Genomic DNA, 44,745 nt, shown 5'->3' with positions numbered 1-44,745 from the left:
CTGCCCGCGGGCAGCCCGGAATGTGCATTACTTCAGCAGGTGAGCGACGCCGTCGCGCTCTTCCAGCAGCTCGGCGAGCGTGAAGTCCATCTTCTCGCGCGAGAACGCGTCGATTTCCAGGCCTTCGACACGCTTGTATTCGCCGTTTTCGCAGGTGACCGGCACGCCGTACAGGATGTCTTCGGGGATGCCGTACGAGCCGTCCGACGGGATGCCCATCGTGACCCACTTGCCGTTCGTGCCGAGCACCCAGTCACGGATGTGGTCGATCGCCGCGTTGGCTGCCGACGCTGCCGACGACAGGCCGCGCGCTTCGATGATCGCCGCGCCGCGCTTGCCGACGGTCGGGATGAACGTGTTGCGGTTCCATTCGTCGTCGTTGATCAGCTTCAGCATCGATTCGCCTTCGGCGGATGCGAAGCGGAAGTCCGGGTACATCGTCGGCGAGTGGTTGCCCCACACGGCCAGCTTCTCGATCGACGCGACCGGCTTGCCCGACTTGGCGGCCAGTTGCGACAGCGCGCGGTTGTGGTCGAGGCGCAGCATCGCGGTGAAGTTCTTCTTCGGCAGATCCGGCGCCGACTTCATTGCGATGTAGGCGTTGGTGTTCGCCGGGTTGCCGACGACCAGCACCTTCACGTCGCGGCTGGCGACTTCGTTCAGGGCCGCGCCCTGAACCGTGAAGATCTCGGCGTTCGCCGACAGCAGGTCCTTGCGCTCCATGCCCTTCGAGCGCGGACGTGCGCCGACCAGCAGTGCGACGTCGGCATCCTTGAATGCGACCTTCGGATCATCCGTGACCACCACGCCCGCGAGCAGCGGGAACGCGCAGTCTTCCAGTTCCATCACGACGCCTTTGACGGCGGCTTGCGCTTGCGGCAGGTCGAGCAGTTGCAGGATCACGGGCTGGTCTTTGCCGAGCAGGTCGCCATTGGCGATGCGGAACAGCAGCGAGTAACCGATTTGACCTGCGGCGCCGGTGACGGCGACACGCTTTGCGGGCTTAGCCATTGAATTTCTCCAGGACGGATTAAGCGTTGGACGCTTGGGGGAAACGCCATTTTATGCGCGTTATGCGAAGCGTTGCTTTGAAGCAGGGCGGAAGGTTCGCGGTTGCATGCGCGCTGGCGCCTGAGGACGGGCCGGGGCACGTAGCGCGGGGCACGCATTGCGACCGCGAACCCTTGCTCGCCGAGGAGTGTAGGAGTCGAATGACGCAAAGTCAAACAGTATCTTATGTCTTATATAAGACAGATGTTTTGCGGAAATTGAGTGGACGGAAAAGCCGGGTTTGTGATGAAATGCGCGCCATGACATCGAACCAGGCGAATGACGCGAATCCGAACGACGCCGGCGGCCCGGAGCAGCCGGGCGCGGGTGCGCCTTCGCCGGTGTCCGTGCCTGCGCCGGCACCTTCGCCGTCACCGACATTCAGTCCTTTATACCAGCAGATCAAGGCATTGATCACGCAAAGCCTGGAAACGGGTGAATGGAAGCCGGGCGAGATCATTCCGAGCGAGGTGGAGCTGGCCGGCCGCTATAAGGTTAGCCAGGGCACCGTGCGCAAGGCGATCGACGAGCTCGCGTCGGACAACCTGCTGGTCCGGCGGCAAGGCAAGGGAACGTTTGTTGCGACGCACAATGAAGAGCGCGCGCAGTTCCGTTTCCTGCGCCTGCTCGCCGACGACGGCGTCGAGCACCCGCACGTGAGCCGCCTGCTCGAGTGCCGGCGGCTGCGTGCGCCGGCCGAGATCGCCCGCCAGCTCGACCTGAAGCCGGCCGATCCGGTCGTGCAGGTCAGGCGCCTCCTCGAATTTGACAGCGAGGTGACGGTGCTCGACGAGATCTGGCTGCCGGGCGCGATGTTCAAGGGACTCACGTTCGAGCGGCTGAGCGAGTACAAGGGGCCGCTTTACGCGATGTTCGAAACCGAATTCGGCACGCGGATGATCCGCGCGTCCGAGAAGATTCGTGCGGTGGCCGCGGAGCCGGCGGTGGCCGACCTGCTGAGCGTGCCGCCGGGCTTTCCGCTGCTGTCGGTCGAGCGCGTTTCATATACGTACGCCGACCGGCCGGTGGAAGTGCGTCGCGGTTGGTATGTCACAACCGGGTACTACTATCAAAATGACTTGAGCTGAGGAAGGAGTTGCTCGTGTCGCGTGCATTCGCCATCCCCATGGTTTGCGAAGCACGTTTCGGGCCGCGTTTATTTCGTGTCGCGTAATGGTTCAACGCAGTCTTTCGCTGCAGTGCGATATGAAAAGGCGCTAAAATTGCGGATTAGTGTGACAACAACAGTAGGGGTCTAGCATGACTGACGCAGTAAGAAAACCGAGGCCGGAGTACCGGAACATCGGCTTCGGCGACATTACGATGAACTATCGCCTGCCGCTGGCGGCGAAAATTTCGATCCTCCATCGAGTCAGCGGTGCGCTGCTGTTCCTGTTCCTTCCGTTCGTGCTGTACCTCTTCGAACAGAGTCTCACGTCCGAGCTCAGCTTCGATGGCTTCAAGGCCTTTCTCTCCAACATCCTCGTCAAGCTGATCGTCCTCGCGCTGTCGTGGGCGTTCCTGTTCCACTTCTGCGCCGGCGTCCGTCACCTGATGATGGACCTGAACCACGACGCGGTGACCAAAGAGCGCGGCAAGAGCACGTCGGCCGTCGTGCTGGCTGTCTCGTCGCTGCTGACGATCGCAGTGGCCCTCAAACTGTTCGGAGCGTTCTAAGAAAATGGCAGCCAACAACCGAATCGGCTCGAAGCGCCTCGTCGTCGGCGCGCACTACGGCCTGCGCGACTGGCTCGCACAGCGCGTGACGGCCGCGATCATGGCCATCTACACGATCATCCTGCTCGTGCTGTTCTTCACGTCGAGCAACTTCTCCTACGACGGCTGGGCGTCGATCTTCGCCGCGCAGTGGATGAAGCTCGCGACGTTCGTGACGCTGCTCTCGCTCTTCTATCACGCATGGGTCGGCGTGCGCGACATCTGGATGGACTACGTCAAGCCCGTCGGTGTGCGCCTTCTGCTTCAATCGCTGACCATCGTCTGGCTGCTCGCATGTGCGGGCTACGCCGCGCAGATTCTCTGGAGAGTGTAAAGAATGGCTGCAATCAAATCTTCCCTGCCGCGTCGCAAGTTCGATGTGGTGATCGTCGGCGCGGGCGGCTCCGGGATGCGCGCATCGCTGCAACTGTCGCGTGCGGGCCTGTCGGTCTGCGTGCTGTCGAAGGTGTTCCCGACCCGTTCGCACACGGTCGCCGCACAAGGCGGCATCGGCGCGTCGCTCGGCAACATGAGCGAAGACAACTGGCACTACCACTTCTACGACACGATCAAGGGTTCCGACTGGCTCGGCGACCAGGACGCGATCGAGTTCATGTGCCGCGAAGCGCCGAACGCCGTGTACGAGCTCGAGCACTTCGGCATGCCGTTCGACCGTAACGCCGACGGCACGATCTATCAGCGCCCGTTCGGCGGCCATACGTCGAACTACGGCGAGAAGCCGATCCAGCGCGCTTGCGCGGCGGCCGACCGTACCGGCCATGCGCTGCTGCACACGCTGTACCAGAAGAACGTCGAGGCGAAGACGCAGTTCTTCGTCGAATGGATGGCGCTCGACCTGATCCGCGACGCGGACGGCGACGTGCTCGGCGTGACGGCCCTGGAAATGGAAACGGGCGACGTCTACATCATCGAAGGCAAGACCACGCTGTTCGCGACGGGCGGCGCAGGCCGGATCTTCGCGGCATCGACCAACGCGTTCATCAACACCGGCGACGGCCTCGGCATGGCGGCCCGTTCGGGCATCGCGCTGCAGGACATGGAGTTCTGGCAGTTCCACCCGACCGGCGTGGCCGGCGCGGGCGTGCTGATCACGGAAGGCGTGCGCGGCGAAGGCGGCATTCTGCGTAACGCGAACGGCGAGCGCTTCATGGAGCGCTATGCGCCGACGCTGAAGGATCTGGCGCCGCGTGACTTCGTGTCGCGTTCGATGGACCAGGAAATCAAGGAAGGCCGCGGTGTCGGCCCGAACAAGGATCACGTCCTGCTCGACCTGTCGCACATCGGCGCCGAGACGATCATGAAGCGTCTGCCGTCGATCCGCGAAATCGCGCTGAAGTTCGCGAACGTCGACTGCATCAAGGAACCGATCCCGGTCGTTCCGACGATCCACTACCAGATGGGCGGCATCCCGACCAACATCCACGGTCAGGTCGTCGGCACGTCGCGTGACCACAACGAGCCGATCAACGGCTTCTACGCAGTGGGCGAATGCTCGTGCGTGTCGGTGCACGGCGCGAACCGTCTCGGTACGAACTCGCTGCTCGACCTCGTGGTGTTCGGCCGCTCGGCAGGCAACCACATCGTCGAGCACGTCAAGAACCAGCGCGACCACAAGCCGCTGCCGGCAGACGCAGCCGACTTCGCGCTCGAGCGCCTGAACAAGCTCGAGAAGTCGTCGTCGGGCGAATACACGCAGGACATCGCGAACGACATCCGCGCGACGATGCAGAAGCACGCAGGCGTGTTCCGCACCTCGAAGCTGCTCGAGGAAGGCGTCGGCGAGCTGAAGGGCCTGCGTGACCGCGTCGCCAACGTCCACCTGAAGGACAAGTCGAAGGTGTTCAACACCGCGCGCGTCGAAGCGCTCGAGCTGGCGAACCTGATCGAAGTCGCAAACGCGACGATGGTGTCGGCGGAAGCCCGCAAGGAAAGCCGTGGCGCACACGCGCACAGCGAGTACGAGCACCGCGACGACGACAACTGGCTGCGCCATACGCTGTGGTACAGCGAAGGCAACCGCCTCGACTACAAGCCGGTTCGCATGCAGCCGCTGACCGTCGAGTCCGTGCCGCCGAAGCCGCGTACGTTCTAAGCCGAATCCAAGGAATCTGAAATGGCAAAACGCATTTTTGAACTCTATCGCTACGATCCGGACAAGGACGCCGCGCCGCGCATGCAGACGTACGAGCTGGAGATCCAGCACGAGCGGATGCTGCTGGACGCCCTCGTGAAGCTGAAGGCGCTGGACGAGACGCTGTCGTTCCGCCGTTCGTGCCGCGAAGGCGTGTGCGGTTCGGACGCGATGAACATCAACGGCAAGAACGGTCTCGCCTGCCTGACGAACCTGAACGACCTGCCGCAGAAGATCGTGCTGCGCCCGCTGCCGGGCCTGCCCGTCGTGCGCGACCTGATCGTCGACATGACGCACTTCTTCAACCAGTATCACTCGATCAAGCCGTTCCTGATCAACGACGCGCCGCCGCCGGAGAAGGAACGCCTTCAATCGCCGGAAGAGCGCGACGAGCTCGACGGCGTGTACGAGTGCATTCTGTGCGCAAGCTGCTCGACGTCGTGCCCGAGCTTTTGGTGGAACCCGGACAAGTTCGTCGGCCCGGCCGGCCTGCTGCAGGCTTACCGCTTCATCGCGGACAGCCGCGACAACGCCACCGCCGAGCGTCTCGACAACCTTGAAGACCCGTATCGTCTGTTCCGTTGCCATACGATCATGAACTGCGTCGACGTGTGCCCGAAGGGCCTCAACCCGACGAAGGCGATCGGCAAGATCAAAGAACTGATGGTCCGCCGCGCGGTTTGACATGAGCGATACGTCGCACCAGTCCGACCCGCACCGTCGCGCGCGCCTTCGCTGGCGCGCGCGGCGCGGTCTGCTGGAGAACGATCTGATTTTCGAGCGTTTCTTCAGCAGATACGAGCATGACCTCACCGATGAAGACGTAGGCGCGCTGTCGCGCCTGCTCGATCTGACCGACAACGACCTGATGGACTTGCTCCTCGCGCGCAAGGAACCAGAAGGCGACCTTGACAGCCCGGAAATTACCAGGCTGCTGGAGATGTTGCGCAGCGTCTGATGCCGCTGTGCCCGTTATCGAATCCCGTTTCTATATTTCGATTGAGGATGTGCCATGACTCCGTCTGATGTAAAAGCCACGCTATCGTTCAGCGACAACTCGCCCAGCGTCGAACTGCCGATCTACAAGGGCACGATGGGCCCGGACGTGATCGACATCCGTAAGCTGTACGGCCAGACCGGCAAATTCACGTACGACCCGGGCTTCATGTCGACGGCGTCCTGCAACTCGGCGATCACGTACATCGACGGCGACAAGGGCGAGCTGCTGTACCGCGGCTACCCGATCGACAACCTCGCGCAGAACGCGGACTTCCTCGAGTCCTGCTACCTGCTGCTGAAGGGCGAGCTGCCGAACGAAGCGCAGAAGAAGGAATTCGTCACCACCGTCACGAAGCACACGATGGTGCACGAGCAGATGCACTTCTTCTTCCGTGGCTTCCGCCGCGACGCACACCCGATGGCGATCCTGGTCGCTGCGGTCGGCGCGCTGTCCGCGTTCTACCACGACTCGCTCGACATCAACGATCCGCGTCACCGCGAAGTGTCGGCGATCCGCATGATCGCGAAGCTGCCGACGCTCGTCGCGATGGCGTACAAGTACAGCATCGGCCAGCCGTTCGTCTATCCGCGTAACGATCTGTCGTACAGCGCGAACTTCATGAACATGATGTTCTCGAACCCGTGCGAAGAGTACAAGGTCAACGACGTGCTGGTGCGCGCACTCGACCGTATCCTGATCCTGCACGCAGACCACGAGCAGAACGCATCGACGTCGACCGTCCGTCTGGCCGGTTCGTCGGGCGCGAACCCGTTCGCGTGTATCGCGGCCGGTATCGCGTGTCTGTGGGGCCCGGCGCACGGTGGTGCGAACGAAGCCGCGCTGAACATGCTCGAGCAGATCGGTTCGCCGGACAACATCCCCGAGTTCATCAAGCAAGTGAAGGACAAGAACTCGGGCGTGAAGCTGATGGGCTTCGGTCACCGCGTCTACAAGAACTACGATCCGCGTGCGAAGCTGATGCGCGAAACGTGCTACGAAGTGCTGACCGAACTGGGCCTGCACGACGACCCGCTGTTCAAGCTCGCGATGCAGCTCGAGAAGATCGCGCTGGAAGACGAGTACTTCGTGTCGCGCAAGCTGTACCCGAACGTCGACTTCTACTCGGGCATCGTCCAGCGCGCGCTGGGCATCCCGACGTCGATGTTCACCTGCATCTTCGCGATGGCACGTACGGTGGGCTGGATCGGCCAGTGGAACGAAATGATCGGCGATCCGGAGCAGAAGATCGGTCGTCCGCGTCAGCTGTTCATCGGCGAAACGCCGCGCGAAGCAAAGCCGATCAGCGCACGTTAAACCGTGTGCGGCGCGAACGGCGGCTGCCGTTCGCGTGTTGCGATCGATACGAAACACCCCGGCGGGGCAATCCGCCGGGGTGTTTTTTTGTGCGGTCATGCTGTAAGGACAACTTGATGAAAATGAATTCGGCCGTGCATCGTCGCACGTCTCGCCGGGTCAGGCTGGCGCTCGCATCGCTCGCGGTCGTCGCGCTGGCCGGCTTCGTCGCATTCAAGGCCAGCCCCTGGCCGTCCGTCTGGTTGATCCGCTGGGCGTTCCAGCGCGGCGGCGAACAGGCGTCCGGGGCGCTGGTCAGGCACGTGCCGGCGGGTGTCGTCAGCACGTTGAACCGGCAATACGATATGGCCGATCCGCATGCCTATCTCGATGTGTACCGGCCAGCGGCGCTCGCGGATCATGCGAGCTTGCCGGCGATCGTGTGGATTCACGGCGGCGGGTTCGTCGCGGGCAGCAAGACGGAGGTGGCCAACTATGCGCGCGTGCTTGCCGCGCGCGGCTACGTCGTCGTGGCGGTCGAGTATGCGTTGGCGCCGGGCGCGACGTACCCGACGCCGTTGCAGCAGGTGAATCGCGCGTTGGCCTACCTGCTGGAGAATGCGCGGACGCTGCGCATCGACGCTCAGCGTTTCGTGCTGGCGGGCGATTCGGCCGGCGCGCAGATCGCCTCGCAGGTCGCCAATCTCGTCGCGTCGCCGGAATACGCCCGCGAGATGGGCATCGTGCCGGCCTTGACGCGCGCGCAGCTGCGTGGCGCGCTCCTGTTCTGCGGGCTCTACGATCTCGGGCTGGTGGATCGCGCACATCCGTCCTGGTTCCTCCCGACGGTGCTGTGGTCCTACGCGGGGCGCAAGGATTACTGGAACGCGCCGCGGTTCGAGCGGTTCTCCGTGATCGACTACGTGACCGCGGATTTTCCGCCGGCCTTCATCACGGTCGGCAACGACGACCCGCTGCAGGCGCATTCGTACCGGTTGGCCGATGCGCTCGAAAGGCGGGGCGTGGCCGTCGATCGCCTGTTCTATGCGAAGAATCACGTGCCGTCGCTGCCGCACGAGTACCAGTTCGATCTCGACGGCCGCGACGGGCAGGAAGTGTTGCGCCGGCTCGATGCATTCCTGGGCCACGTGCTGAAGCCGCAGTCCTGACGGCGTTACTTGCGCGCCCGGTCGTGCGACTTGGCGATCGCGCTGTCGATCACCGGCGCGCCTTGCCTGATCAGGAAATCGCGAAACAGTCCGGTTACCTGCGAGAGCCGCCTGTCGGCCAGCGTGACGACATACCATTCGCGCTCGATCGGATTGCCGGGAAACGGCAGTTGGCCCAACAGCCCGGTGCGCAATTCGAGCGCGCACGCATGGAGCGACAGAAACGCGACGCCGAGGCCGGCTTCGGCCATCTGCTTGATGGCCTCGTTGCTCGATAGCTCGGAGCCGACATGAAACTTGTGGCCCGACGACTTGAACAGGCTCTCCACGGTCGTTCGGGTGCCGGCGCCGCGCTCGCGCACCAGCAGATGCGCGGCTTCGAGATCCTTCAGCGCGATACGCTTGCGCTGCATCAGCGGATGCCCGGGCGCCGCGACGAACACCATCGGATGCTTCGCGAACTCCACCGCATGCGTGCGCAGCTCCTTCGGAGGGCTTCCCATCACCGCGAGATCGATTTCATGGGTGGCGAGCATGCGGATGATGTCGTCGCGATTCCCGACCTTGAAATACGTCTTCACGTGCGGGCGCGTCGCCGTGAATTTGACGAGCAGCGGCGGAATCAGGTATTCCGCCGTGGTGATCGCGCCGATCCGTAGCGTCCCGCCGAGATCGCCCGTCAGCGCGGCCACTTCCTCGCCGGCCTCGGTCCACAGGCTCAGGATCTCGCGCGCATAGCGGCCCACGATCTCGCCGGCCGCAGTCAGCTCCACGCCCCGTCCGACGCGCTGGAGCAGGGCTGCGCCGACCGCCTCTTCGAGCAGCCGGATCTGCAGCGACACGGCGGGCTGCGTGAGATTGAGTTCTTCCGCCGCCCGCGAGACGCTGCCCAGCCGCGCGATCATGTCCATCGCCTTCAGCTGCCGGAAGGTCGCGGTCTTTCCTATAAGTGAAGACATATGAGTCGCCTATTAACATTAAATTGTCTTTTGACAGGCAGAACTATATCGTCGAATCTCGAAATCTGTCATCCGAATCGAATTCAGCGCGGAGTCTCAACATGGTCAATACCCGATTCACCCCTGCAACGGATCGCGCGGCAAGCGTTCCGCGCATCGTGATCGTCGGCGGCGGCGCAGGCGGCCTGCAGTTGGCCACGCGCCTCGGCAGCACCGCCGGGCGGCGCGGGCTCGCGGAGATCGTGCTCGTCGACCGTTATCCGACGCATTTCTGGAAGCCGCTGCTGCACGAAGCCGCGTCCGGACATCGCGACCCGGCCACGCACACGATCGAATACGCGGCGCAAGCGAGGCAGTACGGCTTTCATTTCGTGCAGGGGGACCTGCAGCGCATCGATCGAACCCGGCGTGTCGCGACGATCGGCGCGGTGTTCGACGCGGAGCGCACGGAGATCCTGCCGCAGCGGGACGTGCAGTATGACGACCTGGTGCTGGCAGTCGGCAGCGTGACGAATTTCTTCAACGTGCCGGGCGCATCGCGTCATGCGCTGACGCTGGAAAACGTCGAGCAGGCCGAGGGCTTTCGCCGCAAGTTCCTGGCCGCCTGCACGAAGGCCAACCATCTGGCGGAAACGCAGCCCGCGCAGCGCGTGCAGCCGATCTGCATCAACGTGATCGGCGCGGGCGCGACCGGCGTGGAGCTGGCCGCCGCGCTCCGGCATGCGATCAATCAGCTCACGATGTATCGCTTCAAGGCGCTGGTGCCGGACCGGGACGTCTGCATTCGCCTGATCGAAGGCGGCCCGCGCGTGCTCCCGGTGCTCGACGAGCGCCTGTCGGCGCGGACGCACGCGCAGCTCGGGCAATTGCATGTCGACGTGCTGACCGGCGTGCGCGTGGCGGAAGTCACGCCCGATGCGGTCGTGACCGCGACCGGCGAGCGGTTGGCCAGCGACATCACGATCTGGGCCGCGGGCGTCGCCGGACCCGCGATCCTGCGCGAGATCGGCGACATCGCGCTCAACGCGTCGAACCAGGTCATCGTCACCGACACATTGCAGACGCCGGACGATCCGCACGTGTTCGCGTTCGGCGATTGCGCGGCCTGCCCGTCCGGTGGCGCACGCGGGTTCCTGCCGCCCCGCGCGCAGGTCGCGCACCAGCAGGCGGTGTATCTCGGCCGTGCGTTCGCGCGTCGCCTGGCCGGCAAGCCGGTGGCCGGCTTCACGTTCCGCGACGCCGGCACCGTCGTGTCGCTGGGACACGCGGGCGCGGTCTGCCAGACGGAACTCGGCATGCGTTCGCGCTCGCTGGTCATCGATGGCCTGGCCGCGATCGGCTTGTACAAGCTGCTGTATCGCAAGCATCTGTACAACGTATATGGCGCGAAGCGGACGTTGCTTCAATCGCTGAGCCACTGGCTGCACAGTCGCAACCAGCCGTCGATCAGGTTGCACTGAGTGGCGCCGGCGTCGAGACGCGTATCGGGAGAGGCTGGCCTGATACGCGTCTCGCGCGCTGCCGGCCTTGCGCGGCGTGCCTGCTTGCCGGATATATTGGTTGCAGCTTATGAATTTGAGAAAAAGATTAATTTGTTATGTGTTCCATTTGAACGCTAAGGTGTGCCGTTCCCGTCAGCGAACGGATAGCCAGATCTCTTGAGAGGAAACGTAAACATGGTCATCGAAGCCATCGTAACCAGTCTCGACGCGGCATTCGAGCAGATCGAAGCGACACCGGAATCGCAGGAATCGCGGCATCAGCGCGACGCGATCATTCAATGGCTCGATAGCGCATCGGCGGAAGGCTATCGGCTGGGCCTCGTGACGACGCTGCCGGCGTCGCGGCTCAGCGCGATGTTCGAAGGCCAGTTCGGCAACGTGACCCTGGACCGGTTTTCGGTCGTCGTGGCCGACGCGCGCCAATCGTCGATCGGCGCGAGCCAGCATCCGTTCGACGTCGCGCTCCAGGCGCTCGGCGTCCCGCGGGAATGCGCGGCGGCGGTGGCCAGCAGCGAAGAGGAGCGCAGCGAGGCGGAAATCTACGGCATGTCCCGCTGCGTTCGAATCACGGACGTCGTCGCTTCGATCGCGCACGCGGCCCCACGCTGATGCGGCGCGGGCGTGGCGCGATTCAGTCGGCGTCGAGCACGCGTTCGAGGCGCGCCCGAATTCCCGGCGCCCGGTTGTTGAGGCGATTGTGCAGGCGGTACGCGGTGGGCGTGGTCGACAGATGCTGCCGGAACAGCTTCGACAGGCGTCCGCCGCCGTTGAATCCGCAACGTAGCGCAATCGTGCGGATCGGCAGATCGGTTTCGGTCAGCAGGCGGCAGCACATGTCGAGCCGGACATACATCAGGTAGTCGGACGGCGTGATGCCCAGCTCGAGCTTGAAACGCCGCAGGAAGTTGCGCTCGCTCATCGCGGCGACCTGCGCCGCTTCGCAGATCGACACCGCCCGCTCGCCATTCGTGGCCAGCCATCGGGCCGACGCCTGGATTCGCTCGCTGACGTTCAGCGCCGTGTTCCGGCGCACGATCGGGGTGAATTGCGTTTCGCGCGGCGGCGCGACGCCCGCGGCGATCTGCTTCGCGACCTCCATCCCGAGGTCGCCCTGGATCACGCTCAGCGCGGTTTGCAGCGGGTCGGACGCGCTCGCATGCCGGGGGCCGAGGAAAGGGCTGGGGGGCAGCCTGCGCGCGGATGCGTGAAGCACGTCGTCGGCCGCATGCGGGCGCGTCACGGCCGCTTCGAACAGCAGGCGTCCTTCGGTGATCGAATAGGTGAGCTGACTGCGCGGCACGGTGCGTTGCAGCCAGCGAATCAGGCGTTCGTCGCGCAGCGCGCCGCGGATGCCGTTGCCGCCGATGATGAAAAGCGCATGAAAATTCTCTGTCACCGCGCGCGCGTCCACGCTTTCGGTCCAGACCAGCACCGACGATGAACTGGCGATCATGCCGCCGGCCACCGACAGCAGCGAGACGTTGTAGAGTGCCGCACCGTGCCGTCCGGATTCGGACAGCGTGTTGGCCGACTGGAATGCCTGGCCGATGGTGACGGCCTCATGCAGTGCGAATCCGTTGAACAGCGTAATGCCGATGTGTCTGACCATGCTGGCATCGCGCGCGATAGCGGGCCACGCGCTGCGATTGTCATGAGTTTCGTGCGAGCATTCCATCTCGTTTTTCCCCCGAATAGAAATCCGGACGCTCAGCGGTTCTTCGATTGCGCGCGTTCGATCACCGGTGTTCGAACGCATGGCGTGGCCACGCCGGCGCTGAGTGTCTTCCCCCAAGCAACGCAGTGACGCGGCGATTTCACCGCGATCGCCAGATCCGCTCCGCAATCGCGATCGCCTGTTCGATCAGCCGGCAATCCTCGCCGTCCAGCGCATCGGCGTGCAGGTGCATCAGGGTCTGCAGCGACTGGGCCAGCCGCCCAGCCAGATGCGGCGCCGGGGCGGCCATCGGCCATGCGTGCATCAGATACGCGAGCGGCACGACGTGCCTCGTCTCGCACCAGCGTTCAAATAGCTCGAGACAGTGCGTCTCGATCTGCTCGGCAGCGTCCGGCAGCGTGGTCGTAGCGATCAGCATGCGTGCCTCTCTTCCAAATTGGATCCGCTTGAACTTCGAACGATTGCATGCAGGGCAGCCCTGAAACGTGCCTGGCAAGCACGGGCTCAAATGCGATACGTGACCGGGAGGCCCCGAAACGTCAGAGGTAGGTGTGTGCCGACCGGGTGTCTCCGTCCGATGGTCGGTGTCGCGCACGACGTCGATACGGGTTGATCGAGCATTCGCCGTGGCGCCTCGGCTGCATCGGTGATGTTTTTATCTGTTGCTATGCAGCATAGCAATAAAAACCTAACGAAAGACGATCTTTGTCTGAAAAAAATGTAGCTCTGTCGGATTACGACACTTGCCGGTAATGAGTACCGATCCGGTGTCTCGATGCACGCACATCTTTCTGGCGGAATCGGACAGGAAATACGCTTCGCCATACCGAAAATCGACCCGCCGACGTAAAAAGTCGCATTTTTGGTATGGTTTTGGGCCGCCGGCGGCGTGTTCCCGTCCCGATTTTTTCAGTTTCGATATGTCGCGCATGAGCGACATTTTTGAAAATATCGTTGCGGCCGGCGCTTTTAAGCAACGGGCTGAATTAAGCGATGAGATTATCGGTAGTTCAAAATTAAATAATAAAATCATCACAATCGAATATCGATATGGATGTCGAACGTCGGGCGCAAGGGGCGCCGGATTTGTGCGTCGCGGGCGTCGCGAATGCACGACGGGCACGCGATGCGCGCGTGCGCGACGCGGGTGGCGACGGCCGGCGGGGACGGCGGCGGCGGGAGCGCCGCGCTACCGCCTGTCGGGCGCGTCGAACATCGCGGCGACGCGTGTCGCGAGGCAACTGTCTGAGGATTCCCTGAGCGCCCGGTTCATTTCGCTTTCGATCAGCATCATGCCGAGCGGCCAGATGCGCCAGATCGCCTCGACCAGCGCCGCCGCGCGGGACTCGGGTTGCGGTTCGGCGTCGTCGCGGCCAAGTTGCCGCAGCACGAGGCTCACGAGCGCTTCGGCGATGGCGGCGAGATGCGGGCGCGCATCTCGCACCGTGCCGAGCAGTTCCTCGGCCCAGCCGGCATTCGCCGCCTCCGACGTACCGGCGTCGCGCGATGCCGGCGCGAGTTCGGCGATTCTGGCAAGCACGGCGAGCGACGCTTCGTCGCCGGCGATCGTGACGGGCGCGACGGCCGGGCGCAGCGGCTTTCGGCCGCCATGTCGGGCGGCGTCGACGGCCGGCTCGAGGCCGAGCGCGCGGCGCAGATCGTTGCCTTCGTCGACGACCGTGATCAGATCCATGATGTTCGCGAGCGTATAGCCGCGCGCGAGCAGGCGCTGGATGAGCCTGAGCCGTTCCGCGTGCGTGTCGTCGTAGACGCCGGCACGCCCGCGCCGCCTCGGCGGGCCGAGCAGCCCGCGGTCCTGGTAGGCGCGGACGTTGCGCACCGTCATGTCGGTGGCGCGCGCGAGCTCGTCGATCGTGTACTCGCGATCCGGCGTGGCGGGCGCGGGGGAGGGGGACGTCTTGCGCATGTTTCGCTCGCCTGCGTGCCTGGGAGTCAGAATGTGAATGCCACGCCCGCGAACACGGAGTAGCGCAGCAGACTGCCGAATTCGCTGCTGCTCGGCCCGCGGGTGACGGAAGGCACCAGATAGAGCTGCCAGTTCTGGCCCACTTCGTATTCGAAAAAGGACACGAGCTCGGTCGAGTGATCGTTGAGATCCTGGATCAATCGCACGGTCACGTTCAGTTTCCGGAAGATCTTGGTATCGAGATACTGCAGCAGCACGTAGTCCCTGCGCGGGAACGGGCGCGTCGGGTCGATGCTGGCCGGCGACGCGCACTGGCTGATTTCGGAGTGCGTGCAGCCGGCGTTGTGGTGGAAGTATTCGACGGTCACGGTGGGCCCGGCCTCAAGCGTATAGGCCGCCCCGGCCAGCACGTCGAAGTCGGGATGCGGCAGCCCCCTGTCGCGCGACAGCGCGACGCTGCCTTCCGAATACGCGAGCAGCGCGTCGGACACGGTCCAGCCGCCGAAGTAGCCGATCCGGTACGCCGCCGTCTCGCGCTTGGACGCGATCAGCGAAAGATAGGTCTTGTCTCCGGTGTAGTCGAGCTTGGCGGCGTACGCGCGGCGGAACGGGATGGTTTCCTCGCCGCTCGGGACGAGCCGGCCGGAGCCGGTGTTGGCGATCATCGACATCGTCCACGATGCGTTCGGGATGACGACGACGCGGCCGTAGTCGAGGCCCGGCTGCTCGATCGCCGGATTGTTCTTGCCGTTGTTCTGGTTGAACGGATTGGACGGCGAGAGCAGCTGCGACGGGCCCCACTGCAGGTTCTCGCGACCGTAGCTCACCAGCACCTGGTTCGTGACGCGGTAGCGCGCGATCCATTCGTTGACATAGGCGGTGGCATTCGTCGTATCCGTGCCGGCGGCGAGGCCGTTCTGCACCCGGCTCCACGACGTCGTGAAGCGCGGCTTCACGCCGAACTCGAAGTCGCGGATGTTCAGGTGGAAATCCGGCCGGAAATCCAGTTCGGTCTGGTAGCGCGGAATCGCCAGCGCATTGTCGGGATTGAGCCGCGAATTGATCGGCGACTGCAGGATGCCGTAGCCGATCAGGTTGATCCGCGAATCGAAGCCGTCGGCGAGTTCCTGGCCGAACGTCGGCGCCACGGGCGGCGCGCTGCCGGCGTCCGCCGCAGCCGTCGGCGACGTGTCGGCGAGCGTACCCGGGATCGGTTGCGCCGCCGCGCGCACACCGGCGGATTCGGCGGCGGCGCGCGGCGGCACGTCGCCCGCCGTCCCGTCCGGCGCGCGGTCTGGCGTGTCGCCTGCGGCGGCCAGATCGTTCCCCGGCGCCGGCTGCGGCGCGGGCGTGCCGTCGGCGGGAGCAGTCGGTTCGCGGGTGTCCGGCGCACCGGGCGGGATGGCCCCCGCCTGGGCGACAGTGTCGTCGGCCGCTTTGCGGCTCAGCGCATCGTCGATCGCCTGCGCGAACGTCATCGGCGCTGGCCGCGCGTCCGTGAGATCGGCGGCCGGCAGGGCCGGCGTCTCGATCCGCGCTTCCGCGTGCGCTGCTTCGGACGGAAAGGCCGCGACCGGATCGGCGACGGCGATATGGGGAGTCGCGACACTGATGCCCAGCGCGATTCCCGACACGATACATAACGGTTTTGTCATGGCAGCCCTCATCTTTGGAAGCAACGCGGATCGAAGGCCCGCCCGTCGACACCCGGTGCGGATGGCCCGTCCGCATTCGCCGGACCGCCGGTTCGCGCGCGGTCCTCGTCATTCATTTCGCTGCAACGGATGAATCCCCGCGCCCCGTCATCCGGCGGCGCGCAGGCGCGTCAGAAGCGGTAGCTCACCTTCAGGCTTCCGGCCTTTGCGGACGCATGGCCGGTGTTGATCAGCGCGTCGAAGCCGGCCGTGATCCGCAGCGACTTGGTGGCCTCCACGGTCAGCGCGAAGCCGGCCGTCAGCAGGTTGCGCGGCAGGGAAGCGCCGGTCGCCGTGAACAGCGTCCCGTCCTGCGCGCTCACCGAGATCGAACGTCCTGCCGTGCCGAGCTCGTGCGCATAACCCACCTTCGCTTCCAGGCTCGACGGGTGCTGCTCGCTGCCGAACGCGTACCGCAACGCCAGCCCGGCGTAGGGCTGCACGCTTCGGATGTTGTCCGTGCCGACCGACAGGCTCTGTCCGTCCGCGCCCGATTCGCCGAATGCGCTGCCGTGCAGGTACGCGTAGCGCACGCCGATGCTCGGCACCAGCGTGAAGCTGCCGAACACGGGGGTCGGCATGCTCGCCTGCGCGGCTGCGGTCACGTCGAAGCCGTGGTGATCGCCGGTCGCCGTGGCGGCTTGCGCCAGCGCGAACGGCCGCTTCTGACCGAACAGGTCGTAACCGATGCCGACCGTCGCGGCCACGTTGACCGGGCCGAACCATGTGCCGCCATAAACCGACGTCCGCACGCTGTCGACCGTGCCGGAGTCCGGCGTGGTGGTCTCGGTCACGTCCGCATGGGTGTAGGCGAGGGTGCCGCCCACCGTATAGCGTCCGATGCGGTGGTCGTAGCCCGCGACGAAACCATACTGGCGGGCCGCGAAGCCCGAGACCGTGTCCGAGTCGATCCGCGTGTACGATCCCGTCGCCTTGAACCACAGGTCGTTGCCGCGACCCGCGCAGTCGGTCGAGGTGTTGTCCCGGCAGAGCGTGCCGAGCCGGTCCAGCACGATCGCGGTCGTCGACTGCGCGCCTTGCGCCGCGGTCGACCCGACGGCGGTGAAGATGCTGGTGTTGATCGGCGTGAGCACCAGGTCGACTCCGGTCGCCTGGTAGACGACCGACGGCGTCACGTACCGGAGACTGGCGCCGGGTGCGACGATATTGACGAGCGGCGGGGCGAACGTGCCGCTGACTGACGAAGCCGTCAGGATCCGGATCGTTCCCGGCGCGTAGACGCTCGCGGCCGCGCTCGCGCCCGCCCCGTATGCGATGCCCAGCGTGCCGCCGAGCGTCGCGTTGCCCATTACCTGCAGCAGTGAGTGGGCGGTCGGGGTGACTTCGACCGTCAGCGTCGCGCCGGGCGCCTGCGAGTAATTGCCGAGGATGGTCGTCGTGCCGATCGATCCGCCCGGCATGACGGTGCCCCGGTTGACGACATTGCCGCCGATCGTGCCGTCTCCGCGCAGCGTGCCGCCGCTGTAGACGGTCACGTCGCCGCCGAGAAAGGCGGACGTATGCGCGCTGTCGCCGACTTTCAGCGTGCCGGACATGACCTGCGTGCCGCCCGCGAAGCCGGTGTTCACGCCGTTCAGGACCAGCATGCCGTTGCCGGCCTGGACGAGCGTGCCGCTGCCGCTCATCGCGCCGCCGTACGTGTAAGTGTCGGCGCGATTGAACACGACGGTGCCGCCGTTGAGCACGTCGCCGGCGAGATCGCCCGACGTGCCGCCCTGTCCGATCATCAGCGTGCCGCTGGTGTTGACCGTGGGATTCACCACGGTTCCGTAGATGTACTGGAAGCCGCCGCCGTTGAGGATCGAATGGCTCGTCACGCCGCCCGCGTTCACGGACTGGACGCCGCCGTTGTTGATGATCGTGCCCGTGGTGACCGCGCCGCTGGTCACGCTCTGGACGCCGCCCCCGTTGACTGTCGTCGTGCTTGCCGTGCCGCCGCTCGCCACCGACTGCACGCCGCCGCTGTTGATGGTGGTGCTGGTGGCCGCACCTCCGCTCATGACGGCCTGCAAGCCGCCGGCGTCGACCGCCGTCGTGTTCGCGGAACCGCCATTGCCGACGATCTGCTTGCCGCCGTCGAGCATGCTGCCGAGCGCCATGCCGCCGCTGGCGATCTGCTGCATGCCGCCGGCCTCGACGGCGTTGCCACTGGCGATGCCTCCGCCGGCGACGGTCTGTATGCCGCCGTTCGTGATCGTGTTGTCATTGGCGGTGCCGCCATAGACGTACTGGTTCGCGCCGCTGCCGACCGAGGTGGTCGACGCGACGCCGCTGGTCAGCACGAACTGCATGCCGCCGCTGAGCGTGTTGCCGATCGCGGTGCCTCCGCCGGCGATCTGCTGCGTGCCGCCGGCCTCGACGGTATTGCCGCTGGCGACGCCGCCGCTGGCGACGGTTTGCGTGCCGCTGTTCATGATCGTGTTGCCATTGGCAGTGCCGCCATACACGTACTGGTTCGCGCCGCTGCCGACCGAGGTGGTCGATGCGACGCCGCTGGTCAGCACGAACTGCGTGCCGCCGCTGAGCGTGTTGCCGATCGCGGTGCCGCCGCTGGCGACGGTTTGCGTGCCGCCTTTCACCGTGTTGTTCGTGGCAGTGCCGCCGTAGACCTGCTGATAGCTGCTGCTGTTGATCGTGGTGGCGCTCACGGACCCGCCGCTGTCGACGTACTGGACGCCGCCGCTGCTCACCGAAGTGACGAGGGCGGTTCCGCCGTCGCCGACGTACTCGAGGCCGCCGTTGATCGTATTGCTGGTGGCGACCCCGCCGCTCACCACATTTTGCGTGCCGCCGCTGACGGTCGTGCTGACGGCGGCGCCGCCGGCCACGTTCTGCGTGCCTCCCGTGCTGACGACCGTGATGCTGGTCGTGCCGCTGGTGAGTACGTACTCGACGCCGCCGCTGTTGACCGTGTTGCTGGTCGCGGTGCCGCCGCTCGTGACGACCTGCGTGCCGAGATTGTTGATGGTGTTGCTGATGGCCGTGCCGCCATAGACGTTCTGGAAGCTGCCGCTGTTGACGGACGTGACGCTCGCGGTCCCGTGCGGCCCGACATACTGGATGCTGTCGTTGAGCGTCGTGCTGACGGCCGTGCCGCCGAGGCTGATGTCCTGCACGCTGGCGTTCAGCGTATTGCTGGTCGCGAGCCCGCCGAAGCCGATCAGCTGCACGCTGCCGTTGAGCGTGTTGCTCGTCGCCGAGCTGGCGTAGCCGATGCCCTGGATGCTGCCGTACAGCGTGTTCGACGTTGCCTTCGCGCCGTTGTCGAGGATCTGCACGCTGCCGAACAGCGACGTGTCCTTTGCCGTCGTGCCGCCGCCATTGAGATACTGCACGCCGCCGAACAGGGTGTTCGCGTTGACGGTGCCGCCGCTGTCCGCGACCTGGGCGCCGGCGACGATCGTGTTGCCGGTGGCCGTGCCGCCGTCGACGTACTGGAGGGCCGGGTTGATCGTCGCACTCGTGGCGGATCCGGCCGAGTGAACCGTCACGGTCACGCCATCCGCGGGCGCCGCGGAAACCGACAGCCAGAAGCGCCCCGGGCCGGTGACGGCGTCAGCGATCAGGCTCGCGACGTCGGCCACCTGGGAAACCGCGCCGACACCGTTGACCGACGTGTGGGTCGCGGTCCCGCCGCTGCCGACGTATTGCTCGCCGGTCGAGACCGACGTGCTGGTGGCCACGCCGCCGTTGACGACTTGCTGGACGCCCGCATTGTCGACATTGGTGCCGCTCGCCGCGCCGGAGACCACCTGGCTGCCGCCGCTGCTGACGGTCGTGCCGATCGCCGTGCCGCCGTGCATCACCAGTTGGGTATACCCGGACGTCACGATGAAGCCGGTGCTGGTTGCCCCCGCCGCAACGACGTTATTCTGCGCCGTCGCCGGCTGCGACATCCATGCATAAGCCGCGATGCTGGCGAGCATCAGTGCCGTCAGGCGGGACAATCTCTGCGATCGGCGGCCGAAGGTGTGAACACAGAGCTTGCGACGATAGGTAATCGGCTTCATGTTGGACTCTCCACTGCGTGCGTACTCGAAAGCGCTGGAACGAGTGCGATGGCGCTGCCCCCGCGGTGCCTGGCTGCATACCGTCACTTCTGCCCGTCGCGAAACGAGAAGGGTCGTAAACTCTCCGGCGTCGGTTGATCGAAGAGGATTCCTAAACTGCATAAATTCGGCATGGCCCGGGTCGGGCCATGCGTTACTTCGTGTCGCTCGTGACGCCCGTCACGAATTCAGATGCCCGGCCTCCGGTTCGGGATCGACGAACCCGGGAATCCGGCGCAGCACCGCCTTCACCTGATCCGGCGTGATGAGCCGCGTGCATTCGAACTGGCGGGGCGTGCCCGCATGCCGCGGACACCAGAGAAAGTCGGCGTGATCGAAGCGCACGCGCGCGTCGTTCCAGCAACTGTTGCAGGGGTGGTAGTTGATCACCCGGTACGGCGTCGTGAATTCGTTGTTCGCACTGGAGAAGCCGCTGATCAGCACGACCGGCGTGCCGGCCGCCCACGCGAGCCAGGACAGGCCGCTCGACAGGCCGATGAAGAAATCGGCATGCTTCAGCCAGCGAACCCGCTCCGCGAGCGGCCGGTCGCCGGTCTGGTCCTCCGCACCGTGCGGGATCTGATTCCAGACGATGCCGTGCCCGTGGGTCGCCTTCTGGTCGATGCAAATGACGCGGTAGCCGCGCGTGCGGAGGAACTGGACGATCTCGCGCCAGCCGGTCGGGTGATTCCAGTACTTGCATTGCGTGGTGCTCTGCGTCGCGATGCAGACATAGCGGTCCGCGATGGGCCGGCTTTCATCGTCGATCGCGATGAGCGGCGCCTGCTCGGCCGGGTCGACGCCGAGGATGTGGGCCGCGGTGCGATGCAGGCCGACATGCCGGAAGTCGCACGGCTGCCATTCGAAGGCGGCGTCGTCGAAGAAAAGCCCGATGTCGTAGGTCGCGTAGTAGCGCTCCGGCCGGACCGCGTCCGGCGTGACGAACTCGATGTGCGGATACGCTTCCGCGAAAAGCGGAATCAGCAGCTCGGACATCGCGCAGGTCAGCCGGCAGCCGTGATGCTGCTGGAATTTGACCGCATACGGGAACCATCCGATGATGTCCCCGAGCGTGCCGACCGGAAACTGGATCAGCACCTGACGGTCGCGCGCGTCGTATTCGTGGTTCAGGATGCGCCGCTCGTCGCCTTGCGCGCGATCCCAGACTTCGACGCGAAACCGCACGTAGTATTTTTTCGCGCTCGTCACGGCGCCCGCGCCGATGCGTGTGTCGAACAGCACGTTGCCGGTGTCGAGGTCGCTCAGGCGCACACGCCAGTCGCCCGGCGGCAATGCGATCCGGCTGCCGAGATTGAAGTCGAACCGGATGCCGCGGGGCGCCTTTTCGGTCGGGACGCCGGCCGGCATCGGAAACGGGCCCTTCGCCGGCGCCGCCGACGTCGCGGGCAGGCCGGGCGAAAGCGGCGGAGCGGCGGGCGCATCCGGCTGCACGGCGTCGATCGGATCTGCAGTAGCAATCATGTGAACCTCTCAAGTCGAAGTAAGGACATTTAAATAAATGCGTGACTGATTGCGAATCCACTGCCATGCACGAACGCCGGTCATGCGCAGGCCGACGGGCCGCTCATCGCGCTCGACCGGACGCTGCGCGGAGCGGCAGGCGTTCCGGCCCGGCTACATTTCCGACTTGATGCCGTTGAGCACCCCCCCTGTCACGACACGATCGCGCGCCAGCATCCGGTACTCGACGGGCGTGACCGACAGGTATTTCACGAAATACTTGCGAAGATGGTCGCCATTGAGGAGGCCGCATCGGCGCGCGATCTTGTCGATCGGCAGATCCGTCTGCACCAGCAGCAACTGGGCATTTTCCAGGCGAACGCGGGCCAGGTACTCATGCGGCGTCTGGCCGATTTCCGATTTGAAGCGACGCAGGAAATTCCGCTCGCTCATCGACACGCGCCGGGCCAGCTCGGACACCGACACGGGCCCGGCGTGATTGCTCTTGATCCACAACACGGCGGCCTCGATGCGCTCGCTGAGCGCGGTGGCCTTTTGCGGCGCGGCCGGCACGAGATTGCCGTGCGCCAGCGAACGATTGGCGCGCAGCATTTCGCTGCGGATTCGTGCCAACGCGCCGAAGTCCCGCTCGACCATCGCAAGGAGGCGGCGCAACGCGTGTTCGCCGTGCGCGAGCTTGGCGTCCGGTTGCGCCGATCGGACCGCTTTGGCCGCGCCGTTCATCCGCTCGTCCGGCAGCCGGGGCGATTCGGCTTGCGCGTCATGCGGCAGGAGGCCGGTGGCGGCGAGCATCGCGTGCGCGTCGGGCGAGATCGCGATCAGTTCGACGTCGTCGCCGGCGCGCTTCAGCCAGTCGATCACCCGGCGGTCATGAATGCCGTTTCCGCCCCCGACGAAAATCGCCTTGTACCTGCGCGAATCGAAATCGTCGATGTTCTCCGCGAACAGGCGGATCGCCGACGCGCACGACACGAAACCCTTATGGGTCGACAGCATGCAGACGTTGTATCCGTGCGCGTCGGCGCGTGCGGAAGGAAGTGCCTCGTTGACCAGCTGGCATGTCTCCGCGATGGTTGCCGCATCGCTGAGCGGGCATCCGTCGAGAATCAGAAGCGCGATCTGATATCGGCGTTCGACCGGGCGCACGTGTTCGAGTTGAAGATGTGCGCTGTTCACGACGTTCTTCCAGTCTCCAAACTTCATCGCGGCCCCCGTTTCTCGTGCACGGACTGAGTCGCCCGTTGCGTTGCATCATACTGAGCAATTATTCGGGGATACGGTTTTCGTCCGAAAAGTAGGTTTTTTTGGCGGTTTTCGGCACGGGAAAAGCATTCGGCTTTTTAAGCTGATGGAGCGGCATTTCAAATGACATGCATGGGCGTATCGAGTGGCTGGGTGGCGATTGGCGCGATGCGATTTTTCATATTAAACAGAAATATTTGATCGATCGCTTTAAAGCGGGAATGAATTGATTGCAATGTGCCCGCATTCGGAATGAAAAGCGTGCGCCGGCGAATGGTCTGAACTTTGGCGCGTGCCGGGCGCGGATCTCGCCCGAATGACCGCACGCGCGAAACGCCCGAAGCGTTCGCGCCGTTCCAGCCGAGGCCGCGTGTGCGTCGAGCGGAAGCCTCGCCGGCCGGCCCGCGATGGCCAAACCGTGCGGCGCGGTGGCGGAAGCGTCGGGGTGCGTTGTCGCGTTCGGTCAACCCGGTGGCGTAACCCGTCAATCTGCGGGAGGACCGGCGGATGACGACCTATGATCCGATCCAGTCCTCCGGGGGGAGGTCAGTACAGCCCCCGCATCCCCCCGGAGTTTAGAGCCTGCCGCGTTGTGCGAGCGGGCTTCTTTTTTTGATCGCGCCACCGGGATGGCGATGCGTGCCGGTGGGGAACGCACGTTAGTCCGCGAGGCGGCGCCGGCCTGATCTGGCACCGCGGTTTGCTCGCGCTCCGCACGCGGGTTGATGCATGCGGGCCAGGCATGCCGGACGCCGGCGCGTGCATGTGGAGGGCGGCGGTGCCGCGAGCAGCAACGGCGGCGAGCCGGTGCCGCGCGCATGTAGAGCGTGGCGATGCGCCCGGATTCGCATCGAACTGATGTCGGAAATCTAGGGAAGGTTGTCTGAATTAAAGGACCATTTTGAATAACATGGTCAGTAACGGATTGACGAAAGTCGGTGCAACGGAATCCGGGATTTATTTTTGGTGTGGCGTAACTGGACGATCGATATTTGTCTTTTTCGGACATGTTATTGATGGAGGTGTGAATCTGGGTATTGAATCGGGGTAAATCCGGATAATGAATTTATAGAATTCTGGATATAGACGGCGGGATTGCCGAAAGACGAGCAAGGAAAAACGATGCGGCGGGCAATATCCGGAAATGCCGGAAACCGCCGACAGCCGGGAGCGGCGGCGAAGCATCGGGGCGCAGCGGCGTATTTCGCGCGAGCGGATCAGGGACGGTCGACGGGGCGGGTGCCTCGTCGAATATTTAGGATGGCGATAAAAATGGATGAGACTGCGATCGTGATGACGAAGCTCCGCGACACGTTTTCCCACGTGGAATTCGCCGGAAGTCTCGAGGACTGTCTGGGCGAGCTTGCGTCGCGGGCCGGCGAGATACTGGATGCGGCATGCGCGATAGCGATGCTGAGCGAGCGGCAGGTCGAGGAGATCGGCCTGCGTCCGGGTACCGAGTTCGGCGACGTGCCCATCGTGCAGTGCGGAGCCGCCCGGCCGCCCGGCAACGGCAGCCGGCCGCGCGACGACGTGCAGCACGAAATCATTCCGGCGCGCATGGACGCCGATGCCGGGGGCGGCCACCGGATGTTCTCGGCGATCGTCATGCAGGGCAAGGTGATCGGCGTCATTCGCGCCTACCAGCCGCAGCGCCGGACGTGCTTCAGCGCCGACGACCTGCAGTTGTTCGCGATTCTCGCGCTCGTGATCACGAAATCGATCCAGGTCGTCCAGTTGCAGAACATCCTGAGCTCGCGCTTCACGCAGATGGCGCTGACGCGATCCGCGGACAAGACGATCGGGCAGATCGTCGCCGAATCGGCGCAGACCCCGGATCAGATGGCGAGGATTCTCGCGAAATCGTTCTACCGGGAAATGATCACAGCGGGCTTCAACTTCAATCAGATCATCTTCGCCGCGTCGGAAGTGATCTCCGAGTTGACCGGCAACATGCGCAAGCACCGCGATGCGTACAAGCGCCGCGTCGCCCGGGCCGGCGCGCAGGCCGATCAGCCCGGGCAGGCGGAGGCGGCCTGACGTGCTCGCGGGCGATCGGCGCGAGGCGGGCAGTGCAGGGCAGGTAAGCGAGGCGGCCGCGAAAACGGCGCGCGCGGTGTGGCGGCGGATGCGTGTGGAGGGGGCAAATCATGGGCGTCAGGGCGGAGGTCGGCGATGGAAACGGGGAGCGTCGCATGGTCCGGCTGGATGGCGACGAGCTGTTGTGCCGGGTGCCATGCACCGGCATGGACTGGGCGATGCTCGAGGGAATGATCCTGCGTCACGCGCCGGCGACAGGCGCCGGGCACGCGCCGCCACCGACGCGCGGCGCGGCGGAGCAGCCGCTGCCGCCGCCGGTGCATCGCCCGTTCGAGGTGTATGCGCAACTGAATCCCGGCGCGCGCGCGGTGAAGTACAACCAGCGTGAACTGACCTACGGCGAACTGGACAGCCAGGCGGACGGTCTCGCGGCGCTGCTGCAGGCCAACGGGCTCGGCCCCGGAAAACTGTGCGCAGTCTGCATGCAGGGCTCGCTGGCGCTGGTGCGCGCGATTCTCGCCGTGCTGAAGGCCGGCGGCGCATGCCTGCCGCTCGATCCGGCGCTGCACGAGACGCGCATCGCGGCCACCCTCGGCGCGTCGCATGCGTCGACGGTCATTACCCAGCAGGGGTTCGCTTCGAAGTTCGACCATGCCGGCGCGCAGATCGTCGTGTGCGGCGAAGAGAGCGACGACCTGCCGGGCTCGTGGCCGCAGGACAGCCGGACCGACGGCGTGTCGCCGGCCTGCGCGATCTGCCGGTTCTCGGAGGCGGACACGCCGGACATCGTGGTCAAGGACCACCGGAATGTGATCGACCGGCTGGAGTCGATGCAGGAAATCAGTCCGATCGGCCAGGGCGATTCCTTGTTGCAGAGCGCCGACTTCGCGTTCGATGCGAGCGTCTGGGAGTTTCTCTGGCCGCTGACGCATGGCGCGCGGCTGGTCATCCTGCCGGCGCGGGAGCGGATCGACCTCGAGCGCATCCGGCAGGTGGTCGCGCAGGAGCACATCACCGTGATGCACGTCAATTTGCGATGAGGGGGAATCACATGAAAACAGCTCGTCCGAAATCAGGGGCAGTGATCGCGATGACGCCATCGCACCGGTTGACCCCGGCCATCGCGGTCGCCGCGTGCCGGGCCGGCGCGATCGGCGTGCTGGATCTCGGCGTTCGCAAGGCGCCGGCCGATGCCGCGGCCGCGCTGTCGGCCCTCGCCCGCGACGCGCACGACGCGCAGCGCTGGGGCGTGCGCTGGGATGCCGCGGGCGAGCCGCCGGACGACCTCGCCCCGCTCGCGGACATCGTCGGCGCGCTTGCGCCGGTGCCGGTCCTGGTGCTGGCCGGCCTGCAGGCCGACGCCGCCGCCCGCGCGCTTGACGCCGCGAAGCGGATCGGCAGCGACGTGCTCGTCGAAGTCCGCGACATCGAGTCGGCGCGCGCCGCGCAAGCGGCGGGCTTCGACGGACTGATCGTCAAGGGGCACGAAGCGGGCGGCCGCGTGAGCACGCATTCGTCGTTCATGCTGCTGCAGGAGTTTCACGGTCAGCTGGAGATCCCGTACTGGATTCAGGGCGGCATCGGCTTGCACAGCGCAGCGGCCGCGGTGCTCGCGGGCGCGGCCGGCGTCGTGCTCGGCGAGCAGCTGTGGCTGACGGACGAAGGGCCGTTCAGTGCCGCCGAGGTGCCGGCCTGGGCGCATCTCGACGGCAGCGAGACGGCGCTGGTCGGCGCGGACGACGTGCTGTACCGCTTCTTCAGCCGCTCGGGCCGCAGCCGGCTGCGCGAGCTCGAAGTCGCGGTCGCGAAGGACGCGGCGTGGGAGGCGTCGATCGCGGGTCATCTGGCCGAGCCGCACGACGGGCTGATCGCCGTCGGGCAGGACATCGCGTTCGCCGCGCCGCTCGGCCAGCGCTACGGCACGGTCGGACGCATCGTCACGGCGGTGCGCGACGGCATCGCCGACGGCATCGCGAAGGCCGCCGAGCAAATCCCGCTCGCGCCGGATTCGGCGCTGGCCCGGCTGCACGGCACGCGATTCCCGATCGCGCAGGGGCCGATGACGCGGGTCAGCGACGTCGGCGCGTTCGCGAAGGCCGTCGCGGACGGGGGCGCGCTGCCGTTCCTCGCGCTCGCCGTGCTGCGCGGCCCGCAAGTCCGCGAGATGCTGACGACGACGCAGCAGCTGATCGGCGACGCACCGTGGGGCGTCGGCATACTCGGTTTCATTCCGCTCGAGCTGCGCAAGGCGCAACTCGACGTCGTCCGTGAGATCAAACCGCGCTTCGCGATCATCGCGGGCGGCCGCCCGAGTCAGGCGCGCGAGCTGGAAGAGGCCGGCATCACCACGTATCTGCACGTTCCCGCGCCGGGGCTGCTGCGCAGTTTTCTCGCCGACGGCGCGCGCCGGTTCGTGTTCGAGGGCAGCGAATGCGGCGGCCATACCGGGCCGCGCACGAGCTTCATTCTGTGGGAATCCGCGATCGAGATCCTGGCGAACAGCGACATCAAGGACCCCGAATCGGTGCAGGTGCTGTTCGCCGGCGGCATTCACGATGCATTGTCCGCGGCGATGGTGTCGGCGCTGGCCGCGCCGCTCGTCGCGCGCGGAATGAAGGTCGGCGTGCTGATGGGCACCGCCTACCTGTTCACGCACGAGATCGTGCAGTCGGGCGCGATCGTCGACACGTTCCAGCAGCAGGCGGTCGAGTGCCGCGAGACGACGCTGCTGCAATCCGGCGTCGGCATCTACACGCGCTGCGCGCGCACGCCGTTCTGCGACGAGTTCGAGAAGGTGCGGCGCGAGCTGGTGCTCGCGTCGAAATCGGACGAAGAGACGCTGATGGCGCTGGAGCTGATGAACATCGGCCGGCTGCGGATCGCATCGAAGGGAATCGCGCACAACAGCGATCCGGCCGCCGATCAGGGCGACAGCCGCTATGTCGAGGTCGATGCGCCCACGCAGCGCCGCGAAGGCATGTACATGCTCGGCGAAGTTGCGCGGCTCCGCAGCGACCGGTGCAGCGTCGCGGAGCTGCACGCCGCGGTGTGCGCCGGCAGCGAGACGCTGCTGCGGCAGCGCCGTGCGAAGCCGGCGCGCCCCGCGGGCCGGCCCCGTCACGAGGACATCGCGATCGTCGGGATGGCCTGCCTGCTGCCGCGTGCGCAAGGGCTGCGCGACTACTGGCAGAACATCCTGAACGGTGTCGACGCGATCCGGGAAATCGGCAAGGACCGCTGGAACGTGGACGACGTGTTCGATCCGAAGCGCGGCACGCCGGACAAGGTGTATTCGAAGTGGGGCGGGTTTCTCGACGACATTCCGTTCGACACGCAGCGCTACGGGATCGCGCCGGCCAGCATGGGCTCGATCGAGCCGGTCCAGCTGCTCGCGCTGGAAGTGGTGCGACAGGCGCTCGCGGATGCGGGCTTCGACCGGCGGCCGTTCCCGCGCGAACGCACGTCGACGATCTTCGCCGTCGGCGGGATGAACGAGCTCGGCACGATCTTCAATTTCCGCGCGCTGCTGCCGGGCTATCTGGCCCGCCTGACTGACATTCCCGAGGAGACGCGCAAGCGCATCCAGAACGCGCTCTTCGACGACGTGCTGCCGAAATGGACCGAAGACACCTTCCCGGGCATCCTCGGCAACGTGATCGCGGGCCGCGTCGCCAACCGCTTCGACCTGGGCGGCGCGAACTTCACGGTGGATGCGGCGTGCGCGTCGTCGCTCGCGGCGCTCGACGTGGGCGTCCGGCAGTTGCGCGATCACGAGGCGGACGTCGCGCTGGTGGGCGGCGTGGACGGCACGAACGGCCCGCTCGGCTTCATGTGCTTCGCGCAGACCTACGCGCTGTCGCCGCGCGGCCATTCGCGGCCGTTCGACGACTCGGCCGACGGCATCGCGATCAGTGAAGGCGTCGGGGCGGTCGTGCTGAAGCGCGTCAGCGACGCGGAGCGCGACGGGGATCGCATCTATGCGGTGATCCGCGGGATCGGCAGCTCGAGCGACGGACGCAACCGCAGCCTGACGGCGCCACATCCGCCGGGGCAGGTGACGGCGCTGAAGCGGGCGTACGCGGACGGCGGCGTCGATCCGGCGTGCGTCACGCTGATCGAGGCGCACGGCACCGGCACCGCGCTCGGAGACCGTTCGGAAATCGAATCGCTCAACATCGCGTTCGGCGGCGCGTCGACCGGCACGCAGACGTGCGCGGTCGGGTCGGTCAAGTCGATGATCGGTCACACCAAGGTCGCGGCCGGTCTGGCCGGGCTGATCAAGGCCGCGCTCGCGCTCAGGCACCGCGTGCTGCCGCCGACGCTCGGCGTCGACAAGCCGACCAGCGGCATCGACTTCACGCGCTCGCCGTTCTACGTCAACACCGAGACGCGGCCGTGGCTGCACGACGGGCGCGCGTATGCCCGGCACTGCGGCGTGAGCGCATTCGGCTTCGGCGGCACGAATTTCCATACGGTGCTGGCGGAATACACCGGCGCCTATCGCGACTCGGATGTGGTCGACCTGAACCCGCGCGATGCCGAGATCGTCGCGTTCGCCGGCGCGACGCGCGCGGAAATCGAAGCGCACGTGCAGTGCGTGCTGCAAGGGCTTGCGCATCCGGAACAGATCGACCTGGCGCAGCTTGCGTATGCGATCTACCGCGAGCAGCACGTGCTTCGGCGCGCGAACGGCGGGCACCCGTGCCGGCTCACGCTCCTCGTCACGTCGGTCGCCGATCTGAAGCAGAAGCTCGCCCGCGTGCTCGACCTGCTGCGCGTGCATGCGGAGATCACGCAGCCGCCCGGCATCTACTACCGGGAGACCGCCGGCAAGGCGGGCCGGGTCTGTTTCCTGTTCCCCGGGCAGGGCTCGCAGCGCGTCAACATGCTGCGGGACCTGGTGGTCGCGATGCCCGCGCTGCACGCGTGCTTCGCGGACGCGCCGGGCGAGCACGACGCCGAGTCCGATCCGCCGATCGCGCCGTTCGTTTATCCGCTGCCCGTATTCAGCGACGCGGAGCGCGACGCGCAACAGCAGGCGCTGAATGCGACCCGGATCGCGCAGCCCGCGCTGGGCATGGCCGGCCTCGCGGCGTTCGACGTGCTGACCAGCTATGGCCTGCGTCCCGATTTCGTCGCGGGTCACAGCTACGGCGAATACGTCGCGCTGTGCGCGGCGGGGGCGATCACGCGGGCCGAGCTGCTGCGCCTGTCGCGCGTGCGGGGCCGACTGTCGGCGAGCGCGCCGGCCGGCGCGATGGCCGCGCTCGATGTCGACGGCGAGCACACGGTGGCGGCGATCGCGCGGCACGATCTCCAGGTGAGCATCGCGAACCTGAACGCACCGGACCAGACCATCGTCGCGGGGACGGTCGACGCGATCGACGCGGCAGTGGCCGCGCTGAGCGACGGGTCGATGCGGGTCAAGAAGCTGCCGGTGAGCGCGGCATTTCATTGCGACGTGATGGCCGGCGTGCGCGACGAGCTGGGGACGCACCTGGCCACGGTCGCGTTCCGTTCGCCGGCGATTCCCGTCTACAGCAATACGACCGGCGAAGCGTATCCGGCGGAGAGCGACGACGTGCGCGCGCTGCTCGCGCGGCACATCGCGGAGCCGGTGCGGTTCACGGACGAGATCCACGCGCTCTACGAAGCGGGCGCGCGGGTGTTCGTCGAATGCGGGCCGGGGCTGGTGCTGGGCGGCCTCGTCGACCGCATCCTCGCGGACAAGCCGCACAGCACGCTCGCGATCGACGCGCCGGGGCGCCCCGGCTGGCTGCAGCTCGCGCAACTGCTGACCCAGGCGCTGTCGATCGGCCTGCCGGTCAAGCTCGACACCTGGTTTGCCGGCCGCGGCCTCGGCGAGCACGGCCTCGACGCGGTCTTCGCCGACGCGCAACGCCGCGCCGCGCCGGGGCCGCTCGTGTGGCGCGTCAATGCGGCACGGGCGCGGCCGTGGAACGCGCCCGCCGCGCCCGCGCCGCAGCCGCGCGCGACGCCGCCCGCCGCCCGCCCAGCCGATGCGCCGCCCGCCGTCCCGGCCATGGTGGCGAGCGATGCGGCGCGCGCAGCCGAGCCTTCGCCGGTCCCGAGCCGGCCCCCGGAACCTCCGTTCACCCGTGTCAGGAGAAGCGTAATGAAAGCGGATTCGGTATCAAGTGGCGGGCCGGCGATGCCAAGCGCCGGCGCACAACCCGGCGGTGTCGGCTATGTGGAGTCGGAACTCGCGCAGATCCAGTACAGCGTCGGGCGGTTCCTCGACCTGCAATGCGAGCAGCAGCTTACGCTGCGCCATTTCCTGGATTTCCAGGCGCAACTGATCGGGCTGCCCGTTCAGCATGCGCCGGAGCAGGCCGCGCGGCTGGTCTCGATGCCGATGCCGGTGCCGATGGCGGCGCCGCGCGTCGCGCCGCCGCAGGCTGGCGCCGTCGCCGGCGGCGCGGCGGTGGTGCTGAGCACGGTGCCCGTCACGCCGGTGCTGCCCGCGCAGCTGTTGGCGCAGGCGGCGAGCGTGCCCGCGCAGCCGGTCGAAACGGTCGTCGATACCGTCGTGTCCGCACCCGCACCCGCACCCGCGGCCGCGCCGGCCGGGCGCGCACCCGCGTCGAGCGGCAACGGCGGCGGCGTGCACGCAAGCCTTGCGTCGCCCGAGGCATTCAAGGCCGACCTGCTGCGCACCGTGTCGGAGCGCACCGGTTATCCGCCGGACATGCTGGATGCGGACGCGCACATGGAGGCCGACCTCGGCATCGACTCGATCAAGCGGATCGAGATCTTCAGCGGGCTCACGACCCAGTACAACCTGCTCGGGGAGCGCGACGAGGAGGCGGTCATCGAGGAGCTGTCGGGCCTCAAGACGTTGAACGAGATCATCGCGTGGTACGAGAAGCTGGTCGACGAGCAGAACGGCACCGCTCAGGGAGGAATGTCCGCAAAAAAAGCGCAGACTCCACCGTCCGCGCGCAATGAGACGGTGGAGTCCGATAACGGGACGGCACAGATCGATCCCGTTCAGCGCTATGCAGTCGAGCCGATTGCCGAACGTCTGAACGACGTGCTCGACGCGACCGAGTATCCCGCGCGGCACCCGGTGCTGCTGGTCGGCGACGACACGCCGCTGGCCGCCGCGTTCAGGCGCGCGCTCGTGCGCGGCGGCTGCCGGGTCCGCCAGGTCGTTCCGGGCGGCGTCACGCGCGTGATCGGCGACGGGCGTTACGAAGCCGACCTGTCGTCGCTGGAATCGGTGGAGCAGCTGCAGGCGCTGCTTGCCGATTCGACGGAGCCGGTCGGCGCGATCTTCAACCTGATGGGCGCGTCGGGCGGAGACGACGCGCCGGATCGCCGCCTGCACGACGGGCGCGCGTTCTTCCTGCTGCTGAAAGTGTTCGAGAAGGCGTTGAAGGCGAGCGCGCAGGACGGCGGCGGCTGGATCGTCAACGTGACGGCGTTCGACGGCCAGTTCGGCCTCAGCCGCTCGCGCGCGTTCCCGGCCGAGAGCGCGGGCGTGCTCGGCGTCGCGAAATCGGTCGCGCGGGAGTGGCCGGCGACCCGCGTGAAGTGCATCGACGTCGCGCCCGAGCTGGAGCCCGACTGGCTCGCCGCCCAGGTGCTCGCGGAGATTCGCAGCGGGCAGCCTGGCGTCGAGGTGGGCTACAACGCGCAGGGGCGATGGCGTCTCGACCTGAAGGACGACGGCGCGGTGCCGCAGGACCTGTCGAAGCTGACGCTGGACCCCGACGCGGTCGTGCTCGTCACCGGGGGCGCTTACGGCATCACGGCGGACGTGACGCGCGCGCTGGCCGAGAAGTATCGGCCGCGGCTGATCGTGGTCGGTCGCAGCGCGCTGCCCGGCGACGAGCCGGACGAGATCGTCGACATCGACGACCCCGCCGACCTGAAGCGCCACCTGATCCAGGACATGAAGCGCCGTCAGGGCAAGGTCACGCCCGCCGAGGTCGACCGCGCGCTCAACCGCATCCTCCGGGACCGCGAGATCCGCGCGAACCTGGCCGCGATGCGCGCGACGGGCGCGCAGGTCGAGTATCACAGCCTCGACGTGCGGGACCGGGCCGCGTTCGGCGGACTGCTCGACGACATCTACGCGCGCTGGGGACGCATCGACGGCGTGCTGCACGGCGCCGGCGTGATCAGCGACAAGCTGATCGCCGACAAATCGGTGGAGTCGTTCGACGCGGTGTTCGACACCAAGGTGATCCCCGCGCTGGTGCTGGAGAGCAAGCTGCGCCCCGACAGCCTGAAGTTCATCGTGTTTTTCTCGTCGGTGACGGGGCGCTTCGGCAACGTCGGGCAGTGCGACTACAGCGCGGCCAACGAAGTCCTGAACAAACTGGCGAACCGCATCTGCCATCGCTGGCCGCACGTGCACGCGGTCGCGATCAACTGGGGGCCGTGGGACGCGGGCATGGTCAGCGACGAGCTGCGCAAGCTGTACGCGGCGCGCTCGATCCGGCCGATCCCCGCCGAGCAGGGGCGGCGACATTTCCTCGAAGCGCTGGAGCGCGGCGCGAGCGGCGCACCGGAACTCGTCATTTCGTCGAGCATCCGTCAGATCGCCACGCTGCGACTCGGCCAGGAAAAAGGGGTATCCGTGAAATGAACACATTCGACAAGCCCGTTCTGACGGACTTCTGGTCCGCGCAGGTCGCGAAGCCCGTCGCGCAGCGCATCACGCTCGAAGTGAGCGCGTATGCGCTCGCGATGGGGTACTGCAAGATCAACGACATCCAGGCCCGGGACGCGAGGCGGCAGGTGGTGCGCGACCTCAAGGACAAGTTCTCGAAGTACGCCGTGTCGCCCGACCAGATCCGGCGCCGGCAGCTCGTGTTCTTTCCGCGGCTCAGGGACATCCGCTTCGTCGACGGCGAGCTGGTGCTCGCCGAACCGTCGCCGGAGATGCGGCACCTGCGGCTGCACTCGCCGGACCTGACCGACCCGAAGGGCGCGACGATCCGCGAGCGTCACGAGAGCTACCGCAAGGTCGTCAGCGGCTGCCTGGCCGAGATGTACGACGGCGTCGCGGCGGCGCCCGACGACATGATCCACGTGACGAGCACCGGCTATCTCGCGCCGAGCCCGGTCGAGCGGATGGTCTCGCAGAAGGAATGGTTCAACACGACCGTGACCCACAGCTACCACATGGGCTGCTACGGCGCGTTCCCGGCCATCCGGATGGCGCACGGCTTCCTGTCGTCGTCGCACTTCGGTGCGACGCCGCCGAAGCAGCGGGTGGACATCGTGCATACCGAGCTGCTGTCGTGTCATCACAACCTCGAGGATTCCAGCGCGGAGAACATCGTCGCGATGACGCTGTTCGGCGACGGCTTCATCAAGTATTCGGTCTGCTCCGACGAGTACGTGCGCGCGCAGGGCCTGCGCGGCCTCAGGATTCTCGCGTTCCAGGAGAACCTGCTGCCGAACTCGGCGGACGAAATGACCGAGGTGCCGTCGTCGCATCAGTTCCAGATGACGCTGACGATCCGCGTGCCGATCGTCATCAAGCAGCACGTGCGGCGCTTCGTGGTGTCGCTGCTGCAGAGCGCGGGCATGGACTTCGAGCGCGACAAGCATTCGCTGATTTTCGCGATCCACCCGGGCGGGCCGAGGATCGTCGAGCACATCCAGGACGAGCTCGGATTGCGTGACGACCACGTCGCGATCAGCAAGGAGGTCTTCCGCGACAACGGCAACATGACCTCGGCGACGATTCCGTACATCCTCAAGCGCATCGTCGAGGACAAGTCGATCGCGCCGGGCGAGCGCGTCGTGTCGATCGGCTTCGGGCCGGGATTGACCGTGACCGGCCTCGTGATGGAGAAGGTCTGATGATCAACCGCCACAACCATGCGATGCCGCTCGTCGCGCGGATGTACGAGGTGAGCGCGGCGTCCGAGCTGAGCGGGATCGAGCCCGCCGCGCAGCCGCCGGCGGCCCAGTCCGGGCCGCCGCCCGCGGCACAGGCCGGGCCGGCGCCCGGTGCGGGCGATGCGCGTGACGCCGGCGTCGCGGGCCATGCGCTGCCGTTCGTCGGCGCGGTGCTGGATTACGTGCCGGGCCAGTCGGTCAGCATCGAGCGCCGGCTCTCGCTGGCCGAGGATCTGCATCTCGCCGACCACCACTTCGTCCACGCGACGGCGGTCAAGCCGCTGTCCGCGTGCTTTCCCGTCGTGCCGATGACGGTGAGCCTCGAGATCATGGCCGAGGCCGCCGCGTGCCTCGTGCCCGGTTACGGCCTGATCGGCTTCGAGGACGTCCAGGCGGCGCGCTGGATCGCGCTGGCCGACACCGACACGATGACGGTGCGCGTGGACGCGCGTGTCAACGAAGCCGATGCGGCGGGCGCGTCGTGCCGGCTCGGCGTCGCGGTGTTCGTGCAGGGCGAATCGCATCCGGCGATCAGCGCGACGGTGCTGTTCGGCACGCACTACCGGCTCAGTCTTTCGTTCGACGCGCCGGCGCTGGACGCCGGCGCGTGCCGGTCGCTGAACGCCGCCGACGCGTACGCGGAGCGGCAGCTGTTTCACGGCCCGCGTTTTCAGGGGCTCGTCGGCACGATGCTGCTGGGCGAGTGCGATGCGGCGGTCGAGGTGCAGGTGCGATCGGCGGCCGACATGTTCCGCTCGATGCCCGATCCGCAGTTGCTGACCGATCCCGCGTTGCTCGACACGGTCGGCCAGGCGATCGCGATGTGGGCGTTGCAGCAGGGCGACGTCGCATTTCCGGTGGGCATCGGCAAGCTCGAGTTCTACCGGACCGCGCCGGCGCCCGGCACGCGCGTGCCGATGCGCGTGCACGTGACCGAGAACAAGGGCAAGACGCTGACGGCGGACGTCGAGATCCAGGACGGCGCGGGCGGTGTCTGGATGCGGATCCGGGGCTGGAAGTCGTGGCGGTTCCAGTGGGACCAGCGGCTGATGGCGTTTCGCCGGCTGCCGACCCGGCACCTGCTGAGCGATGCGGTGTCGCTGGCCGCGCTCGACGAGCACCCGGCGCCGGTGTGCCAGCGGCTGACCCGGAAGCGTCTGGCCGGGTTCGATCCGCTGTTGCTGGCCCGCCACTACCTGCACCTCGACGAGATGGCGGCGTTTGCCGACAAGCGCGGCACGCCGGCGCGCCAGATCGAGTGGTTGCTCGGCCGCATTGCCGCGAAGGACGCGGTGCGCGCGTGGGACGCGCGGCGGCGGCAGGCGCGGGAGACGCTGCATCCGGCCGCGTTCGCGATCGCCAGCGACGAGAAGGGCTGCCCCGTCGTCGCGCGCTGGCACGCCGACGGCGTGTCGCCGCCGGCGATCAGCATCGCCCATTGCGACGACGAGGCCATCGCGATCGCACACGGCAGTCCGGTCGGGATCGACATCGAACGCATTGCCGAGCACGACGTCGATTTCGTCAAGGCGATCGCGACCGAGTCGGAACGCGCGCTCGTCGCGCGCTGCGCCGGCAGCGAGCGCCAGGCATGGGTCACGCGTCTGTGGTGCGCGAAGGAAGCGCTCGGCAAGCTGATGGGAACCGGAATCGACGGCACGCCGCGGCACTACGAGGCCACCGCGATCGACACCGACGGCAGCTTCCAGATGTGCCATCGGCACAGCGGCCGGCAGGCGCGTGTCACGACGCACTGCGACGGCGACTTCATCGTCGCGATCGGCCTCGGAGAGGTGCGCGCCATGTGAAACACAAACGTCGCACACCGGAATTCACGACGTGCGGGGACGGGGTTCGTCCAACGCCCAACACATTGAGGAACCGCAAAATGTCAGCACTTGCCTCGACGCCACTCGTCGAACTGCGCCAGGTCGTCAAGCACTACCCGCTTGGGGAAGGGCAGATCACGGCGCTCAAGTCCGTCGACATCACGATTCATCCGGGCGAATTCGTCGCCATCTGGGGGCCGTCCGGCTCGGGAAAGTCGACGCTGTGCAATCTGGTCGGCCTGCTCGACACGCCGTCGTCGGGCACGCTGCTGTTCAACGGCAGGAACGCTGCGCTGCTGTCGGACGATCAGCGCAGCGAGGCGCGCAACCGGGCGATCGGATTCATCTTTCAGGGCTTCAACCTGGTGCCGGTGCTGTCGGCGCTCGAAAACGTGATGCTGCCGCTGCAGATCGGCCGGCACGGGCCCGGTTCGGCGCGCGAGATGGCGTTCACGCGGCTGAACGAAGTCGGTCTCGCGAGCCACGCGTCGCACCGGCCGGCGAAGCTGTCGGGCGGCCAGCAGCAGCGCGTGGCGATCGCGCGCGCGCTGATCACGCGCCCCGCGCTCGTCGTCGCGGACGAGCCGACCGCCAATCTCGACTCGGAGAACGCGCACCGGATCATCGACCTGATGCGCCAGATCAGCAAGCGGGAAGGGACGACCTTCATCTTCTCCACGCACGACGAGCGGCTGCTCGATCGCGTCGACCGCCGCATCATGATGCGCGACGGCGCGATCGTCGAGGACCGGCGCGTCGGCGCGGAAAAACGTTCGACAACGGGGGTGCAGTCATGATGACCTGGATCAAGCTCGCGCTCAGGAACCTGTTCCGCAACGGCAGGCGCTCGCTGTTCACGATCCTCGCGATCGGCGTGGGATTCCTCGCGGTCAATACGCTCGGCGGATTCACGCGCTACATCTTCACGAGCCTGAAGGACAGCTACATCTATGCGGAAGCGAACGGCCACCTGACGGTGTTCAAGTCGGGCTTTCTCGACCACGGCAAGCTGGAGCCGACGAAGTACCTGTTGAGCGACGGCGACGTGGCGGCGATGCGGAAGATTCTCGCGCGGCATCCCGAGGTGGTCGTCGTGACACCGCAGCTGCAGATATCGGGCCTGCTCAGCAACGGCAAGGTGTCGACGATCTTCATCGCGCCGGGTCGGGTGCCGTCGGACATCCAGGCGATCGCGAGCCATGCGGTCGGCGTGATGGGGAAGGCGAAGCTGTACGACGGCGCGCCGCTGTCCGACCAGCTCAGTTACGGCATCGGCGTCGCGCACGGCCTCGCGAAGCAGCTGAACCTGAAGCTCGGTTCGAGCGCGGTCGCCATGTCGCCGACCATCTCCGGCCAGATCAACGCGCTCGACGCCCAGCTCGTGCAACTGATCGATGCGCCCGACGAAGCGCTCGACGGCACGTTCGCGGCCGTGCCGCTGAAGTTCGCGCAGGACCTGTACGACACGACGAGCGTCGATCGCCTGACGGTGCTGCTCAGGAACGACGACGCGACCGTTGCGATGCGCGAGACGCTGGCCGGCGAGTTCGCGGAGGCCGGGCTGAGCGTGGACGTGCGGACGTGGAACGACCTGTCGCCGTTCTACACGAAGGTGAAGAAGATGTTCAACGTGATCTTCTTCATCACGTTCCTGATCGTATTCACGATCGTCGTGATGAGCATCGTCAACACGATCTCGATGGCCATCATGGAGCGCACCCGCGAGATCGGCACGCTGCGCGCGCTCGGCGTGAAGCGCCAGGGGATCGTCGGGCTGTTCGCGCTCGAAAGCCTGATGCTGGGCGCGTTCGGCGCCGTGCTCGGGGTCGTCCTGAACCTGGCCGTGCTCGGCGCGGTCGGCTACTTCCAGCCGACCTGGGTGCCGCCGCAGGTGAGCCGGCAGATCCCGCTGCAGATCTATCTCGTGCCGGACTACTGGCTGTACAGCGTGCTGCTGCTGCTGTGCCTGTCGCTGCTGTCGGCGCTGCTGCCGGCGCGCAAGGCGGCGCGGATGGTGATCGTCGGCGCGCTGGCGTATGCGTGACCGCACTTCGGGGAGACAGACATGAAGCGACTTCGCTACATCGTGCCCATCCTGACGGGGCTGTTCGTGAGCACCAGCGCGCCGGCCTCGCTGAGCACGCGGGACATCCTGAAAGCGGCCGACGAGGCGCGCGGCAACGTCGCGGGCGTCGCGTGGCAGGTGACGATCGAATCGACCGAGAACGAGCAGGTGATGGATACGATGGTGTACGACATCAAGGCGCGCGGCTTCGACGTGTCCGGCATGAGTCTCGCGCCGCCGAAATACAAGGGCGAGAAACTGCTGATGCTCAACACCGCGATGTGGTTCTACAAGCCCGGGCTCAGCAAGCCGGTGCCGATCTCGCAGCGGCAGAAGCTGCTCGGCGATGCGGCCTACGGCGACATCGCGGCGACGAATTACGCAGACAACTACGAGGCCGCGCAGCTTCCCGACGACGACGTAAGCGGTGAGGATTGCTATGTGTTCGACTTGAAGGCGAAGAACGACAAGACCACCTACGACCGGATCAAATACTGGGTGTCGAAGAAGCGCCTCGTGGGCATCAAGGCGAAGTATTACACCGTGTCGGGCAAGGAGTTCAAGTCGTCGACGATGAACTACGACAACGTCGTGCGGGTGTCGGGCGCGAGCAGGCCGTTCATCTCGAAGATCACGCTGCGCGGCGAGCTGATGAACGGCTCGATCACCTATCTGAGCCTGCGCAATCCGCGCGTCGAGCCGTTGCCGGACTACGTGTTCGACCTGAATCTGTTCATGCGATAGCGATAGCGATAACGCCAACGATAGCGGGAGCGAGAGCGGAGTTGCTGCATCGGACCGAAGCGGCCGATATCGGGGTGTCGCGGCTGCCGGTGCGGTGACGGAGTGAGACAACGCTGATGCGGAGAAGAGATGAACACGCCAATTGCAATTGTGGGAATGGCATGTCGCCTGCCGGGCGGCGTGCGTCATCCGGATGAACTCTGGGAGTTGCTGGTCGAGGAAAGGGATGCGGTCACAGAGGTTCCGCCGGAGCGCTTCGGTACCGAGTTTTACCGGCATCCCGCGAAGCGCGAGCCCGGCAAGAGCTACACGTTCGCCGCCGGCGTGATCGGCGACGTCATGGAATTCGACGCCGCGTTCTTCGGCATCTCGCCGCGTGAAGCGGCGCAGATGGACCCGCAGCAGCGCCTGCTGCTCGAACTGGCGTGGGAAACGTTCGAGAATGCGGGGCGCCGGCCCGCCGACATGACCGGCAGCAACTGCGCGGTGTTCATCGGCGTATCGAGCAAGGACTACGGCGACCGCAACACCGACGACCTGAGCATCATCGATGCGTATTCGGCGACCGGCAACACGATCAGCATCGTGTCGAACCGGATCTCCTACCTGTTCGACCTGCGCGGGCCGAGCATGTCGATCGACACGGCCTGCTCGTCGTCGCTGGTGGCCGTCCACCAGGCATGCATGTCGATCGGCGCGGGCGAAGCCGACGCCGCGCTCGCGGGCGGCGTGAACCTGCTGCTCCATCCGTATCCGTTCATCGGCTTCTCGAAGGCGTCGATGCTGTCGCCGACGGGCCGCTGCCGCGCGTTCGACGCGTCGGGCGACGGCTACGTGCGATCCGAGGGCGGCGCGCTCGTGCTGCTGAAGCGTCTCGACAAGGCGATCGCCGACGGCGACACGATCCATGCGGTGATCGTCTCGTCGGGCGTGAACTCGGACGGCCATTCGCAAGGCGGGATCAACGTGCCGGCGTCGGCGACGCAGGCGGCGCTGCTGGAGCAGGTCTGCGCGCGCGGCGGCGTGGACCCGCGCGACATCAGCTATGTCGAGGCGCACGGCACCGGCACGGCGGTCGGCGATCCGACCGAAGCCCGCGCGCTGAGCGAGGTGCTCGGCCGCGGGCGCGATCCTGGCCACCCGCTGATGATCGGCTCGGTGAAAAGCAACCTCGGGCACCTCGAGCCGGCCTCCGGCATGGCCGGCCTGCTGAAGGCCGTGCTGTGCCTGAAGCACCGGGCAGTGCCGGCGACGATCCATTTCCGCACGCCCAATCCGAACATCGACTTCGACGGCGGCGGGCTGCGGGTCGTCGACCGGTATACGCCGCTTTCCGGCAGCGGGCATCCGCTGACGGTCGGCGTCAATTCGTTCGGGTTCGGCGGGACCAACGCGCACGTGCTGCTGCGCGAAGCCGACGCCGGGCCGGATGCCGCGCCACGCGCGCCGTTGGCGCCGGAGCATGCCGGCTTGCCGCCGCTCATGCTCGGCGCACGCTCGCCGAAGGCGCTCCACGCGCTTGCCGGCGCGTACAAGGCGCGTGTCGAGGCGGGCGAGTCGTGGGCCGCGCTCGCGGCCGGCGCCGCGCACCGGCGTGAGTGGCTGGCCCATCGCGCGGTCGTCGGCCCAGCCAGCGTCGACGAGGGCATCGACGCGCTCGACGCGCTGTCGCGGGGCGAAGGCGCGCCATCGGTCGTCACCGGCGAGGTGCCCGACGGCGGCGGAAAGCTCGCGCTCGTGTTCTCGGGCAACGGCGCGCAATGGGCGGGGATGGGGCAGCGCCTGTTCGAAGAGGACGTGCATTTCCGCGCGGCGCTGACCGAGCTCGACGTGCTGTGGCGGGCAGACGGCAGCCCGTCGCTCGTCGAACAGCTGCGCGGCGGCGTGACGGCCGAGCATCTGGCGGCGACCGAGTACGCGCAGCCGCTTCTTTTCGCCGTTCAATTCGGCGTGCTGAGCGTGCTGCTGCAGCGCGGCCTGCAATTCGACGCCTGCTTCGGTCACAGCGTCGGCGAGATCGCCGCGGCATGGGCGGCCGGCGCATTGACGCTCGACCAGGCGATCCACGTGATCAAGGTCCGCAGCGGCGCCCAGGCGCAAACCCGCGGCACCGGCAAGATGGCGGCGGTGGGGCTCGACGAGGCGGCGGCCCGTCAATTGATCGACACGCTCGGGCTCGGGGGCGAACTCGTCATCGCCGGGGTCAACAGCCCGCAGTCCGTCACGCTCGCCGGCGCGCCGCAGGCGCTCGACGCGGTGCAGGCGGTGATGCTCGAGCGCGGGCAGTTCTTCCAGATCCTCGATCTCGACTATGCGTTCCACAGCGACCGGATGGACCCGATCCGTGCGCTCGTCTTCGACGGTCTCGACGATCTTCGCCCGCACGAGTCGCAGTGCCTGTTCGCATCGTCGGTGACGGGCAGCCTGCTGTCCGGGCAGGCGCTGGACGCGGCGTACTGGTGGCGCAACATTCGCGAGCCGGTGCGCTTTGCCGATGCGACGCGCGCGTTGCTCGACGCCGGCGTGCGGATCTTTCTGGAGATCGGCCCGCATCCGATCCTGCGCACCTATCTCACGCAGACGATCGACGACGCGAAGGTCGGCGGGCGATCGCTGCCGACGCTGATCCGCAATCAGGACGGCGCGGCGGAACTCGCCCGCGCGCTGTACGCGGCGCTCGCCAACGGCGCGCGCGTCGATCTGGCGGCGCTCGTGCCGGCCGAGCCGGACGGCGCGCACGCGGCGTTGCCGAATTATCCGTGGCAGCGCGAGCGGCACGAAGTGGAACAGACCTCGGAGGGATACCGCCTGATTCATCGCCGCCGCGCGCACCCGTTGCTCGGCTATCGGCTGAAGGACCACGCGGCGGCCTGGGAAAACCAGATCGATCCGGTCAGCATGCCGATGCTCGCCGACCACGTCGTCGACGGAGGCATCACGTTCCCTGGCGCGGGCTACGCGGAAATGGCGATCGCCGCCGCGCAGATCCATTTCGGCACGCCTGCCTGCGGGATCGAGAACCTCGAGATCCGCGCGCCGGTCGTGTTTCAGCCGCAGCAGTCGAAGCTGTTCCGCCTGACGATCGACACGCAGACCTCCGGCTTCGTCATCGAGACGCGCGGCCGCCTGTCGGACGAACCGTGGACGGTCAACGTCACGGGACGCCTGTTCCGGATCGGCGCTACGCCGGCCGTGCCGCTGGTGCCGGCTGAAACGCTGGCCGGTTTCGACACGCAGCCGCCGCTTGATGCGGCATCGCTCTACGATGCCGCGGCGGCGATCGGGCTCGGTTACGGGGACACCTTCCGTTGGGTGACGTCGCTGCGCCTGCTGCCGGGCGCGGTGCTCGCCGAGCTGGAGATGCCTGCGGCGCTGGCGGGCACGTTGCCGGATTACGCGCTGCACCCGGCCGCGATGGACAGCGGTTTTCATCCGCTGTTTGCGCTGCTCGCGGAAGAGGCGTGGGCCGGGGCGGCGTCTGCGGCCTACGTGCCGGTGCAGATGGGCCGCATCGCGTTCTTCGGCGGCGATCCGGTGCGGCGCGTGCTGGTGCGGATCGTGCGGCGCAGCCCGCATTCGCTCGTCGCGTCGTTCACTTACATGGACAGCGACGCGAAGGTCGTTGCGACGATCGACGCGTGCCGCTTCCGGCGCGTCGATTTCACCGGCCGTCACAAGGCGGAGCCCGGCCGCTATACGTTCACCGCGCTGGCCCGGCCGTATGACGAAGATCTCAGCGCGGCGGGCCTGCCCGATCCCGCGCGGCTCGTCGAGGCGTCCTGCGCCGCGGTGTCGGCGCAGGAAGACGCGCAACAGCGCGCGACCCACCTGACGCAGGTCATGCCGCTGTTCGACGTGCTGGCCGCGAGCTTCGCGCTGCGCGCGGTCGAGGCGATCGGCGCGATCGGCGCCGCGCCGCCGCCGGCCACGCACAACCGCGCGCTGTTCGAGCGGCTCGTCGCAATGCTCGTCGAGGACGGCGTGCTGGCGGTCGTCGACGGTCGGCTCGAGCGGGGTGAGGAAACGCTGCCGTCGATCGAGGATCTGTGGCGCGGGCTGCTCGCGCTGTCGCCCGCGCACGTCGCGGAACTGACGTTGCTCGCGCACTGCGGCGCGGCGCTGCCCGCCGTGCTGGCGGGCGAGACGGCCGCGGACGCGGTGCTGCCGCACGGGCATGGCGATCTGGTCGACCACCTGCACGATGCGTCGCCGAGCGGGGCGCACGCGAACGCCGTGGCGCGTGCGTGCGTCGAAGCCGCGGTCGACGCGTGGCGCGACGACCGGACGCTGACGGTGCTCGAAGTCGTCACGCCGGGCACGGGGCTCTTTCAGCCGCTCGCGCCGCAGGTGCAGGCGCGGTGCGATTACGCGGTCGCCGGCAGCGCGGAGCAGCTCGCGTCGGTCGACGCCGCCGTGTATCCGCTGATACGCACCGTCGAGCTGGATACCACCGACGGATTCGCGCTCGCGACCGAGGCGGGCCGTCCCGCGCGCTACGACGTGGTGGTCGTCAGGAACATGCTGCGCGCCGGCGGCGAAGCGGCACGGCTGTTGCAGGCTGCCCGCGCATGGCTGGCGCCCGGCGGCATCCTGCTCGCTGTCGAAAGCCAGCCGAGCCGCTTTTCGGACATCGTGTTCGGCCTCGACGCCGACGCGTGGGCGCACGAACGCTGCGGATTGCTCGAGGCGGGCGCGATCGAGACGCTGCTGAACGCAGAGGGGTTTGACCATGTTGTGCTTCATTCCGAGACTGACCTCGAGATCGAGGGGACGCCGGTCGTCATCGCGGCACGGCGGCACGAGGGCGATGCACCTGCGGCACGTGTCGATGCCGAACCGGCGTGGTGGCACGTGGTCGCTGGCGGGGCCGCACAGCGCGCATTGGCGGACGACCTCGCCGGCGCATTGCAGGCCAAGAACCAGGCCGTGACGTGTGGTGAACACGCGGCGCTCGCGGACGAATGGGCGGCGCTCGAGCAGGCGGCCGGCAATCGTGCGCGCCATGTCGTGTTCGTCGCGGCGTCGGCAGACGGCGTGCCGCCCGGCGCGGACGGCGCGGCGATGATGGACGCGCAGGAAAGCACGGCGATCGCGCTCGCCCAGCTGGCCCGCGCGCTCGTGCAACTGCCGCGGCAGGGGGATCTCTGCCTGTGGATCGTGACGAGCGGCGGCGCGCCATTGGCCGCCGGGCCGGACGGCGTGGCGGCGCGGCCTGAGCAGGCGACGCTGTGGGGATTCGCGCGGGTCCTGATGA

General features: G+C 66.9%; 29 protein-coding genes (1 of these 29 cut by a window edge). 19 read left to right on the top strand and 10 right to left on the bottom strand.

From position 1 onward, the window contains the following. Nucleotides 1–27 precede the first annotated feature (27 nt). Complete coding sequence (locus LIG30_RS08790; protein WP_038711341.1) at nt 28–1,011, bottom strand: malate dehydrogenase; 984 nt, start codon at nt 1,009–1,011, stop codon at nt 28–30. 290 nt (nt 1,012–1,301) lie between these two features. Between LIG30_RS08790 and LIG30_RS08785 the strand changes: the two genes are divergently transcribed. From LIG30_RS08785 to LIG30_RS08750, 8 genes are all read left to right on the top strand, one after another. Then, nucleotides 1,302–2,138: a GntR family transcriptional regulator gene (locus LIG30_RS08785; protein WP_038711340.1), complete on the top strand. Its 837-nt coding sequence runs from the start codon at nt 1,302–1,304 to the stop codon at nt 2,136–2,138. A gap of 172 nt (nt 2,139–2,310) precedes the next feature. Then, nucleotides 2,311–2,727, top strand: a complete 417-nt coding sequence (sdhC, locus tag LIG30_RS08780) for a succinate dehydrogenase, cytochrome b556 subunit (protein ID WP_038711338.1) — start codon at nt 2,311–2,313, stop codon at nt 2,725–2,727. A 4-nt stretch (nt 2,728–2,731) separates the two neighbouring features. Then, nucleotides 2,732–3,100, top strand: a complete 369-nt coding sequence (gene sdhD / locus LIG30_RS08775) for a succinate dehydrogenase, hydrophobic membrane anchor protein (RefSeq protein ID WP_038711337.1) — start codon at nt 2,732–2,734, stop codon at nt 3,098–3,100. Nucleotides 3,101–3,103: 3 nt separating this feature from the next. Then, nucleotides 3,104–4,879 carry a succinate dehydrogenase flavoprotein subunit gene (gene sdhA, locus LIG30_RS08770; protein WP_038711335.1) on the top strand — a complete coding sequence of 592 codons (1,776 nt, stop codon included), beginning with the start codon at nt 3,104–3,106 and terminating at the stop codon, nt 4,877–4,879. Between the two features lie 21 nt (nt 4,880–4,900). Further along, nucleotides 4,901–5,602 carry a succinate dehydrogenase iron-sulfur subunit gene (locus LIG30_RS08765; RefSeq protein WP_038711332.1) on the top strand — a complete coding sequence of 234 codons (702 nt, stop codon included), beginning with the start codon at nt 4,901–4,903 and terminating at the stop codon, nt 5,600–5,602. Nucleotide 5,603: 1 nt separating this feature from the next. Then, nucleotides 5,604–5,876, top strand: coding sequence for an FAD assembly factor SdhE (locus LIG30_RS08760; RefSeq protein WP_038711330.1), 273 nt, complete (start codon nt 5,604–5,606; stop codon nt 5,874–5,876). A gap of 54 nt (nt 5,877–5,930) precedes the next feature. Continuing rightward, nucleotides 5,931–7,232: a citrate synthase gene (gltA, locus tag LIG30_RS08755; protein WP_038711327.1), complete on the top strand. Its 1,302-nt coding sequence runs from the start codon at nt 5,931–5,933 to the stop codon at nt 7,230–7,232. A 116-nt stretch (nt 7,233–7,348) separates the two neighbouring features. Further along, nucleotides 7,349–8,380, top strand: coding sequence for an alpha/beta hydrolase (locus LIG30_RS08750; RefSeq protein ID WP_051994929.1), 1,032 nt, complete (start codon nt 7,349–7,351; stop codon nt 8,378–8,380). 5 nt (nt 8,381–8,385) lie between these two features. On the opposite strand, the gene LIG30_RS08745 is transcribed toward LIG30_RS08750, so the two are convergent. Continuing rightward, entirely contained in the window at nt 8,386–9,339 is a 954-nt protein-coding gene (locus LIG30_RS08745; RefSeq protein ID WP_038711326.1) for a LysR family transcriptional regulator, read from the bottom strand. A 101-nt stretch (nt 9,340–9,440) separates the two neighbouring features. Between LIG30_RS08745 and LIG30_RS08740 the strand changes: the two genes are divergently transcribed. Further along, nucleotides 9,441–10,799: an NAD(P)/FAD-dependent oxidoreductase gene (locus LIG30_RS08740; protein WP_038711325.1), complete on the top strand. Its 1,359-nt coding sequence runs from the start codon at nt 9,441–9,443 to the stop codon at nt 10,797–10,799. 216 nt (nt 10,800–11,015) lie between these two features. Continuing rightward, complete coding sequence (locus LIG30_RS08735; RefSeq protein WP_038711324.1) at nt 11,016–11,450, top strand: hypothetical protein; 435 nt, start codon at nt 11,016–11,018, stop codon at nt 11,448–11,450. Between the two features lie 22 nt (nt 11,451–11,472). On the opposite strand, the gene LIG30_RS08730 is transcribed toward LIG30_RS08735, so the two are convergent. The 8 genes from LIG30_RS08730 to LIG30_RS26135 form a co-directional block, all read right to left on the bottom strand. After that, the gene (locus LIG30_RS08730) at nt 11,473–12,450 is read right to left on the bottom strand and encodes a helix-turn-helix domain-containing protein (protein ID WP_235510256.1); all 978 of its coding nucleotides are present in this window, start codon (nt 12,448–12,450) and stop codon (nt 11,473–11,475) included. Between the two features lie 205 nt (nt 12,451–12,655). Then, complete coding sequence (locus tag LIG30_RS08725) at nt 12,656–12,934, bottom strand: hypothetical protein (RefSeq protein ID WP_038711322.1); 279 nt, start codon at nt 12,932–12,934, stop codon at nt 12,656–12,658. A 771-nt stretch (nt 12,935–13,705) separates the two neighbouring features. Continuing rightward, on the bottom strand, nt 13,706–14,443 hold the full coding sequence (locus LIG30_RS08720; RefSeq protein ID WP_051994927.1) for a MerR family transcriptional regulator: 738 nt from the start codon (nt 14,441–14,443) through the stop codon (nt 13,706–13,708). Nucleotides 14,444–14,469: 26 nt separating this feature from the next. Continuing rightward, a complete protein-coding gene (locus LIG30_RS08715) occupies nt 14,470–16,098 on the bottom strand; it encodes a hypothetical protein (protein WP_056405838.1) in 1,629 nt (542 codons plus the stop codon). A gap of 170 nt (nt 16,099–16,268) precedes the next feature. Next, on the bottom strand, nt 16,269–20,168 hold the full coding sequence (locus LIG30_RS08710; protein WP_160326687.1) for an autotransporter domain-containing protein: 3,900 nt from the start codon (nt 20,166–20,168) through the stop codon (nt 16,269–16,271). Between the two features lie 219 nt (nt 20,169–20,387). Then, nucleotides 20,388–21,689: an autotransporter strand-loop-strand O-heptosyltransferase gene (locus tag LIG30_RS08705; RefSeq protein ID WP_083493957.1), complete on the bottom strand. Its 1,302-nt coding sequence runs from the start codon at nt 21,687–21,689 to the stop codon at nt 20,388–20,390. Between the two features lie 153 nt (nt 21,690–21,842). Then, nucleotides 21,843–22,892: a helix-turn-helix domain-containing protein gene (locus tag LIG30_RS08700; RefSeq protein WP_038711319.1), complete on the bottom strand. Its 1,050-nt coding sequence runs from the start codon at nt 22,890–22,892 to the stop codon at nt 21,843–21,845. Nucleotides 22,893–23,050: 158 nt separating this feature from the next. Further along, nucleotides 23,051–23,398, bottom strand: a complete 348-nt coding sequence (locus tag LIG30_RS26135) for a hypothetical protein (RefSeq protein ID WP_152986044.1) — start codon at nt 23,396–23,398, stop codon at nt 23,051–23,053. A gap of 805 nt (nt 23,399–24,203) precedes the next feature. On the opposite strand from LIG30_RS26135, the gene LIG30_RS08695 reads away from it, so the two are divergent. The 9 genes from LIG30_RS08695 to LIG30_RS08655 form a co-directional block, all read left to right on the top strand. Further along, entirely contained in the window at nt 24,204–24,971 is a 768-nt protein-coding gene (locus LIG30_RS08695; protein WP_051994925.1) for a GAF domain-containing protein, read from the top strand. A gap of 155 nt (nt 24,972–25,126) precedes the next feature. Further along, nucleotides 25,127–26,011, top strand: coding sequence for an AMP-binding protein (locus LIG30_RS08690; RefSeq protein ID WP_038711318.1), 885 nt, complete (start codon nt 25,127–25,129; stop codon nt 26,009–26,011). Nucleotides 26,012–26,022: 11 nt separating this feature from the next. Continuing rightward, nucleotides 26,023–33,588, top strand: coding sequence for a type I polyketide synthase (locus tag LIG30_RS08685; protein ID WP_038711315.1), 7,566 nt, complete (start codon nt 26,023–26,025; stop codon nt 33,586–33,588). After that, nucleotides 33,585–34,814, top strand: a complete 1,230-nt coding sequence (locus LIG30_RS08680) for a 3-oxoacyl-[acyl-carrier-protein] synthase III C-terminal domain-containing protein (RefSeq protein WP_038711313.1) — start codon at nt 33,585–33,587, stop codon at nt 34,812–34,814. Before LIG30_RS08685 ends, LIG30_RS08680 begins: the two co-directional genes overlap by 4 nt. Next, nucleotides 34,814–36,661, top strand: coding sequence for a polyketide synthase dehydratase domain-containing protein (locus LIG30_RS08675; protein WP_038711312.1), 1,848 nt, complete (start codon nt 34,814–34,816; stop codon nt 36,659–36,661). The genes LIG30_RS08680 and LIG30_RS08675 overlap by 1 nt, the downstream gene beginning before the upstream one ends. Before the next feature lie 80 nt (nt 36,662–36,741). After that, entirely contained in the window at nt 36,742–37,479 is a 738-nt protein-coding gene (locus LIG30_RS08670) for an ABC transporter ATP-binding protein (protein WP_038711310.1), read from the top strand. After that, a complete protein-coding gene (locus LIG30_RS08665) occupies nt 37,476–38,726 on the top strand; it encodes an ABC transporter permease (protein WP_038711309.1) in 1,251 nt (416 codons plus the stop codon). The genes LIG30_RS08670 and LIG30_RS08665 overlap by 4 nt, the downstream gene beginning before the upstream one ends. 21 nt (nt 38,727–38,747) lie before the next feature. Continuing rightward, a complete protein-coding gene (locus LIG30_RS08660) occupies nt 38,748–39,491 on the top strand; it encodes an outer membrane lipoprotein-sorting protein (RefSeq protein ID WP_038711308.1) in 744 nt (247 codons plus the stop codon). A gap of 129 nt (nt 39,492–39,620) precedes the next feature. Next, on the top strand, nt 39,621–44,745 hold the 5' portion of the coding sequence (locus LIG30_RS08655) for a type I polyketide synthase (RefSeq protein ID WP_038711306.1). It continues 2,462 nt past the right edge of the window; only the first 5,125 of its 7,587 coding nucleotides appear in the window; it begins with the start codon at nt 39,621–39,623; its stop codon lies off the right edge, out of view.

It is taken from the genome of Burkholderia sp. lig30 (assembly GCF_000687455.2).
Classification (GTDB): Bacteria; Pseudomonadota; Gammaproteobacteria; order Burkholderiales; family Burkholderiaceae; genus Burkholderia.
The sequence above is the reverse complement of the archived record's forward strand: the minus strand, read 5'-3'. Positions and strand labels throughout refer to the sequence as shown.

Bases quoted from the DNA above. Each gene is read 5' to 3' on its own strand.
- LIG30_RS08745 (WP_038711326.1), bottom strand. From the start codon at position 9,339: ATGTCTTCACTTATAGGAAAGACCGCGACCTTCCGGCAGCTGAAGGCG.
- LIG30_RS08665 (WP_038711309.1), top strand. From the start codon at position 37,476: ATGATGACCTGGATCAAGCTCGCGCTCAGGAACCTGTTCCGCAACGGC.
- LIG30_RS08750 (WP_051994929.1), top strand. From the start codon at position 7,349: ATGAAAATGAATTCGGCCGTGCATCGTCGCACGTCTCGCCGGGTCAGG.
- sdhD (WP_038711337.1), top strand. From the start codon at position 2,732: ATGGCAGCCAACAACCGAATCGGCTCGAAGCGCCTCGTCGTCGGCGCG.
- LIG30_RS08760 (WP_038711330.1), top strand. From the start codon at position 5,604: ATGAGCGATACGTCGCACCAGTCCGACCCGCACCGTCGCGCGCGCCTT.
- LIG30_RS08765 (WP_038711332.1), top strand. From the start codon at position 4,901: ATGGCAAAACGCATTTTTGAACTCTATCGCTACGATCCGGACAAGGAC.
- LIG30_RS08740 (WP_038711325.1), top strand. From the start codon at position 9,441: ATGGTCAATACCCGATTCACCCCTGCAACGGATCGCGCGGCAAGCGTT.
- LIG30_RS08705 (WP_083493957.1), bottom strand. From the start codon at position 21,689: ATGATTGCTACTGCAGATCCGATCGACGCCGTGCAGCCGGATGCGCCC.
- LIG30_RS08700 (WP_038711319.1), bottom strand. From the start codon at position 22,892: ATGAAGTTTGGAGACTGGAAGAACGTCGTGAACAGCGCACATCTTCAA.
- LIG30_RS08690 (WP_038711318.1), top strand. From the start codon at position 25,127: ATGGTCCGGCTGGATGGCGACGAGCTGTTGTGCCGGGTGCCATGCACC.
- LIG30_RS08730 (WP_235510256.1), bottom strand. From the start codon at position 12,450: ATGGTCAGACACATCGGCATTACGCTGTTCAACGGATTCGCACTGCAT.
- LIG30_RS08685 (WP_038711315.1), top strand. From the start codon at position 26,023: ATGAAAACAGCTCGTCCGAAATCAGGGGCAGTGATCGCGATGACGCCA.
- LIG30_RS08725 (WP_038711322.1), bottom strand. From the start codon at position 12,934: ATGCTGATCGCTACGACCACGCTGCCGGACGCTGCCGAGCAGATCGAG.
- LIG30_RS08715 (WP_056405838.1), bottom strand. From the start codon at position 16,098: ATGACAAAACCGTTATGTATCGTGTCGGGAATCGCGCTGGGCATCAGT.
- sdhC (WP_038711338.1), top strand. From the start codon at position 2,311: ATGACTGACGCAGTAAGAAAACCGAGGCCGGAGTACCGGAACATCGGC.
- LIG30_RS08790 (WP_038711341.1), bottom strand. From the start codon at position 1,011: ATGGCTAAGCCCGCAAAGCGTGTCGCCGTCACCGGCGCCGCAGGTCAA.
- LIG30_RS08720 (WP_051994927.1), bottom strand. From the start codon at position 14,443: ATGCGCAAGACGTCCCCCTCCCCCGCGCCCGCCACGCCGGATCGCGAG.
- LIG30_RS08785 (WP_038711340.1), top strand. From the start codon at position 1,302: ATGCGCGCCATGACATCGAACCAGGCGAATGACGCGAATCCGAACGAC.
- LIG30_RS08680 (WP_038711313.1), top strand. From the start codon at position 33,585: ATGAACACATTCGACAAGCCCGTTCTGACGGACTTCTGGTCCGCGCAG.
- gltA (WP_038711327.1), top strand. From the start codon at position 5,931: ATGACTCCGTCTGATGTAAAAGCCACGCTATCGTTCAGCGACAACTCG.
- LIG30_RS08670 (WP_038711310.1), top strand. From the start codon at position 36,742: ATGTCAGCACTTGCCTCGACGCCACTCGTCGAACTGCGCCAGGTCGTC.
- LIG30_RS08675 (WP_038711312.1), top strand. From the start codon at position 34,814: ATGATCAACCGCCACAACCATGCGATGCCGCTCGTCGCGCGGATGTAC.
- LIG30_RS08735 (WP_038711324.1), top strand. From the start codon at position 11,016: ATGGTCATCGAAGCCATCGTAACCAGTCTCGACGCGGCATTCGAGCAG.
- LIG30_RS08660 (WP_038711308.1), top strand. From the start codon at position 38,748: ATGAAGCGACTTCGCTACATCGTGCCCATCCTGACGGGGCTGTTCGTG.
- LIG30_RS08710 (WP_160326687.1), bottom strand. From the start codon at position 20,168: ATGAAGCCGATTACCTATCGTCGCAAGCTCTGTGTTCACACCTTCGGC.
- sdhA (WP_038711335.1), top strand. From the start codon at position 3,104: ATGGCTGCAATCAAATCTTCCCTGCCGCGTCGCAAGTTCGATGTGGTG.
- LIG30_RS08695 (WP_051994925.1), top strand. From the start codon at position 24,204: ATGGATGAGACTGCGATCGTGATGACGAAGCTCCGCGACACGTTTTCC.